The organism is Streptomyces sp. NBC_00316, assembly GCF_036158715.1.
In the GTDB taxonomy this organism is placed as follows: Bacteria; Actinomycetota; Actinomycetes; order Streptomycetales; family Streptomycetaceae; genus Streptomyces.
Genome location: NZ_CP108023.1, coordinates 917821 through 974743 on the forward strand (window position 1 = coordinate 917821; position 56923 = coordinate 974743).

Annotated in this window: 50 protein-coding genes, 3 pseudogenes and 1 riboswitch (2 of these 54 running past the window's edge); of the genes and pseudogenes, 27 read left to right on the forward strand and 26 right to left on the reverse strand. The window is 69.5% G+C overall.

Annotated elements, in window-relative coordinates:
• From OG878_RS04230 to OG878_RS04245, 4 genes and pseudogenes are all read right to left on the reverse strand, one after another.
• Positions 1-134, reverse strand: partial view of an ATP-binding protein gene (locus OG878_RS04230; RefSeq protein WP_328885490.1) — the start only. Its footprint begins 1075 nt before the window's first position; 134 of the gene's 1209 nt are visible here — the first part of the coding sequence; the start codon lies at positions 132-134; its stop codon lies off the left edge, out of view.
• A gap of 534 nt (positions 135-668) precedes the next feature.
• Positions 669-956 (reverse strand): annotated as a pseudogene (locus OG878_RS04235) (hypothetical protein); the annotation flags it as partial.
• 183 nt (positions 957-1139) lie between these two features.
• Entirely contained in the window at positions 1140-3371 is a 2232-nt protein-coding gene (gene katG, locus OG878_RS04240; protein ID WP_328885491.1) for a catalase/peroxidase HPI, read from the reverse strand.
• Positions 3341-3812: pseudogene (locus tag OG878_RS04245) on the reverse strand (Fur family transcriptional regulator). Before OG878_RS04245 ends, katG begins: the two are co-directional and overlap by 31 nt.
• A gap of 194 nt (positions 3813-4006) precedes the next feature.
• On the opposite strand from OG878_RS04245, the gene OG878_RS04250 reads away from it, so the two are divergent.
• From OG878_RS04250 to OG878_RS04285, 9 genes are all read left to right on the forward strand, one after another.
• Complete coding sequence (locus OG878_RS04250; protein ID WP_328885492.1) at positions 4007-4417, forward strand: Fur family transcriptional regulator; 411 nt, start codon at positions 4007-4009, stop codon at positions 4415-4417.
• A gap of 805 nt (positions 4418-5222) precedes the next feature.
• Positions 5223-7757: a Pls/PosA family non-ribosomal peptide synthetase gene (locus OG878_RS04255; RefSeq protein ID WP_328885493.1), complete on the forward strand. Its 2535-nt coding sequence runs from the start codon at positions 5223-5225 to the stop codon at positions 7755-7757.
• A 62-nt stretch (positions 7758-7819) separates the two neighbouring features.
• Positions 7820-11068 (forward strand): non-ribosomal peptide synthetase, encoded by a 3249-nt coding sequence (locus tag OG878_RS04260; protein WP_328885494.1) that lies wholly within the window; start codon positions 7820-7822, stop codon positions 11066-11068.
• A 23-nt stretch (positions 11069-11091) separates the two neighbouring features.
• The gene (locus OG878_RS04265) at positions 11092-12096 is read left to right on the forward strand and encodes a TauD/TfdA family dioxygenase (RefSeq protein WP_328885495.1); all 1005 of its coding nucleotides are present in this window, start codon (positions 11092-11094) and stop codon (positions 12094-12096) included.
• Positions 12093-13163 (forward strand): 2,3-diaminopropionate biosynthesis protein SbnB, encoded by a 1071-nt coding sequence (gene sbnB, locus OG878_RS04270; protein ID WP_328885496.1) that lies wholly within the window; start codon positions 12093-12095, stop codon positions 13161-13163. The genes OG878_RS04265 and sbnB overlap by 4 nt, the downstream gene beginning before the upstream one ends.
• A gap of 211 nt (positions 13164-13374) precedes the next feature.
• Positions 13375-14457: a 2,3-diaminopropionate biosynthesis protein SbnA gene (gene sbnA, locus OG878_RS04275; protein WP_328891123.1), complete on the forward strand. Its 1083-nt coding sequence runs from the start codon at positions 13375-13377 to the stop codon at positions 14455-14457.
• The gene (locus tag OG878_RS42175; protein WP_443049233.1) at positions 14454-14879 is read left to right on the forward strand and encodes an isochorismatase family protein; all 426 of its coding nucleotides are present in this window, start codon (positions 14454-14456) and stop codon (positions 14877-14879) included. Before sbnA ends, OG878_RS42175 begins: the two co-directional genes overlap by 4 nt.
• Positions 14880-15408: 529 nt before the next feature.
• Positions 15409-17028: a sulfatase gene (locus OG878_RS04280; protein ID WP_443049055.1), complete on the forward strand. Its 1620-nt coding sequence runs from the start codon at positions 15409-15411 to the stop codon at positions 17026-17028.
• 114 nt (positions 17029-17142) lie between these two features.
• A complete protein-coding gene (locus OG878_RS04285) occupies positions 17143-18876 on the forward strand; it encodes an ArnT family glycosyltransferase (RefSeq protein ID WP_328885497.1) in 1734 nt (577 codons plus the stop codon).
• 16 nt (positions 18877-18892) lie between these two features.
• Here OG878_RS04285 and OG878_RS04290 read toward each other — a convergent pair whose 3' ends face one another.
• On the reverse strand, positions 18893-19681 hold the full coding sequence (locus OG878_RS04290) for a CDP-alcohol phosphatidyltransferase family protein (protein ID WP_328885498.1): 789 nt from the start codon (positions 19679-19681) through the stop codon (positions 18893-18895).
• 83 nt (positions 19682-19764) lie between these two features.
• On the opposite strand from OG878_RS04290, the gene OG878_RS04295 reads away from it, so the two are divergent.
• The 5 genes and pseudogenes from OG878_RS04295 to OG878_RS04315 form a co-directional block, all read left to right on the forward strand.
• Positions 19765-20772 carry a zinc-dependent alcohol dehydrogenase gene (locus OG878_RS04295; RefSeq protein WP_328885499.1) on the forward strand — a complete coding sequence of 336 codons (1008 nt, stop codon included), beginning with the start codon at positions 19765-19767 and terminating at the stop codon, positions 20770-20772.
• Positions 20773-20882: 110 nt separating this feature from the next.
• Entirely contained in the window at positions 20883-21281 is a 399-nt protein-coding gene (locus tag OG878_RS04300; RefSeq protein ID WP_328885500.1) for a 6-pyruvoyl trahydropterin synthase family protein, read from the forward strand.
• A complete protein-coding gene (locus tag OG878_RS04305; protein WP_328885501.1) occupies positions 21254-22411 on the forward strand; it encodes a glycosyltransferase family 4 protein in 1158 nt (385 codons plus the stop codon). The genes OG878_RS04300 and OG878_RS04305 overlap by 28 nt, the downstream gene beginning before the upstream one ends.
• Positions 22393-23376, forward strand: a complete 984-nt coding sequence (locus OG878_RS04310) for a methyltransferase domain-containing protein (protein ID WP_328891125.1) — start codon at positions 22393-22395, stop codon at positions 23374-23376. The genes OG878_RS04305 and OG878_RS04310 overlap by 19 nt, the downstream gene beginning before the upstream one ends.
• Positions 23376-24320, forward strand: a pseudogene (locus OG878_RS04315) (lysylphosphatidylglycerol synthase transmembrane domain-containing protein); the annotation flags it as partial. The gene OG878_RS04310 and the pseudogene OG878_RS04315, both read left to right, overlap by 1 nt.
• Here OG878_RS04315 and OG878_RS04320 read toward each other — a convergent pair.
• A complete protein-coding gene (locus tag OG878_RS04320; protein WP_328885502.1) occupies positions 24252-25124 on the reverse strand; it encodes a RibD family protein in 873 nt (290 codons plus the stop codon). The pseudogene OG878_RS04315 and the gene OG878_RS04320 overlap by 69 nt on opposite strands.
• Before the next feature lie 29 nt (positions 25125-25153).
• Positions 25154-25984: a creatininase family protein gene (locus tag OG878_RS04325; protein ID WP_328885503.1), complete on the reverse strand. Its 831-nt coding sequence runs from the start codon at positions 25982-25984 to the stop codon at positions 25154-25156.
• A 214-nt stretch (positions 25985-26198) separates the two neighbouring features.
• Here OG878_RS04325 and ribA point away from each other — a divergent pair, with 214 nt between their 5' ends.
• The 3 genes from ribA (at position 26199) to OG878_RS04340 (ending at position 28299) form a co-directional block, all read left to right on the forward strand.
• Positions 26199-26855, forward strand: coding sequence for a GTP cyclohydrolase II (ribA, locus tag OG878_RS04330; RefSeq protein ID WP_328885504.1), 657 nt, complete (start codon positions 26199-26201; stop codon positions 26853-26855).
• 674 nt (positions 26856-27529) lie between these two features.
• On the forward strand, positions 27530-27985 hold the full coding sequence (locus OG878_RS04335) for an SsgA family sporulation/cell division regulator (protein ID WP_328885505.1): 456 nt from the start codon (positions 27530-27532) through the stop codon (positions 27983-27985).
• A gap of 56 nt (positions 27986-28041) precedes the next feature.
• Positions 28042-28299 carry a WhiB family transcriptional regulator gene (locus OG878_RS04340; RefSeq protein ID WP_328891126.1) on the forward strand — a complete coding sequence of 86 codons (258 nt, stop codon included), beginning with the start codon at positions 28042-28044 and terminating at the stop codon, positions 28297-28299.
• A 604-nt stretch (positions 28300-28903) separates the two neighbouring features.
• On the opposite strand, the gene OG878_RS04345 is transcribed toward OG878_RS04340, so the two are convergent.
• The 7 genes from OG878_RS04345 to OG878_RS04375 all read right to left on the reverse strand — a co-directional run bounded on the left by OG878_RS04345 (position 28904) and on the right by OG878_RS04375 (position 35759).
• Complete coding sequence (locus OG878_RS04345) at positions 28904-29752, reverse strand: RNA polymerase sigma factor SigF (RefSeq protein WP_328885506.1); 849 nt, start codon at positions 29750-29752, stop codon at positions 28904-28906.
• A gap of 151 nt (positions 29753-29903) precedes the next feature.
• On the reverse strand, positions 29904-30479 hold the full coding sequence (locus OG878_RS04350; RefSeq protein WP_328885507.1) for a VanZ family protein: 576 nt from the start codon (positions 30477-30479) through the stop codon (positions 29904-29906).
• Positions 30480-30801: 322 nt separating this feature from the next.
• Positions 30802-31485, reverse strand: coding sequence for a DUF4230 domain-containing protein (locus tag OG878_RS04355; RefSeq protein WP_328885508.1), 684 nt, complete (start codon positions 31483-31485; stop codon positions 30802-30804).
• An 846-nt stretch (positions 31486-32331) separates the two neighbouring features.
• Positions 32332-33741, reverse strand: coding sequence for a glucose-6-phosphate dehydrogenase (gene zwf, locus OG878_RS04360; protein ID WP_328885509.1), 1410 nt, complete (start codon positions 33739-33741; stop codon positions 32332-32334).
• Positions 33742-33789: 48 nt separating this feature from the next.
• On the reverse strand, positions 33790-34485 hold the full coding sequence (gene pgl / locus OG878_RS04365; RefSeq protein WP_328885510.1) for a 6-phosphogluconolactonase: 696 nt from the start codon (positions 34483-34485) through the stop codon (positions 33790-33792).
• Positions 34486-34490: 5 nt separating this feature from the next.
• Positions 34491-35522: a phosphogluconate dehydrogenase (NAD(+)-dependent, decarboxylating) gene (gene gnd / locus OG878_RS04370; protein ID WP_443049056.1), complete on the reverse strand. Its 1032-nt coding sequence runs from the start codon at positions 35520-35522 to the stop codon at positions 34491-34493.
• 39 nt (positions 35523-35561) lie between these two features.
• On the reverse strand, positions 35562-35759 hold the full coding sequence (locus OG878_RS04375; protein WP_328885511.1) for a hypothetical protein: 198 nt from the start codon (positions 35757-35759) through the stop codon (positions 35562-35564).
• Between the two features lie 637 nt (positions 35760-36396).
• Between OG878_RS04375 and OG878_RS04380 the strand changes: the two genes are divergently transcribed.
• The 3 genes from OG878_RS04380 (at position 36397) to OG878_RS04390 (ending at position 37861) form a co-directional block, all read left to right on the forward strand.
• Positions 36397-37200, forward strand: coding sequence for a Cof-type HAD-IIB family hydrolase (locus OG878_RS04380; RefSeq protein WP_328885512.1), 804 nt, complete (start codon positions 36397-36399; stop codon positions 37198-37200).
• A 71-nt stretch (positions 37201-37271) separates the two neighbouring features.
• Entirely contained in the window at positions 37272-37424 is a 153-nt protein-coding gene (locus OG878_RS04385; RefSeq protein WP_328885513.1) for a hypothetical protein, read from the forward strand.
• On the forward strand, positions 37424-37861 hold the full coding sequence (locus OG878_RS04390) for a ribose-5-phosphate isomerase A (RefSeq protein WP_328885514.1): 438 nt from the start codon (positions 37424-37426) through the stop codon (positions 37859-37861). Before OG878_RS04385 ends, OG878_RS04390 begins: the two co-directional genes overlap by 1 nt.
• On the opposite strand, the gene OG878_RS04395 is transcribed toward OG878_RS04390, so the two are convergent.
• A complete protein-coding gene (locus OG878_RS04395; protein ID WP_328885515.1) occupies positions 37789-38754 on the reverse strand; it encodes a pirin family protein in 966 nt (321 codons plus the stop codon). The genes OG878_RS04390 and OG878_RS04395 overlap by 73 nt on opposite strands.
• A gap of 164 nt (positions 38755-38918) precedes the next feature.
• Here OG878_RS04395 and OG878_RS04400 point away from each other — a divergent pair, with 164 nt between their 5' ends.
• Together OG878_RS04400 and OG878_RS04405 are read left to right on the forward strand one after the other, a co-directional pair.
• Positions 38919-39275: a tetratricopeptide repeat protein gene (locus tag OG878_RS04400; RefSeq protein ID WP_328885516.1), complete on the forward strand. Its 357-nt coding sequence runs from the start codon at positions 38919-38921 to the stop codon at positions 39273-39275.
• 315 nt (positions 39276-39590) lie between these two features.
• Positions 39591-40265: a GNAT family N-acetyltransferase gene (locus OG878_RS04405; RefSeq protein ID WP_328885517.1), complete on the forward strand. Its 675-nt coding sequence runs from the start codon at positions 39591-39593 to the stop codon at positions 40263-40265.
• An 86-nt stretch (positions 40266-40351) separates the two neighbouring features.
• Here OG878_RS04405 and OG878_RS04410 read toward each other — a convergent pair whose 3' ends face one another.
• Together OG878_RS04410 and OG878_RS04415 are read right to left on the reverse strand one after the other, a co-directional pair.
• Positions 40352-41125 (reverse strand): CbtA family protein, encoded by a 774-nt coding sequence (locus tag OG878_RS04410; RefSeq protein WP_328885518.1) that lies wholly within the window; start codon positions 41123-41125, stop codon positions 40352-40354.
• 28 nt (positions 41126-41153) lie between these two features.
• Positions 41154-41372, reverse strand: coding sequence for a CbtB domain-containing protein (locus OG878_RS04415; RefSeq protein ID WP_328885519.1), 219 nt, complete (start codon positions 41370-41372; stop codon positions 41154-41156).
• 3 nt (positions 41373-41375) lie between these two features.
• A riboswitch (adenosylcobalamin (AdoCbl) riboswitch) is annotated at positions 41376-41524 on the reverse strand.
• A gap of 126 nt (positions 41525-41650) precedes the next feature.
• Here OG878_RS04415 and OG878_RS04420 point away from each other — a divergent pair.
• On the forward strand, positions 41651-42220 hold the full coding sequence (locus OG878_RS04420) for a histidine phosphatase family protein (RefSeq protein ID WP_328885520.1): 570 nt from the start codon (positions 41651-41653) through the stop codon (positions 42218-42220).
• Positions 42221-42472: 252 nt separating this feature from the next.
• On the opposite strand, the gene OG878_RS04425 is transcribed toward OG878_RS04420, so the two are convergent.
• From OG878_RS04425 to OG878_RS04435, 3 genes are all read right to left on the reverse strand, one after another.
• Positions 42473-42949 carry a (2Fe-2S)-binding protein gene (locus OG878_RS04425; protein WP_328885521.1) on the reverse strand — a complete coding sequence of 159 codons (477 nt, stop codon included), beginning with the start codon at positions 42947-42949 and terminating at the stop codon, positions 42473-42475.
• A gap of 9 nt (positions 42950-42958) precedes the next feature.
• Entirely contained in the window at positions 42959-45304 is a 2346-nt protein-coding gene (locus tag OG878_RS04430) for a molybdopterin cofactor-binding domain-containing protein (protein ID WP_328885522.1), read from the reverse strand.
• Positions 45305-45537: 233 nt separating this feature from the next.
• Positions 45538-46746: a sensor histidine kinase gene (locus tag OG878_RS04435; RefSeq protein ID WP_328885523.1), complete on the reverse strand. Its 1209-nt coding sequence runs from the start codon at positions 46744-46746 to the stop codon at positions 45538-45540.
• Positions 46747-47031: 285 nt separating this feature from the next.
• Between OG878_RS04435 and OG878_RS04440 the strand changes: the two genes are divergently transcribed.
• Positions 47032-48393, forward strand: a complete 1362-nt coding sequence (locus OG878_RS04440; RefSeq protein ID WP_328885524.1) for a VanZ family protein — start codon at positions 47032-47034, stop codon at positions 48391-48393.
• A 256-nt stretch (positions 48394-48649) separates the two neighbouring features.
• Here OG878_RS04440 and OG878_RS04445 read toward each other — a convergent pair whose 3' ends face one another.
• From OG878_RS04445 to OG878_RS04455, 3 genes are all read right to left on the reverse strand, one after another.
• Positions 48650-49306 carry a response regulator transcription factor gene (locus OG878_RS04445; protein ID WP_328891128.1) on the reverse strand — a complete coding sequence of 219 codons (657 nt, stop codon included), beginning with the start codon at positions 49304-49306 and terminating at the stop codon, positions 48650-48652.
• A 263-nt stretch (positions 49307-49569) separates the two neighbouring features.
• A complete protein-coding gene (locus OG878_RS04450; protein WP_328885525.1) occupies positions 49570-50118 on the reverse strand; it encodes a precorrin-3B C(17)-methyltransferase in 549 nt (182 codons plus the stop codon).
• Between the two features lie 306 nt (positions 50119-50424).
• On the reverse strand, positions 50425-51870 hold the full coding sequence (locus OG878_RS04455) for a dihydrolipoyl dehydrogenase family protein (RefSeq protein WP_328885526.1): 1446 nt from the start codon (positions 51868-51870) through the stop codon (positions 50425-50427).
• A gap of 114 nt (positions 51871-51984) precedes the next feature.
• Between OG878_RS04455 and trxA the strand changes: the two genes are divergently transcribed.
• Positions 51985-52377, forward strand: a complete 393-nt coding sequence (gene trxA, locus OG878_RS04460; protein ID WP_328885527.1) for a thioredoxin — start codon at positions 51985-51987, stop codon at positions 52375-52377.
• Between the two features lie 72 nt (positions 52378-52449).
• On the opposite strand, the gene OG878_RS04465 is transcribed toward trxA, so the two are convergent.
• The 3 genes from OG878_RS04465 to OG878_RS04475 form a co-directional block, all read right to left on the reverse strand.
• A complete protein-coding gene (locus OG878_RS04465) occupies positions 52450-53886 on the reverse strand; it encodes an aldehyde dehydrogenase family protein (RefSeq protein ID WP_328885528.1) in 1437 nt (478 codons plus the stop codon).
• A gap of 291 nt (positions 53887-54177) precedes the next feature.
• Positions 54178-54528, reverse strand: a complete 351-nt coding sequence (locus tag OG878_RS04470) for a hypothetical protein (protein WP_328885529.1) — start codon at positions 54526-54528, stop codon at positions 54178-54180.
• An 82-nt stretch (positions 54529-54610) separates the two neighbouring features.
• Positions 54611-55633, reverse strand: coding sequence for a LacI family DNA-binding transcriptional regulator (locus OG878_RS04475; RefSeq protein ID WP_328885530.1), 1023 nt, complete (start codon positions 55631-55633; stop codon positions 54611-54613).
• A 49-nt stretch (positions 55634-55682) separates the two neighbouring features.
• Between OG878_RS04475 and OG878_RS04480 the strand changes: the two genes are divergently transcribed.
• A complete protein-coding gene (locus OG878_RS04480) occupies positions 55683-55901 on the forward strand; it encodes a hypothetical protein (RefSeq protein WP_328885531.1) in 219 nt (72 codons plus the stop codon).
• Between the two features lie 159 nt (positions 55902-56060).
• Positions 56061-56923: the 5' portion of a flotillin family protein gene (locus tag OG878_RS04485; RefSeq protein WP_328885532.1), read on the forward strand. 682 nt of this gene lie beyond the right edge of the window; only the first 863 of its 1545 coding nucleotides appear in the window; it begins with the start codon at positions 56061-56063; the stop codon falls past the right edge of the window.

Consider the following 56923-nt stretch of genomic DNA (forward strand, 5'->3'; position numbering starts at 1 on the left):
AGGCCGCTTTCGAGGGCGGCGCTCTTCTTGCGGAGCGCCATGTTGGTTCTCCGTGCGCGCAACACCAATGCGGTGCCGGCGAGGAGCACAACTAGCAAGATCCACAAAAGTGGATCACTGATCAATGACGTCATGAGACTCTCTTCAAGTCGCATCACGACGGCAGCGGTTGTCAATCCGATGACCCGGCGGTGGACCGGCGGACCAAACAACCACTCCCTCGCGATGGGGCCCCGGAGACTGTCTCCCCCGTGCGCGCATGACGCGCCGTCAGCCTACTGGATTTTATGATCATTTTAGCAGTACTGGAGGGCGCCAATCCCCTTGCTTGAGCCGTTACTTGGGAATACCTGCACAGGGCACGAAGCGGACAAGACCGCGATCCTTCCCATATGAACGCACCATGGTCCTGAATCTGCGGTGAAGGGTGGGGCGCCGAGCACGGCACAGACCGGGAGCCCGCAACGGCGGCAGGGCGCCTGCACCCCTCGCCCCCTCGAAGCAGGCTTTCGGGTCGCGCACCCGACGCGAAAACCGGGCCGCCGGCAGGCTGTTCATCACCGGAGAAGCCGGAACGGCCCGTCGGACGAACCGACAGACCGTCACGAAAAGTGTCAGGAATCGAACGTGGCACGCAGCATCGGAGTCGCAGCAAACCCCCTGTGCACTCAGGAGTGGGAGGACCCGATGCACGGCCTCGGACACCGGCTCATGTCCGCGTGGGTCCCGCACCTCTCGTCGCCGGCCTCCCGCATGCGCGGGTCCGTCGACGTACTCCGGTCGTACGGGTCGACCTCGGGGCACACGACGGTGCACGCGGCGTCGTCGCTTCCCGCTGCAGCACGTACGACCGGATAGATGTACGTGACATCGGTGGTCGTCTCGACCGCACCGAGCTCATCTTCCCGGTACGTGATCCGTCCTCGTGTCCTGACCACGTTCCCGACAAGCCGCACCGCACCTTCGCCTTCTCGGAACGGCTGGGCCTCGATGCGGTCGGCGCACACGCGCGGAGCCGCGAGGACGGTGCTTCGTCCCGCTGCCCGCGGGACATCGCCGAACGGTACGAGTCCGGAGCAAGTGGCCGTCGGACTGCGGACGTCCAGGCCGGCCGCTGCCGGCCGACCTGGACGTCATGATCAGACGAGGTCGAACCGGTCGAGGTTCATCACCTTGTTCCACGCCGCGACGAAGTCGTTCACGAACTTCTCCTTCGCGTCATCGCTCGCATAGACCTCCGCGAGCGCGCGCAGCTCCGAGTTCGACCCGAAGACGAGGTCGGCGCGGCTGCCGGTCCACTTGACCTCGCCGGTCGCCACGTCGCGGCCCTCGAACGTGCTCTGGTCCTCGGACGTCGCCTTCCACGTCGTCCCCAGGTCGAGCAGGTTGGCGAAGAAGTCGTTGGTCAGCGACCCGGGGGTGGTGGTGAGGACGCCGAGCGGCGACTGCTGGTAGTTCGCGCCCAGGACACGGAGGCCACCGACGAGGACCGTCATCTCGGGCGCGCTCAGGGTCAGCAGGTTCGCCCGGTCGATCAGCAGGTACTCGGCCGGCAGCCGGTGGCCCTTCCCGAGGTGGTTGCGGAACCCGTCGGCAGCCGGCTCGAGCGCGGCGAACGACTCCACGTCGGTCTGCTCCTGCGACGCGTCCACGCGGCCCGGTGTGAAGGGGACCTCGACGTCGAAGCCGGCGTCCTTGGCGGCCTGCTCGACAGCCGCACCACCGGCGAGCACGATCAGGTCGGCGAGCGAGACCTGCTTACCGCCGGTCCCGGCAGCGTTGAAGGACTCCTGGATCCCCACCAGAGTGCGCAGCACCGTCGCCAGCTGGTCGGGGTCGTTGACCTCCCACCCGCTCTGCGGCTGGAGGCGGATGCGCGCACCGTTGGCGCCGCCGCGCTTGTCGCTGCCGCGGAAGGACGAGGCCGATGCCCACGCGGTGGACACGAGCTGGGACACCGACAGGTCCGAAGCGAGGATCCGGCTCTTGAGGGAGGCGATGTCCTCGGCGTCGATGAGCTCGTGCGTCACCTCGGGAAGGGGGTCCTGCCACAGCAGCGTCTCGGCCGGGACCTCCGGGCCGAGGTAGCGCACGATCGGGCCCATGTCGCGGTGGGTCAGCTTGAACCACGCCCGGGCGAAGGCGTCCGCGAACTCGTCGGGGTTCTCGAGGAAGCGTCGCGAGATCTGCTCGTAGGCCGGGTCGACCCGGAGCGAGAGATCGGTCGTCAGCATCGTCGGGGCGTGGCTCTTCGACGGGTCGTGGGCGTCGGGAACGGTGCCCGCCCCTGCGCTGTCCTTCGGCCGCCACTGGTTCGCACCGGCGGGGCTCTGGAACAGCTCCCACTCGTAGCCGAACAGGATCTCGAAGAAGCTGTTGTCCCAGGTAACCGGGGTGTTCGTCCAGATGCCCTCGAGACCGCTGGTGATGGCGTCGCCGCCCTTGCCGGTGCCGAAGGAGCTCTTCCAGCCGAGGCCCTGCTCCTCGAGCGAGGCGCCCTCGGGGTCGGCTCCGACGTGGTCCGCCGGCCCCGCGCCATGCGTCTTGCCGAAGGTGTGACCACCCGCGATCAGCGCGACCGTCTCCTCGTCGTTCATCGCCATCCGGCGGAACGTCTCCCGGATGTCACGGGCCGCGGCGAGCGGGTCCGGGTTGCCGTTCGGGCCCTCCGGGTTGACGTAGATGAGGCCCATCTGGACCGCGCCGAGGGGGCTCTCCAGCTCACGGTCGCCGGTGTAGCGCTCGTCGCCGAGCCAGGTGGTCTCGGGGCCCCAGTAGACGTCCTCGTCGGGCTCCCACACGTCCGCGCGGCCGCCGGCGAAGCCGAAGGTCTTGAAGCCCATCGACTCCAGGGCGACATTGCCGGTGAGGATCATGAGGTCGGCCCACGAGATGCTCTGGCCGTACTTCTTCTTGACCGGCCACAGCAGGCGGCGGGCCTTGTCGAGGTTCCCGTTGTCCGGCCAGCTGTTGAGAGGGGCGAAGCGCTGCTGCCCGGCCCCGGCGCCGCCGCGGCCGTCACTGATCCGGTAGGTGCCCGCGCTGTGCCACGCCATCCGGATCATGAACGGGCCGTAGTTGCCGAAGTCGGCCGGCCACCAGTCCTGCGAGTCTGTCAGCACCTCCGCGATGTCCCGCTTCACGGCTGCGAGGTCAAGGGACTCGAACGCCTCGGCGTAGTCGAACTCCTCGCCGAGCGGGTTGGCCACGGCAGGGTTCTTGGCCAGGATCTTCAGGTTGAGCCGATCCGGCCACCACTGGCGGTTTCCGCCGCCCTGAGTCGGGTGCGGCGCACGCCCGTGCGCGACCGGGCAGCCACCTCCGCCCTCCGTCTTCGCGTCTACGACGATTGCATCATGGTTCTCGGACATGGGAATCCTTCCGGGCTGGGCGGATCACGGTGCTCAGGCACTGCGGGCGGTGGAACAGCGGTGGAACAGTCGAGGCCCAGGCCCAAAAGATGGCCTGGCCTCGTCGATCGGGATGCCGCGGTCGTCGGACACGTGCGGGCAGAAGCCTCGCTGGCCGCACAGTCGGCGTCCGCGACGGCTCCGCACAACCGGCATGCGGCATGGTGGTGGCCGTCCCCGACTCCCCCTCGAACCGGGCCGGGCTGCCGCCCGGTTCGATGCGGCGTACGACTCGCGCCGCGGTGAGTGCGTGGGGGCCACACGCACATCGCGAAGGGAGACATCGCCCTCGCGATCGCGTGCCACGAGGGCGATCGCCTCGACACCGAAGCGGTCACCGTCCGGGACTGTCTCGAGCAGCGCAACGCGGGCGGCCCTCACCTGTAGGCCGGCACCGCACAGCGCCCCGGCAGTGGTCCCATCACGTTTCTGTCTCCTGCCGTAATGGAGTCTTCCTGTCCCTTGGCCATCACCGGAACCGATCCTACGATGGACAGAGTCTTAGTCAAGAAGAGCGCCAGACCCATATCCGATCGGAACCCGGACACCGACTGGTAAATTTCGGGCACCCACCGAACCTGAAAAGGTGAGTCGATATGAGTGACCTGCTGGAGCGACTACGTGGGCATGGCTGGCGGATGACCTCTCAGCGACGTGTCGTTGCTGAGGTCCTGGACGGCGACCACATGCATCTCACGGCCGACGAGGTGCACGCCCGCGCGGCGCAGCGGCTGCCCGAGATCTCCCGGGCGACCGTCTACAACACCCTGGGCGAGATGGTCTCCCTCGGTGAGGTCATGGAGGTCTCCACCGACGGCCGTGCCAAGCGCTACGACCCCAACGCACACCGCCCGCACCAGCACCTGGTGTGCTCCGGCTGCGGCACCATCCGCGACGTCCACCCGACCGGCGATCCGCTGGCCGACCTCCCGACGGTCGAACGGTTCGGCTTCACGGTGTCCGAGGCCGAGGTCACCTACCGCGGACTGTGCCCGACCTGCGCCTGAGGATCGTCCTGCAGCTGCCGGTCAGTCCCATGGCGAAGACGTGAACCGGGGTGGTCGCCGCGCATGCGCTGCGGTGCTGTCCCCGTATCCGAGCCTGACGGACCTGCGGTCCGCCGGGATCAGAGAGCGATCCCCCGGGCCGGTCGGCAGGCATGACGGCTCCGTGGCGCCCTGCCGGCCCCATGGAGCCGGGCCCGGTCCGGGAGCAGGGCCGGCATACCCAGCCCCTCGACTGCCCGAACAGCCGCTCTTCGCTGCACTGCCTCACGACTTCTGACGCCGTCTCTCCTCCCCCTGGTCCGGCTCATGGCCGTCCTGCTCCGACGCAGTCGTCGGCCCGGGCCGAGTCGGCCATCGAGGCCCGCCGAACCGGCAGCCCTCAAAGCCCGGGCCCATCGCTGCGCCGTGACGGCGACGAGAACGACGGCTGTCGGGCGCCCCGTCACAGCTCCCTCCCGGATCAGGCACACGCCACTCGTCTGCAGTAGGGCGAGACCCGATGGGCGGGATCGGCAGGATCGCGGGTGAGGGAGGGATCGGGCGGCGAAGGCGCCGCGCGCACCCGACACCACGCTCCAGCAGGGGGAATCCCCTTGGCGCCGTCGAGCGCCACTGCCGCGACGGCGTGATCGAGTTCGAGTGGCAGCCCGACGGTGGACAGCTGAGACTGGGGCAACGGTTTGGAACCGGACAACAGATTCCGGCCTCATGACTTCCGGACTCTCGATCCGGCCGTCGAACGGCGCACGTACGGGGCGCCGCACGTCATGGCCGACGCTGCTCGAAAGTTCCTCAAGGAGCTCGCATGGAGGAGAAGTCCCTCGAAGTCCTGACGCCCGGGCCGGATGAATCCGCGATCGGTACGCGCGGGTACTCCGTCCCGGACACCGGCATCGAGAGAGATCTCGCCGAGGTGCTGGCTGAGGTGATGGACGTCGAACGGGTATCGGTCGACGGCCATTTCTTCGACGACCTCGGCGCCAACTCGTTGGTGATGGCCCATTTCTGTGCACGGATCAGAAAGCGGTCCGACCTCCCATCGGCGTCGATGAAGGACATCTACCGGCACCCGACGATCCGAAGCCTGGCGACGGGGCTCGTGGACACCGCGCCCGCCCCTGCCGAGTCGCCGGCCCCGGCGCCGACGGAGGTGGTGACCCCGGCCGGAACGGCGCAGTACGTCCTCTGCGGAACGCTGCAGTTCCTGCTTTTCCTGGGCTATTCCTTCCTCGCCGCCCTGGTTGCCGACCGAGGCTTTGCATGGGTCTCCGCCGGCTCGGATGTGGTCGACATCTACCTGCGATCGTTCGTCTTCGGCGGCATGGGCTTCGTCGGTCTGTGCACCTTCCCGATCGTGGCCAAATGGCTCCTCATCGGCCGGTGGAAAGCACGCGAGTTCCCGGTCTGGGGTCTGACGTATCTGCGCTTCTGGACCATCAAGGTGCTGATCCACGCCAACCCGATGGTCTTCTTCGTCGGCAATCCGCTGTACGTGCTCTACCTGCGGGCCCTGGGCGCACGGATCGGCAAGGGGGTCACGATCCTCTCCCGCAACGTTCCGGTCTGCACCGACCTGCTCACGATCGGCGCCGGCACGGTGATCCGCAAAGACTCGTTCTTCCTCTGCTACCGGGCGCACGCCGGCCGTATCCAGACCGGCCGGGTCACCCTTGGCCGGGACGTGTTCATCGGCGAGAAGACCGTGCTCGACATCGACACGACGATGGGCGACGGGGCGCAACTCGGCCATACGTCGACGCTGTACAGCGGCCAGGTGGTCCCGGACGGCCAACGCCGGCACGGATCTCCCGCACAGCCCACGGAGCACGACTATCTGAGGATCGAGCCGACCCCGTGCGGCACGCTGCGCCGGGCCGGCTTCGGCCTCGCCACCGTGCTCCAGTTGTTCTTCCTCTACGTACCGCTGGCTGTCGGCGGAGCGTACATGCTGGTGACACTGGTTCCGGCGCTGAACAACCGGCTGGACCCGGGCACAACGGGGTTCACCTCGCCGGATCTCTACATCGACGCGCTGATCCTTTCCTTCGTGCTGTTCTTCGGTTTCGTCGTCGTGGGCCTGGCCGTGCTGTTCACCGTTCCGCGCCTGCTGAACCTGCTGGTCAAGCCGGACAAGGTCTATCCGCTGTACGGGTTTCACTACTCGACGCACCGGGCCATCGCGCGCATGACCAACATCAAGTTCTTCACATGGCTGTTCGGTGACAGCTCCGCCGTCGTCCACTACCTGCGCGGCCTCGGATACGACTTGTCCCGGGTCGAGCAGACCGGGTCGAACTTCGGCACGGAAGTACAGCACGAGACCCCGTATCTGTGCTCCGTCGGCAGCGGCACGATGGTCGCCGACGGGCTCTCCCTCATCAACGCCGACTACTCGAGCACGTCCTTCCGGGTGTCCCGGGCGTCGATCGGGCCGGACAACTTCCTCGGGAACAACATCGCCTATCCCTCAGGTGCCAGGACAGGTGCCAACTGCCTCCTTGCGACCAAGGTGATGATTCCGCTCGACGGCGAAGTACGTGAGGGGGTGGGCCTGCTCGGCTCGCCGTGCTTCGAGATCCCCCGGTCGGTCGAGCGCGACTCGCGGTTCGACCATCTCCGGACCGGCGACGAGTTGCACCGTCGTCTCGCCGCAAAGAACCGCTACAACATCCGCTCGATGGCCTTCTTCCTGCTCGTGCGGTGGCTGCACTTCTTCGTGCTCACGATGCTCGGCCTGGCGAACGTCGATCTCTACGACTCCTACGGGCATGTGCTGATCGCCGTGTTCCTGGTGTTCAGCCTCGGGTTCACCGCTGTGTACTTCGTGCTGGTGGAGCGCGGCATCGCGGCATTCCGCGCGCTGAGACCGCAGTTGTGTTCCATCTACGACCCGTACTTCTGGTGGCACGAACGCCTCTGGAAGGTGCCGGACTCGTACCTCAACGTCTTCAACGGCACGCCTTTCAAGAACGTGATCTGGCGGATGCTGGGAGTCCGGCTCGGCAGCAGGGTCTTCGACGACGGCTGCTATTTGACGGAGCGCATGCTCACCACCATCGGGAGCGATTGCACGCTCAACGCGGGGAGCAAGATCCAGTGCCACTCCCAGGAGGACGGCACCTTCAAGTCCGATCGCAGCACGCTCGCCGCCGGCTGCACCATCGGTGTGGGAGCCCACGTCCACTACGGCGTGACGATGGGCGAAGGCGCGGTACTCGCCCCCGACTCCTTCCTCATGAAAGGCGAGGAAGTCCCACAGCACGCACGGTGGGGAGGAAACCCCGCCACGGAGATGCGAGATGCCCCCTGTCGGCCCGAGGCACTGACGCGGAGCCGGTAGCAGCGCCGCCCTTGTCGGTGCTGACAGCACGGTGGCGACGGTGAACGGAGAGGGACGACCAAATGGGAATGCATGTGCAGGCCGACCGGGAGTTCTGGCGCGCCGCTTTGCTCGCCGGTGGATTCACCGCGATACCGCGGTGGACGCTCCGTCCGGTGCCGGGCATCGGCGAACACGAGGCGACGGTTCCGGACGATGTCGTGGCAGCGCTGGGCCGGCTGGCCGAGGATCTCGCGGTGCCGCTCGACTCCGTGCTCCTGGCCGCGCACGCCAAGGTGCTTGCCGCGTTGTCCGGCGAGCACGAGGTCGCGACCGGTTACGTCACTGCGGAGAACGGCCGGCCGCTGCCCTGCCGGCTGACGACCGAACCCGACTCGTGGCGAGCACTGCTGCTGGACACCCATCGAGTCGTGTCGGATCTGCTGCTGCACAAGGACTTTCCGGTCGATGAGCTCAGGCGCGAACTGGGCCTGGCCGAACCGTCGGTCGAGGCCGTGCTCGATCCGCACGGCTCGGTCGGTGAACTCGCCGGTGACACCGTGCTGTGCGTGGGCCTTTCGCAACGAAGCGACCGGTTGGTGCTGCGGCTGCGGTACAGGACCGACGCTCTCGACGAGGACTGCGCCGTCAGGATCGCCGGATACCACCTCACCGCGCTCACGCTGATCGCCGCCGATCCGGACGCCGAGCACGGGCGGCAGAGCCTCCTCTCCGCCGAGGAACTCCGCTTCCAGCTCGACGGGCTCGCCGGTCCGCACCGGGAGCTGCCGGACCTCCGGTTCCACGAGCTGTTCGAACAGCGGGTGGCGGCGCACCCTGACGCCGTCGCGGCGGTGCACGGGGAGCGGCAGTTGACGTATCGGGAACTCAACGCGCGTGCCAATCAGGTGGGTCGGGCCCTGCTGGCGCGAGGGCTGCGCCCCGAGGGTGTCGTCGCGGTGGTGACCGAGCGCAACCTGGACTGGATGGCTGCCGTGCTCGCGGTCTTCAAGGCCGGCGGCGTGTATCTGCCCATCGAGCCGCACTTCCCGGCCGATCGCGTCGCTTCCATGCTCTCCCGAGCCGCATGCGGGCTCGTGCTGACCGAACCCGGCAGCACCTCCACGCTCGACCAGGCCCTTGGATCGCTGTCCGGGGTCCAGAAGCTCTTCGTCGGCGCAGCCTACGAGGAAGACCATGCCCACGACGATCTGGGCCTCCGCGTCGCACCGGACCAGCTCGCCTACATCTATTTCACCTCCGGCTCCACCGGTGAGCCCAAGGGCGCGATGTGCGAGCACGCGGGCATGCTCAATCATCTCTGCGCCAAGATCGACGACCTGCAGATCGGCGAGGGACAGGTGGTCGCCCAGACAGCGCCCCAGTGCTTCGACATCTCGCTGTGGCAGCTGGTGGCCGGTCTGCTGGTCGGGGGGCGGACCCTGCTGGTGGAACAGGAGGTGATCCTGGACGTCCAGCGGTTCGTCGACAAGATCGTCGACGGCCGGGTCGCCGTACTCCAGGTCGTTCCCTCCTACCTGGACGTCGTCGTGTCCTGTCTGAAGCAGCACCCCCGCGAGCTGCCGGACCTGCGGTACGTGTCGGTCACCGGAGAGGCGCTGAAGAAGGAACTGGCACAGCGCTGGTTCGCCGCCCAGCCCGGGATCAAGCTGGTCAACGCCTACGGGCTGACCGAGACCTCGGACGACACCAACCACGAGGTCATGGACCGCGCGCCCGACGGGGACCGGGTCCTGCTGGGGCCCGCGGTCAACAACGTGCACGTCCGTGTCGTCGACGAGCACCTGGCCCCGGTGCCGCTCGGCGCCCCCGGACTGATCGTCTTCTCCGGCGTCTGCGTCGGCCGCGGATACGTCAACGACCCCGAGCGCACCCGGCAGGCCTACCTGGCCGATCCGCACCGTGCGGGCGCCCGGCTCTACCGGGGCGGCGACTACGGCCGCTGGCAGCCCGAGGGCAAACTGGAGTTCCTCGGCCGCCGGGACAACCAGGTGAAGATTCGCGGCTTCCGGATCGAGATCGGCGAGATCGAGAACACCCTGTTGCGGGTGCCCGGTGTGCGCGACGGTGCTGTGGTGGTCGCCGAGCGGGCCGACCAGAGCAAGCACCTGGTGGCGTTCTACTCCGGTCGGCAGCGACTCGAGGCCGGCGTCCTGCTGGAGCGGCTCGGCGAGTCGCTGCCCGCATACATGATCCCGTCGGCCTTCCACTGGCGGGAAAGTCTGCCGCTGACGGCCAACAGCAAGATCGACAGGAAGACCTTGCGGACACTCGCCGGGGAACTCGGCTTGGCCCAGGAGGAGTTCCATGCGCCGCACACGCCGACCGAACAGCAGCTGGCGGCCGCATGGGCGAAGGTGCTCGGCATCCCGCAACACGAGATCGGACGGCGGGACCACTTCTTCGACCGGGGCGGCACGTCGCTGTCGGCCGTGAAGCTGGCGGTCACCCTGAACCGTGCGGTGTCCCTCAAGGACGTCACCCGCCACCCGGTCCTGGCCGATCTGGCCGGGCTGGTCGACGGCAGGTCCGAACGGCGCTCCGGGCTGCTGCAGACCCTGTCGGGACCGGACCGTGCGCCTGCCCTGGTGTGCTTCCCCTATGCCGGCGGCAACGCCGTGAACTTCCAGCCGATGGCCAGGGCGCTGACGGACGGCGGGCCGGCGGTCCACGCCGTCGAACTGCCCGGTCACGACGTCACCGCCGGGAACGAGCCGTTCGCGCCGATGACACAGGTGGTCGAACAGGTCGTCGCGGAGATCATCCGGCGGGGCCTGACCAGCGTCCTGCTGTGGGGCCATTCCTCCGGCACCGCGCCGGCCGTGGAGACAGCCAGAAGACTGCAGGCGCGCGGGGTGGACGTCCAGCGGGTGTTCCTCGGCGCGCAGCTGCTCGGCGACGCAGCCGACCGGCGCGCCACCATCACCGAACTGACCGGGCGAAGCAACGCCGACATCGCTGCACAGCTGAGCACAGAGGGCGGGTACACCGAGCTCGTCGAGCTGGATGCGCAGCACGCCGAGCACGTGGGCGCCGCCTACCGGCACGACTGCCTGGCCGCACACCGCTACTTCGCCGAAGTCCTGGACAGCCCACCGGCGCTGAAGCTGTCCGCGCCGGTGACCGTGGTCGTCGCCGCGGACGACCCGAACACGGCGGAGTACCCGAACCGGTACCGCGACTGGCAGCTCCTGGCCGAGCAGGTCGACCTGCACGAGCTCACCGACGGTGGCCATTACTTCCTTCGCACCCGCCCGGCCGCGACGGCACAGGCCGTGCTGCGCGCCGCCGAACTGTTCGCTTCCTCCTGAGTGGCAACTGAAAGGACATCGAGATGTCGTCCATATCCACGGCGTCGCCGGTCGACGTCGAACGTGAACCCGGCAAACCTCCTCTCCTGCGGGCCGAGGCCACCGGCGACGCGTCGAGCTGGGCGGCCGAGCACCGGGACGCGCTGCGCGCTGTCGTCGCCGAGCACGGGTCGGTCCTGGTCCGCGGCCTCGGGCTGCGCGACGCGGCCGGGACCGCCGCCGTCTTCTCCGGGCTGGCCACCGGTCTCATGGCCGAGAAGGAGGTCTTCGCCCCCCGACGGACCTACTCCGACGGCGTGTACTCCTCATCGAAGTGGCCGCCGAACCAGCCGATGTGCATGCATCACGAACTGAGCTACACGCTCGAGTTCCCCGGCATGATGATGTTCGCCTGTCTCAGCGCGCCCACCGACGGCGGGGCGACGGCGGTGGCCGACTCGCCGACCGTGCTCGACGCGCTGCCCGCCGAGCTGACCGAGCGCTTCGAGCGAGAGGGCTGGCTGCTCACCCGCAGCTACAACGACGAGATCGGGGCGTCCGTCGCCGAGGCGTTCGGCACCGAGGACCGTGGCGCCGTCGAGAGCTACTGCCGCGCCAACGCGATCATGTTCGAGTGGCAGCCCGACGGTGGACTGCGCACCAGACAGCGCCGCAGCGCCGTGGTGCGTCACCCGGTCACCGGCCGGCGCTGCTGGTTCAACCAGATCGCGTTCCTCAACGAGTGGACGATGGCCCCAGAGGTGCGCGAGTACCTGGTGGACGTCTACGGCGCCGACGGACTGCCGTTCAATACCCGCTTCGGCAACGGCGAAGCGATCGACGAGGACGTCGTACAGCTGCTGAACGGCGTCTACGAGGCCAACACCGCGCGCGAGCCGTGGCAGGCCGGCGACCTGATGCTCGTCGACAACATCCGCACCGCGCACAGCAGGGAACCCTTCGAGGGGCCGCGTGAAGTGCTCGTCGCCCTGGCCGACCCGGTGCACCTGGCCGACTGCTCGCCGACCGTCGAGGTGACCGCAGGATGACCACCATCAGTTCCACCGCAACGGAGTCCACCACGCCCGTGCCGATCACTGTCCCGCCGTTCGCGGTGATCTCCGGCGGCCAGGTCCAGCGCGCGCTGCACGGACGTGAGAAGCAGATCGTGGAGCTGGTCGAGGCCACCTACCGGGTGCACGGCGCCGGTGATTCGGTGAACCCGCCGTCGTACTTCCTGCGGTTCCCCGACCGCCCGTCCTCCCGGATCATCGCGCTGCCCGCCTCGATCGGCGGTGAGGTGCGGGTGGACGGCCTGAAGTGGATCTCCAGCTTCCCGGAGAACGTGACGGCGGGCATCCCGCGGGCCTCGGCCGTGCTGATCCTCAATGATCGCGACACCGGCTACCCGTTCGCCTGCCTGGAGAGCTCGATCATCAGCGCCACGAGGACGGCCGCGTCGGCGGCGTCGGCGGCCGACTGGCTCAGCCGCGACAGGCCTCGACCGATGCGTGTCGGGTTCTTCGGGGTGGGACTGATCGCCCGCTACATCCACACCTTCCTGGCGGGCACCGGCTGGTCGTTCGACGAGATCGGCGTGCACGACCTGTCCGCCGAGAGCGCGGCAGGCTTCCGGTGCTACCTGGAGCAGTCGGGCACCACCGGCCGGATCACCGTGCACGACAGCGCCGAGCAGTTGATCCGGCACAGCGACCTCGTGGTCTTCGCGACCGTCGCCGGCCGGCCGCACGTCAGCGACCTGTCCTGGTTCGCACACAATCCGCTGGTGCTGCACGTGTCGCTGCGCGACCTGGCGCCGGAGATCCTGCTCGCCTCGACCAACATCGTCGACGACATCGAGCACTGCCTGAAGGCCGACACCTCACCGCACCTGGCCGAGCAGCTCACGGGGAACCGGGAGTTCCTGCACGGCACGCTGGACGACGTGCTGGCCGCACGCGTGACGGTGCCGGCGGACCGGCCCGTGGTGTTCTCGCCCTTCGGCCTCGGGGTGCTCGACCTCGCGGTCGGCAAGGACGTCTACGACGAAGTGGTCCGCCGCGGTGAGTTGCACGTCGTCGACGACTTCTTCCACGAAGTGAGCCGGTACGGATGAGCCGAGCCGAGAACCCAGGAGGCGTGTCACGAGCTGATGCCGGAAGAGCTCACCGGCCACGTCGCAGCAGGTGAGGACGTACGCGTCAGCGGCCGCTGACGCGGGGCCGTCCGGCTCGGCCGGCCACAGGCTCGCGGTCGCGGAAGCGAGAGGCCACCCACGGTCGGACGGACGTTCCGGAAGTGCGCTGCGCCAGATGGAGGAGACCAAGGTGCCCGTCATATCCGTTCCCCACGCCTTCAACGAAGAGGAGCTCTACGTCGACCTGCAGCCGTTCTTCGGGCACTCGCTCTTCCTGAAGTGCGAGGGCTTCAACTTCGCCGGCTCGGTCAAGTTGAAGGCCGCGACCGAAATGGTGGAGACCGCTGAGCGGGATGGAGTCCTGACGCCGGAATCGATCCTGATCGAGTCCTCGTCCGGAAACCTCGGCGTGGCGCTGAGCATGATCGCGGCGAGCAAGGGCTACCGGTTCCTGTGTGTGACGGACTCCCGCGGCAACCTGTCGACCAGGTTGATGATGGAGGCGTTGGGCAGCCAGGTGCACGTGATCGCCGACCAGGAGGCCAACGGCGGCTTTCTCGGCGCGCGGATCGAGTACATCCGCGCGCTGTGCGCCGCCGATGACCGGTACGTGTGGCTCAGCCAGTACACCAATCCGAGCAACTGGATGGCGCACTACCGCACGACGGCCCCGGCGATCGCCCGCCAGTTCCCGCGGCTGGACGTGCTGTTCGTCGGGGCCGGCACCACCGGGACCCTGATGGGCTGCGCACGCTACTTCCGGGAGTGGCACCGGCCGGTGCGGATCGTCGCGGTGGACAGCGTCGGCTCGGTGTCCTTCGGCGGCACCCCGGGCCGCCGGATGATTCCCGGCCTGGGAATGAGCATGCGACCGCCGCTGCTCGACGAGTCCTACGTGGATGAGGTGATCCGTGTCGAGGAGGCGGACACCATCCGTACCTGCCATCATCTGGCCAGGCGCGGGTTCCTGTTCGGCGGCTCCACCGGCACGGTGGTCAGCGGCGCGACGGACTGGCTGACCCGTCGTGACGCGCGCGAACTGACCGCGGTGGCCATCGGCCCGGACCTCGGCGAGCGCTACCTCGACACCATTTACCACACCAACTGGCTGCAGGACATTTACGGCGAGGACGTGCTCTACTCCCGCGAGATGCCCGCCGGTTCCTGGGCAGCCTCCCCCGCACCGGCGGCACGATGGGCCCGGCCGCTCAACCTGCAGACCGGCGACCTCGGCGGTAACCAGCGTCATCAGTTCCAGGACCGTAATGCCTGAACCCTCGGTCCGCGACGCGTCTCCCGGGATCGTCACCACCGCGAGGCCCGGTGACGTGGCCACCCGGGCGGCGAGTCGCGCGGGGGCCGTACGACCACGCGGTCTTCATGCCACGCCCGGGCGCCTTCCACCGCACATGTCCCGTGGAGCTCCTGGGCGAACTCGGCGTCGACACGCTTGTGTTCGCCGGGGGCGACCTGCCCGGCTGTCTGCGGACGAGCATCGCGGAGGCGACGGAGCGGGACTTCCGGGTCGCGCCGGCACGGGACACGGTCCCGCGGGCGGCCGAGCGGCGAGAGCTGAACTTCGGGCATGTGCAGGGTGTTGTGCGAGAAGGGCTGATGAACAGTCTGATCAGCCATCGGCGTAGTCTCCCTGCGCAAGGCGGGGCGGATAAGCGCTCACGGTATTCGGGCGCGTGAGGAGGCCCGTCCGATCACGGTCCGTCCTGCCACGCGACCGAGTCGCCCAGCCGGACCGTGCCTGGTTCCAGGACGCCCAGGTACACCCCGAGTCACGCCGGCCGGTTCCCGCGCGGCCTGAAGGCCGGGATTCCCTGCGAAGACCGGGATCGGGAAGACGGGCGACGGGAAGGCAGCAGAGACCCCCGCACGCGTTCAGCCTCACCACGCAACCGCAGCCCTTGAACAGGAGACGTCTCCAAGCCGTACTGGACAGGCGGCGGAACCCGGTCTCCCGACCTTGTCCGCCGTGCCACCACTTGGCTTCGCACGGAAGGATCTTCGGGTGTCGCACCCTGACCGCGCTCCAGTCCCGCCCCCTACGGACAGCGCAAGCACGGAGGAGGGCCTGCCCCGGGACGATTCCCCGGAGCGCGTCCCGGACCGTGACGCCGCGGGCCCGGCCGGCGCCGCAAGCGACGGCCCCGGCGAGGCCGTCGCCGGCGGCCGGCGGGAAGGGCACCCGGCCGCGGTGCGGAGTGTGGCGTGGGTGACCACCGCTCTGGCCACCGCGCTCGTGCTCCTCGCTCTCCTCCTGCCGAACCAGGTCAGCCGAATCACGCCCGGCGCATTCGCCCGCATTCCGGTGGAGGGGATCCTCGGCGTCGCCATACTGCTCGTCCTGCCGCCGAGGCCGAGGCGGGTGATGGCGGTGGTCGCCGGGGTGGGCCTCGGCCTGCTGACCATCCTGAAGTTCCTCGACATGGGTTTCTACGCGAGTCTCGACCGACCGTTCGATCCGGTACTCGACTGGATCCTCCTCGACGACGCCGAAGCTTTCCTCAAGGACTCGGTAGGCCGGGCCGACGCGATCGGTGCGCTGATCGGGATCGTGGCCCTCGCTCTCGCCCTGCTCGCCTTCATGACGCTGGCCGTGGTCCGGCTGAGCCGCCTCCTGGTCCGGCACAGCGCCGTGGCGACCCGTACCACCTTGGTGCTCGGCACCGTCTGGATCACCTTCACGGCGCTGGGCACGCAGATCGCCGACGTGCCGGTCGCTTCCAGAGACACGGCCACCCTCGTCGAGAACCGTGCCGACTCGGTGCGTGCGGGCCTTCAGGATGAGCGGGATTTCGAAAAGGAGTCTGCCGTCGATGCCTTCGGCGACACCCCGGCCGATCAGTTGCTGACCGGGCTGCGCGGCAAGGATGTCATCTTCACCTTCATCGAAAGCTACGGCCGCTCCGCGGTCGAGGACCCGGCGATGGCGTCGCAGGTCGACGCGGTGCTCGCGGACGGGACCAGTCGGCTGAGCGCGGCCGGGTTCTCCTCGCGAAGCGGCTGGCTCACCTCCCCCACGACGGGCGCCGGTAGCTGGCTGGCCCACACCACCTTCATGTCGGGCCTGTGGGTCGACAATCAGCAGCGCTATCGCAGCGTCACCTCGAGCAACCGCCTTACCCTCACCGGCGCCTTCCGGCGCGCCGACGCCTGGCGGACGGTCGGCATCATGCCGGGCGTCACCCGGGCCTGGCCGGAGGGGAAGTTCTTCGGCCTCGACAACATCCACGACTCCCGGCAGCTCGGGTACAAGGGCCCGAAGTTCAGCTGGACGCCCGTACCCGACCAGTACAGTCTGTCCGCCTTCGAACGCCTGGAGCACGGCAAGCCGGGCCGTGACCCATTGATGGCGGAGATCATTCTCGCCTCCAGCCACAATCCCTGGGCACCCATTCCCAGGATGATCGGCTGGGACGAGGTCGGTGACGGCTCGGTGTACGACGCCATGAAGAAGGCCGGCAAGGACCCCAAAGAAGTGTGGCGGGACCCCGCCCAGGTGCGAACCGAGTACCGGCGTGCCATTGAGTACTCGTTGCACAGTCTCACCTCCTGGGTGGAGAAATACGGCGACGACGACACCGTGCTCGTCTTCCTCGGCGACCATCAGCCGGTGACGACCGTCACCCGTGGCAAGTTCGGCCGGGACGTTCCGGTCGCGATCGTCGCCCGCGATCCTGCCGTGATGGACCGTGTTTCCGGCTGGGGCTGGCAGGACGGTCTGAAGCCCGGCCCGACCGCTCCGGTCTGGAGAATGGACGCCTTCCGCGACCGCTTCCTGACCGCCTTCGGTTCACAGCCGGGCCCCGTTTCGTCCCCGCCGGCCCGGTGAGACCAGAGGCATCAGCAGTTGACCAGGTGGAGCCATGCTGTCGCGTCGGCTCGCCGCCGCACGGTCGGCGTCACGCAGGATGCGCGACAGAAGGAACGGAGGTTTCGCGAACCGATGTGGCAGGCCGCTCGAGCCGGCGAAGGGCTGCGCAGGCTGCGGACACACCGGCGGTGGCCGTTCGCACTCGTCGTGGTCGTGCTCCTCGCCGAGATGGCGGTCGCGATGGTCACGACGGCCGTGAGGCAGACCCCGACCATCGACGAACCCGTGTACGTGGGCACGGCGGTGGTCTACGTGCAGCAGCACAGCCTGCGGTACAACCCCGAGCATCCGCCGCTGGGCAAGCTGCTCATCGCGTCAGGGACGGCCTTCGCCGACGCGCACCTCGACCGCGCCTTCACCGGCGATCAGACGGAGCTCGGACGGCACCTGCTGTACGAATCGGGCAATGATCCGTGGCGTCTGATGCTGTGGGGGCGGTTGCCGGTGATCGTGCTGACGCTGCTGTTCGGGCTGGTTGTCCTCGCGTTCGCCCGTGACCTCGCCGGCCCCGCGGGCGGGTTGGTGGCGCTCGGTCTGTACGCGTTCTCGCCCGACATCATCGCGCACGGGTCGCTGGCCACACTTGACGTACCGACGGCCGGCTTCCTGCTGACGTCGGTCTGGTTGCTGTGGCGGGCGCGGGAGCGGCCCCGCCTCTGCCTCCCGCTCGCCGGAGGGGCGCTCGGCGCGGCCGTGGCCACGAAGATGAGCGCGTTGCCCGCGGTTCCGGTGCTGTTGCTCCTGGCCGTCCTGTCGGTCTGCCACGCCCGCCGGACGCATCGCCCCGGCCCCGGCGGGCGGGTGCGGCTTCTCATGCTCGGCGTGGCGGCCGCGGCGGTCGTGTCGCTGGTCGCGATCGCCGTGGTGTGGGCGTCCTACCTCGCAGTCGACCCGCACCTGCGCTGGGCCGGTCCCGAGAACCTGCCGGTCACCCACGGGCTGCGCGCACGTGTCGTCGACCTGCTTCCGTTCCCGGAGCCGTACCGGGACGGTATGCGCCTCCAGTTCGGCTTCGAGAACATGACGTGGAGCGGCTTCCTGTTCGGCCGCCACTACCACGGTTCGCTGTGGTACTACCTGCCGACCGCGCTGCTGATAAAGACGCCGCTGGGCATGCTCGCGCTGTGGCTGACCGGTGCCGTCGCCACCGTGACGGTGCCCCGGCTGCGGTCCGCGGCACCGTATGTGCTGGCGCCCACGGTGGTGCTGCTGGCCGCGGCCATGACCGGGTCCCGCGATCTCGGCGTGCGGTACGCCCTCTTCATGCCGATGTTCCTGGCAGTCGCCGCGGCCGGCGTGGCCGCCTTCCGACGGCGGTCGGCGCACCTCGCGTCCGCGGCGCTGATCCTGTTCGTTGCGGTGAGCTCGCTGCGGACGTACCCGTACTACCTGCCGTACTCCAACGAGGCATTCGGCGGCCCGGCCAGGACTCACCTGCGTCTGCATGACTCGAACGTCGATTGGGGTCAGGACCTGGGCCGGCTGGCCGCCCGTCTTCGGCAGCGGTACCCGGACGAGAAGATCTGGCTCGTCTACAAAGGCAGCGGCATACCCTCCTTCTACGGCATCGACGCGTCCGACCCGCAGAGGGTCCCCCCGGGCGAGGTGCACGGGCTCCTCGCCGTGTCGGACTCCTCGATCGCCAAGGCCGATGACCGGCTGGCGAAGCTGATCAACACCAGCGTGCGCATCGACGAGGTGGGCCACTCGATCACGATCTACCGCCGGGCAACGCGTGTGCACGGGGCACTCGATGCGCAGTGGACCCAGCGCGGAGAGGTCCCTCACAGCCGTCCCCCGACGTGACCGGGCGAGGGAGCGATCATGCGTTTTCGAGCATCGCGTCCCGGACCCGCCTTGCGTTCTCGCGGGACCTGACGCACCACAGCCACCTGATGTCACGCGCGAAGGACCAGACGAGCAGCGCCAGCGCCACGAGGACTGCCGCACACGCGGGCAGGCGCGGGATGATCCCGGCGCCGACCACGAGAAGAACGATCCCCTGCAGGGCGGCCACCGTCTTACGGGCCATGCTCGGACGAAGGGGCCCCCGCAACCACGGCAATCCCCGGGCCGCCACGACGAATGCGTAGCGCATGGCCCCGATCAGCAGCACCCATGCGCCGAGCGACGTGGCGACGTGGACGCTGAGCACCAGAATGAGGAAGGCGTCGACTTCCATGTCGAAGCGTGCCCCCAGCGAGGACGCCGTCCCCGTGCGCCGGGCGACCTGGCCGTCGACTGCATCAAGGATCAGCCCCACTGTGGCGAGCGCGACCAGGACCGCGACCGGCGGTCGGCTGACGAAGGAATCCGCGACCAGCGCGGCCACACCCCCGACGAGCGTCGTGCGGGCCAGGGTGACGCCGTTGGCGGGACCGAAGGGCCTGTTGCCTGCCCGGTCCAGTGCACGTGTCAGCATGCCCCAGACGCCGGCCGTGACGACCAGGCCGGTCAGCCATCCCGCGGCTCCCAGTCCGGTCGTCATGTCGAGAAGAACCAGCAGGACTGTCTGCCCGGCTGCCCCCGACGCCGGCTCCGGGCGCAGCAGACGAGATCTGTATGTGCTCCTCCGGGTCACCGCGCGCCGCCCTCCTGCCGTGTGACACATTCGCCGAGAACCGCGTACGTTTGCGCGGTCCCACGATCATCAGAACGTAAACCATCGCCCGAGCGTTCAGCAGGAGGTCACCGATGGAGCGCACCGCACGCGCCTTCTGGCTCCGCTCCCCCGGCCACGGCGAGATACAGGATGTCCCGCTGCCGGAGCCGGCCGGCGACGACGTCGTGGTACGCACACTGTTCTCCGGTGTGAGCCGTGGCACCGAGAGCCTCGTCTTCCGCGGCGGCGTACCGGAGAGTCAGCACACGGCGATGCGGGCGCCGTTCCAGGACGGCGACTTCCCCGGTCCCGTCAAGTACGGCTATCTCAACGTCGGCCTTGTCGAGGAAGGACCGGCGCACCTCCTGGGCCGTACGGTCTTCTGCCTCTACCCGCACCAGAGCCGGTACGTCGTCCCTGCGAGTGCTGTGACCCCGGTGCCGGACACCGTCCCCGCCGGGCGGGCCGTGCTGGCCGGAACGGTGGAGACCGCGGTGAACGCTCTGTGGGACGCAGCACCGCTGATCGGCGACCGGATCGCCGTCGTCGGAGCCGGCATGATCGGCTGCTCCGTCGCAGCGCTTCTCGCCCGGTACCCCGCCGTCCGCGTCCAGCTGGTCGATTCCGATCCCACCCGCGCCGTCGTCGCCGACGCGCTGGGCGTCGACTTCGCACTCCCCGAACATGCCCTGGGCGACTGCGACCTCGTGGTCCACGCCAGCGCCACCGAAGCAGGGCTCACCCGCTCACTGGAGCTCCTCGCCCCGGAAGGCACGGTCCTGGAACTGAGCTGGTACGGGGACCGGCGGGTCAGCCTGTCGCTCGGGGAGGCCTTCCACTCCGGTCGTCTGGTCCTGCGCGGCAGCCAGGTGGGGACCGTGTCTCCGGCCCGCAGCTCCCGCCGTACCTTCGCCGACCGGCTCGCCCTCTCGCTCGACCTCCTCGCCGACCCTGCCTTCGACGCACTGATCACCGGCGAATGCGCCTTCGAGGAGCTGCCGTCCGTGCTGGCCAGGATCGGCAGGGGTGATCTGCCCGGGTTGTGCCACCGCGTCCGGTACGACACGACTCCCGTGCCACGGGTTCCGGCCGGACGCTGAACGAAACTCGCCATTGAACCTGTCGGGCGCTGAACACACAGCACGTTCCAGCCGTACTGAACGACAAGGGCCGCGAGCGGCCACATGGTCGGACCAGGAGGTCACAGCCGTTGTTCAGTGTCACCGTCCGCGAGCACTTCATGATCGCCCACAGTTTCCGCGGGGAGGTGTTCGGTCCCGCGCAGCGTCTGCACGGAGCGACGTACGTCGTGGACGCCTCCTTTCGCCGTCCCGAGCTGGACGCCGACAACATCGTCGTCGACATCGGGCTGGCCACCACTGAACTCAGACGCGTGGTGGGTGAGTTCAACTACCGCAACCTCGATGACGCATCCGAGTTCGCGGACCTCAACACCTCGACGGAATTCCTGGCCAAGGTCATCGCCGACCGCCTGGCCGACCAGGTGCGCTCCGGAGCACTGGGCGAGGGCGCACACGGCCTGACCGGCATCACGGTGACCCTGCACGAATCACACATCGCATGGGCGAGCTACGAGCGGATCCTGTGAACCCCGCGGCTGCCACCACGAGGACCGGGCGCTCGGTCGTCGTGGTGATGCCCGGTGGCGTCGACGATCCGTCCGCGCCGAGCGGGGGCAACACCTACGACCGCAGAGTGTGCCGGGACCTGCCCCGGCTCGGCTGGCAGGTCCACGCGTACGCCGTCCCGGGCACCTGGCCACAGCCCCGAGCCACCGCTCGTGCTGAACTGGCCCGGATTCTCAGGGGGTCGGCGGACGGCGCCGTCGTCCTCCTCGACGGACTCGTTGCCTGCGCCGTCCCCGGCACCGTCGTCCCCGAAGCCGAACGGCTGCGCCTGGTGGTGCTCGTCCACCTGCCGCTGGGCGACGAGACAGGCCTCACCCCTGCCGTGGCAGCAGCCCTGAACGCCGGAGAGCGCAGGACGCTGCAGGCCGCGGCGGCAGTCGTGGCAACCAGTGCCTGGGCGGCCGAACGGCTCGTGGCCCACCACGGACTCGACCCCGGCCGGGTCCACGTCGCCGTCCCCGGAGCCGACACCGCCCCCCTGGCGAACGGCACCGCAACCGGCATCGGCCACGCCCCGAGCCTGCTCTGCGTGGCCTCCGTGACTCCGCGCAAAGGGCAGCTCCAGCTGGTGGAGTCCCTCGCGGCCGTCGCGGACCTTCCGTGGACCTGCGTCTGCGTCGGCGGACTGGGCCAGGATCCCGGCTACGTCACCCGGCTCCGGGAACTGATCGGGCGGTACGGCCTCGGCGACCGGGTACACCTTGTCGGCCCACGCACAGGAACCGAGCTGAACGCGAGCTACGCCGCAGCTGACCTGCTGCTGCTCGCCTCGCACGCCGAGACGTACGGCATGGTGGCGACGGAGGCACTTGCCCGCGGCGTCCCCGTACTGGCGACGGCGGTCGGTGGACTCCCGGAAGCGGTCGGACACGCACCCGACAAGGGCGCGCCCGGCTTCCTGGTACCACCGCAGGACCCGGCAGCGTTCGCCTCGGCGTTGCGCCTCTGGCTCGGTGACCCGGTCGAACGCCGACGTACGAAGGAGGCCGCCATCGCTCGGCGCGCTGCGCTGACCGGCTGGGACACGACCTCGCGCAGTCTGGCCACGGTGCTGGAACAACTCCGCAAGGAATCTCGGGAGGCCGCGTGAGCGGGACCGGTGCAACTCGCTATGCCCCGCAGTGGCTGGCATTGCGGGAGGGTGCCGATGCGGCCGCCCGCGCATCGGGACTCCTCGGACCGCTGCGGCGGCACCTGGAGGCCGCGGCCGGTGGGCCCGGTGGTGCAGAACCGGCGCCAGGGCGCTCGACGTGGGTGATCCGCGATCTCGGGTGCGGCACCGGTTCCATGGGGCGCTGGCTCGCTCCCCGGCTGCACGGTCCTCAGCACTGGATCCTGCACGACCACGACCCGGACCTGCTCGACCTGGCCGCCGCTCGGACGCCTCGTACGGCCGCCGACGGAAGCCACGTCACCGTCACGACAGAACGCGGCGATGTCGCGCGGCTGACCGCGGACATCCTCTCAGGCACCTCGCTGGTGACGGCCTCCGCTCTGCTGGACCTGCTCACCCGCGAAGAGCTGCACGGACTGGCCGCGGCGTGCGCCGGGGCCGGCTGCCCGGCACTGCTGGCGCTCTCCGTGGTGGGAAGGGTCCACCTCACCCCGGCAGACCCGCTGGACGCCGAGATCGCGCACGCGTTCAACGCCCACCAGCGCCGCGTGGACCAGGGCCGCCGGCTCCTCGGGCCCGACGCCGTCGCGGCGGCCTCCGAGGCCTTCGCACATCATGGCCTGACCGTACGAGAACACGCGAGCCCGTGGCGGCTCGGTTCCGGTCCTCGTTCTCTGCCCTGCGACGGGTCGCGCCGGACGCAAGAGGCCGTTCCGTACGGTTCCGGAAGTCGGGACCCGGGCTCCTGCGAGTCCGCTCTGACGGCGGAGTGGCTCCGGGGCTGGGTCGGCGCCGCTCGTGACCAGCGGCCGGACCTCGCGCAGCGTGCCGATGCGTATCTGCGGCGCCGCCTGGCGGAGTGCTGGGCAGGTGAGTTGCAGGTGGTGGTGCATCACAAGGATGTACTGGCCCTGCCCGGGCCGACGGGTGGATCTTCGTGATGCCGCGGGTCGTACGGGCCCGTCTCGGCATGCTCGCCGGAACGGTCATCGTGGTGGGGCTGCTGTGGTGGCAGGGCACCGCCGTCGTCCTGGACGGCGTGCGAGGGATCGACGTCCCCACCCTCGTGGCCGCTCTCGGTCTCGGCATGCTCACCACCGTGTGCAGTGCGTGGCGTTGGTGCCTGGTGGCGAAGGGGCTGAGCGTACGGCTGCCGCTGGGCCGGGCCGTCGCCGACTATTACCGCGCTCTGTTCCTGAACGCGGCGCTGCCCGGTGGCGTCCTCGGCGACGTACATCGTGGAGTGCGGCACGGGCAGAGTGCGGGTGACGTCGGCCGGGGGGTCCGCACCGTCGTCCTCGAACGCGTTGCGGGCCAAGTCGTCCTTGCCGCAGTCGGCGTGACGCTGCTGCTCACGCAGCCCTCCCTGGCGCTGTACAGGATCGGCCACCTCGCCGATCGGACCGCCACTGCGCCCGGTGCCCTGTCCGCTCTCCTCGTGGTGTCCGGTCTGGTGATCGTGGGTGCTGTCCGGCTCAGCGGGAAGCAGAGCACATCTCGATGGCACCGAGGGGTTCGGGCCACGCTGGCCGAAGCGCGCCTCGGCCTGCTCGCCCGCGGAAGCTGGCCCGGAGTGCTGATCTCATCCCTTGCGGTGCTGGCAGGGCATCTCGGCATGTTCCTTCTGGCCGCCCGGACCGCAGGGGCGACGGCGCCGGCAGCCGAACTGGTGCCTCTGATGGTGCTAGCACTTCTCGCCATGGCGCTGCCGCTCAACGTCGGGGGCTGGGGGCCCAGGGAAGGGGTCACGGCATGGGCCTTCGGAGCTGCGGGCATGAGTGCCGCGCAGGGACTGAGCGTCGCCGTGGTCTACGGACTACTCACCTTCGTCGCGAGCCTGCCCGGTACCGGCGTACTCGTCACCCACTGGTTCACCGGGATGCGTCGTCCGCAGATCGAGCTCGAAGAGAGTGTCCTCGCCGAGAGCGGCGCGCCGGGTCGGCGGACGCAGCGCATCGCGCATCAGCTCCGGGCCGGGGAAGCCGAGCCCCGGGACGCCGTCACCGAGCAGGACCGGTGCCACGGTGAGGTAGAGGCGGTGCAGCGCCTGCGCATGGAGAAAGCGCGACACGGTGATTCCGCCACCCTCGACAAGCACGCGGCCCAGCCCACGGCGCGCGAGTTCCCGCAGCAGACGTCGAGGGGCGAACGCAGCGGCGTCGGGCAGGGCCAATATGTCGATGCCCTCCATGGCCGGAACGGCCTGCCCCCGCTCCTCGTCCGCGCCCACCACCCACAGGGTGGGGGCTGCCCCGTCACTGAACACTCGATGGCCGAGCGACACCCGCCGGTGCGGATCGAGGACGACGCGAACCGGGTTGCTACCCGTGCACGCACGGACCGTCAGTCGGGGATCGTCCGCGACGGCGGTGCCGGCACCGATGACCACAGCGTCGCAGAGGGCACGCAGACGGTGCAGATGCTCACGGTCCTCCGCGCCCGTGACGAAGTCGGCGTCTCCGGTACGGCTCGCGATGAATCCGTCCAGACTCTGTCCCAGCTGCGCGATGGCGAAGCGCGGACCGCCCAGACAGAGCGGCAGATAGCGGTCGGCGAGGGTGTCCGCCTCGGGCGAGGCGCACCCCCACCGGCGTCGGCCGTCAGTTCCCCGGATCAGTCCGGCGGCCTCGGCGTCCGCCTCGGACCGGATGCCGCGCAGCCGCTCCCAGGCTTCCGCCGCATCAAGCATGCCGTCGCGCTGTTCTGCGGAGCGACCGGTCACCGCGTTGCCCGCCGGACGATGGCCGACGGCCGGCTGTCTGAGGGGCCGGACGGCCGGGACCCGGACTCCGCCGGAACCAGGAGCTCATCCGGTGCCAGAAGCGAGAGGTATTCAGCGAAGGAATCGACGAGACCGGTCAACAACTGCTTGCCCTTTTCGGCGGATGCCAAGGAGGGACGGCCGATCACGCCGGACTCCGTATAGGCCCGCATACCGAGAGTGAGCAAATGCTTCCGGTCGTCGGCGAGGAAATCGGAGGTCTCATAACCGGGGCGGATCATTCCTGGATCCACATGCAGCAGGATGGACGTTTCCAATTCTCCCGCATGCATATCGCTGTACGAAGACGTGCTCAGGCCGGCCCTGTCCCGCGCCCTGTCCCAGTCGGCCGTCCCGGGAAAAAGAGCCATGCGGGTCCCCGTCCCCGCCGACTCCTGAACTGCGTTGCGCAGCGCATAGTTTCCACCGTGCCCGTTGATCAGAACCAGATTATTGATACCGGATCGACGGAGCGATTCAGCGATGTCCCGGACAACGGCGCACAAGGTGGTCGCAGAAATGCTGACCGTTCCCGGCCAAGCAGCGTGTTCGTGCGAACAGGAGATCGTCACCGGAGGCAGCCTGTGCACCACATGGGAGGCCGCGATCTCCCGGGCGATGGCACAGGCCACGACCGTATCGGTCATCAGGGGCAGATACGGCCCATGTTGCTCGAAGCTGCCGATGGGAAGAACTGCGACACCGGCCCGGCCGGCCCCCGCGTCCGCCGTCGTCGTGTCCGGTGACAACAGATCAGATATCTGCGTGCGCCGTTGCCGTTCACTCATGATTCCCGACCCATTCCTTCTTCGCGCCACGGGACCTGACCACCGGACGGTCCGAATAGGACAGCACACGGCGGGAAGTTCCGTACGCGCCAACGAGAGCAGGCTACGCAAAGTCGATGCATTCATCGGTCGAACGCGATGACGTGGCAGACCAGCTGTCTTCCTGTCATCGACTTCCGGCCCACCGGCCAAGGCTACCCGATATGATCGGGCCATGATAGAGAGCGATGGCGCACACCGCGACAGCGCGCGTTCAACAGGCGCTGAACGAGCGACAACTGTCCAGCTGTCGACCGAGCACGGCGTTTTCCGTGCTGTCGGCTACTGGGACCCCAGTCGCAGGGATGAACAAATAGCGCTGGTATACGGCGACATCGAGGGAGACGACGCGCTCACCCGGGTACATTCGGAGTGCTTGACCGGAGATACCTTTGGGTCCAACCATTGCGAGTGTGGGGACCAACTGTCCGCGGCACTACGCGCCATCGTGGACGAAGGACGCGGCGTACTCATCTATCTGCGGGGTCACGAGGGCCGGGGAATCGGCCTGTTGGCCAAGCTGCGAGCGATGCAGCTCCAGGCGGAGGGACTCGACACGGTTGAGGCGAACATCGCGCTCGGGCTCCCGGTCGACGCCCGCAACTACCAGGTGGCGGCAGAGATTCTGCACGACCTCGGTGTCCGATCCGTGCGACTGCTGTCGAACAACCCACGCAAGCGCGAGGCGCTCCTGCAGCACGGCATCAAGGTCACCGAACAGGTTCCGCTGCTGACAGAACCTCGCGAGGAGAATCTCGTCTACCTACGGACCAAGCGAGAACGCCTTGGCCATCTCCTGCCGCATCTGGATGGCGGCATCGACCAGGCCTGATGCATGGGCGAAGCCGGGAGCCGACCCCACCGCTCCAGCAGCTGCCTCTGCGGGCCGTCGGTCGCCGGCCACCGTCGGGCGGCGGCCCTCATCACGCCGACGGCGACCGTCACGTGGTCACCACGGGGTACGCCGCCCGGGCGGTCGTCGAGCAGGACCGCGACGTGGTCCGCGCAGCGCGGGGGCCCGGACAGCTGACCCTGCCCACCACCTCACGACACGTGAGCCGCCGGTACCCCGCTTCCCAGCTCTCGACGATCGCAACAGCACCCGGCGAAGAGCCGGTCGCAGCGTCCGTGCTGAGACCCTACGTGCCTGTCGTTGCGGCGGGCCACCGTCGCGACGAGCTCGTCCCTCCGACGCAGGCGTCGACGGTCGCGCTCCGCCCAGGTGCTGCGAGGCGCAGGCGCGCTACTTGACGATCTCGAGCACCGCCATCATGCCGGCGTCCTCATGCGCGACAGAACCACCCGGGTGGTGAACACGGGGACGCTGCAGCGCGGACCGAGCCGTCCCGTGCCCCGGCCACGCAGGCATGCCGAGCCCTCCAGCCGCCGGCGGGCTTTCACTCCGCCCTCACAGAGAGAGTGCGTGAAATCCTCGTCCGAGGTTACGAGAGGGAGGAACGGCGCTGCTCAGGCAGCAGTGCGAGGTCCCCGACGGAACTGGTGACGATGTCCGAATCGAGCCGGCACGAGACCGCCCAGCCGCCCCCGGCACCCCCCGTGGAGTCGTGGCGCACCACCGCCCGTCAGGCCGAAGGAGGGGTCGGCCTGTCCGTCGAGGCCACGTTCCACTACGACCCCGACGACCCCTGGGCGGTACGCATCATCTTCGGGCCGCCGCTGGGCAGGGGCGTCGCCTGGACCTTCTCCCGGGAACTGCTGCGCTCCGGGGTCCGCGTCCTGAGCGGCGAGGGGGACGTCCGGCTGTGGCCGCTGCGCTGCGGCGGCCGGGAAGGATGCGTCCGCATGCGGTTGGACTCGGCCGGAGCGGTCGCCGTGGTCGACGTCGACCGCGCGGGCCTGCGGAGCTGGCTGGGTGAGACGTACGTCGCCGTGCCCGGCGGAAGTGAGGCCGCACGGATCGACTGGGCGGCCGAGGCATCTCACCTGTTCGCACGGCGGTAGAGCTGGATTCCCGCGCACCGGACAGACGAACGCTCTTGTGACAGGAGGAACTGATGATGGAGAGCTGGCGCGCACGCGCGGCCTGCCAGAACGTCGACCCCGACCTCTTCTTCCCGGTGGGGACAGGCGCACCGGCGCTGATCCAGGCCGAGGAGGCCAAGGAGATCTGCCGGCGCTGCCCCGTGCGCAAGGAGTGCCTGCGCTGGGCCATGGACGACTCCCGTCAGGTGGCGGGTGTGTGGGGTGGCCTGCGCGAGGACGAGCGGCAGTCGCTGAAGCGTAGGTCGCGCCGCCGGGTGAACAAGGCGAAATGAGCCCTGGCCCTACGCGCGGTGGCCCCGGCGTGACGGGCTACCGCGACGGAACAGGTCAGCCGAATGGACGACGCGCCCTGCCCCACATGTCGTCGGGCGGCGCCACCTCGGTCTCGACGGTGGCGCAGAGCGCCGGCATGATCTCCCTACCGTGCTGCCCCAGCCGGTCCGGGCTGCGGGGGCGGGCGACCGGGACCACGGCGTGAGTGTCGTGGACGGATATCTCCAGCACCCGCTTGGGCAGGGGTGGTTCAGGGTGGCAGGGTCCGGGGCGTACTTCACGACGTCGGTGACGAGTTCGCTACCACCGGCCAGGCGGCGCCGACGTCCCCCTGCGACCAGGGACGCGAGGGTGGCGTGGAACGCACGAGGAACGACGTGGTGAAGTCCCGCGCCTCCACGAGGCGTCCTGCGCGGCGCCGAGTTGCACGACGGGCCGCAGGGCCTCACGTCACGCTCGCGCACCGCGGTCAGGCTCGCCACTCATGTCGTTCGCGTTCGCCTTCCTCGCCCCGATCCGGCCTCCCGCTGGCTCCGCTTCTCGTCGCAGCACGGAACGGCCGCACCAGAAGGGGGTTGGTGATGCCGTTCCGCCAAGCCGTGTCTACGCCTGGTCGAGCATGCCCTTGCGCAGGCGTTCCAGATTGCGGGCAAGCAGCCGCGAGACGTGCATCTGGGAGATGCCGAGCTCCTTGCCGATCTCCGACTGCGTCAGCTCCTCGACGAAGCGCAGATGCAGGATCCGGCGGCTGCGGTCGTCGAGTTCGTCGAGCAGCGGCGCGAGCGTATGGAAGTTCTCGAAGAGTTCGAGCCCCGGGTCCTCCACCCCTATGAAGTCGGCGAGCGCCGCGTCGCCGTCTTCGCCGACCGGGCCGACGGCGGCGTCGAGCGACATGGAGTTGTACCCGTTGGAGGCGATCCGCGCCTCGATCACCTCGTCCTCGGAGAGGTTCATCAGGGTCGCCAGCTCCGCCACGCTCGGTGCGCGTCCGAGTCTGGAACTCAGCTCGTCGGTCGCCTTGGCCAGCGCCACCCGGGCTTCCTGCAACCGGCGCGGTACGTGGACCGCCCAGGATGTGTCACGGAAGAAGCGCTTGATCTCGCCGACGATGTAGGGGACGGCCAAGCTGGTGAACTCTACGTCCCGGGAGAGGTCGAACCGGTCGATGGCCTTGATCAGACCGATGGTCCCGACCTGGACGATGTCCGCCATCTCGTCGCCGCGGGCCCCCCGGAACCGGCCGGCCGCAAAGCGGACGAGTGACATGTTCATCTCGATCAGCGTGTTACGCACGTACTGGTACTCATGGGTCCCCTCCTCCAGTACCGCCAGCTTGTCGAAGAACACCTTCGACAGCTCGCGCGCGTCCTTCGGAGCGACCTTGCGGGGAGATTCGAGTACGGGAAGGTCCTCCGTACCCGTCTCGACACCAGTCCTCGTCTCCGTCGTCACCGCAGTCGGCACTCTGATGACCTTCTCTCATCCGTCGGCAGCCCTTGCCCCCGTGAGGACATCGCCTACCCCCGCTTCCGCAGGACATGTCAGGAACCATCGCCCTTCCTGCGTCGCGAAGAGAGTGCAGCATGCCGCGCCCGTCCCGTGGTCAGCTGCGGCGCTGCGACCACCATCGGCGCCGGCGCCGTGGATGCACCGCCCTGCCCAGCCGGCGGCCCATCAGGACATAGCCGAGGAGCGCGCCCGCAGTGTTGAGCAGCACGTCGTCGATATCGAAGGCGCGCCCCATGATCAGGGCCCCCTGGATCAGTTCGACCAGGAGCATCGTCGCCACCGTCAGCAGGGCGATCCGTACGAAACCACGGGTACGGGGAGACACGACCGGCAGCAGCAGCCCGAACGGCACGCCGAGGAGGACGTTGCCGCCGAGCTGCTTGACGGTGTCCCGGAAGGCGGGCTGCCCGAGATAGGCGCGGATCGAGTTCCCCGGCCGGAGGTTGGCGTGGGTGAGCATCGCCGAGGCCGGCGACGGCTGGAGGGTCAGCCGGGCGAGGACGACGCCGAAGGCCACCATCGCCGCAAGGGCCAGCACCGTGACGCAGACGCGGAGCCAGGGGCCGGCCACCGCTGTGGCAGCGTGCTCCTTCTCCTTCTCCTTCTCCTTCTCCTTCTCCTTCTTCGGCCGCCCGGTCGTGACGCGGTGCCATCCGATACGGGACGTCATGGCCCTCCCAACTCCGCAGTGTTTCAGGAAGGTTGCGAGTACCCCCGATGGAGGTCCTGACACCCGTTGTGCGCACAGTCCCCCTGACGGGGACCGTGTGCCGACGGCCGGCGGTGCGGCCCGCGTTTCGACACGTCGCGCACCGTTCCCGTGCACTGCGGGCCGGGCATGACCCCCGTGACCGCTACCGGCGACTGCATCACCGCCTGGCTCCGACTCGCCGGCAGCACCGCCGGACCGCACCGCGTGCCGGCCTCGCTTCCACGGCGGGGACAGCACGCGGACGGGACCCGGTCGGACTCCCACCGGGGACGGCCGGGGGTCAGACATACGTGACGGTGACGTGTTCAAAGCCGAGAGCGCGGAGCAGGCCCTGGAGCATCGACGCGGTGTTCTTCTCGGCTCGCTGCGTCAGGTCGCTCTCCTTGGCGGCGTCGCCGATACGGTCGGCGGCGAGGATATGGACGGCGCGTTCGTCGGCCGGGTTGTCGGAGAACAGGTCGCCCAGGCGGTCGAGCAGGCCGCGCTGCTTCGAGACGGTGTAGGAACGTTTGGGGTCCACGGCCGGCTCGGCAAGCTGTGCGTGCGGCAGGCGGAGAGCGGCCGTGGTGCGCTTCTCGTCGACGGTCACACTGTCCTGGCCGACGCTGCCGAAGTCGACGTACGCGGCCACGCTGCCGCTCGCGACGTAGAGCGTGCGGGTCCCGCGGATCGAGTCGGGCAGCAGTCGGGCGTCCTTCTCCAGGTCGACCACGACCTGGTAGTTGCCGGCGGCGCCCTCGTACCGGTGCATGTCCTGAATCGACTTCAGCACCGCCGGGCCGGAGCGGTCCTTAGTGTCGACGCCGAAAACGTCGTCCAGGCCGGGCACGTGGACGAACCGGCCCAGGAGGAAAAGGACCAGGGACAGCCCGACGAGCGCGACGGCGACGGCAGGCCACCTGTGCGGGGCCCGTTCGCGTCTCGGAGTTATGCGCGGAGGCTTGCCTTCTGCGTCTTCTCGCATGTGTTGCTGGTGCCCCCCGAGCGGGTCGTCACTCCCAACCGGGCTCGTTCAGGCGTCGGTTGGCATCCCCGGGGCGGGTGGCTCCCGGCGCGGCGAACTCCCGTGCGGAAGCGCTCGCCCGCTGGGATCGCGACGCAGATGAAGACAGAACCGTTCGTCCGCCGCTACCGGTCGTGGGGCCGGGACGACTGCGCGGACATCTGCGTCAGGACTGCCCACGAGGGCGACGAAAACGGCAGGGGACGGCCGCCGAGACATGCTGAGTTGCCACCCCAGTCGATCAGCCGCACCCTCCGATTTGATCGCGACGAACGTGGTGCACCGGGTCCCGGCGAACCAGCACCGGGGTCACCCGCACATAGAGAATCGGGCACGTGACCTCCGTCAGCATGCGGCAGGAGCGGATCCTGCCCGCCGACGGGATAGGCGCCCTGCCCAACGGCACCACCTCGTATCGCACTTCACCGCCCACCGACCATCCGGAGCACGATAGCTCTCACCGACCACCACGACGTCTTCGTCGGCTCAACCGACGACGGATGGATGCTTCGCCGGACGGAACTCCCTCCGCGAGCGCCAGGAGGAAACCCTCGAAGATCACTGTCTTTGCATTGATGATCTCCGCGACCTCAGGGTCGGTAGGCCGTTCCCGGACGCCGATGAGCTCCTTCTGGAAGACCCACGGTGGTCGAAGGCCAACAGGTAAAGGTTGCGCGGACGGCCAAGCTCCACGACTACCTCCTCAGGTTTCTGAGTTGACGGCCGCCACCATCCGTTGAACTGGACCCGTTCCTCACGCAGGTGGGCTGATCATCTTGCGTTCACCAGGTTCGGGGCGCGGCTGTGTCAGTCGGGGGACCTCGCCGGCAGCCATGGTTCGTGCCATCGCGGGAATCCGGCGACGAGCTTGCTCGCCCCTTCCGGTCCCCAGGTCCCCTGCCGGTAGCGCTCGGGGTCGCCGGGCGCCTCCAGCAGGGGCTGGACGATTCGCCACGTCTCCTCCACCGAGTCCTCTCGGGTGAACAAGCTCGCGTTGCCTTGCATCGCATCACTGAGCAGGCGCTCGTACGGTTCGGGTGCCTCACCCAGCTCGGCCGCGAAGAGGAGGTCAAGGTCCACCAGCTGCGTGTCCTGCTTGCCCGGCTGCTTGGCCTGGATGCGGAAGTTCATGCCAGGACTCGGATCGATGCGCAGGATCCACTGGTCGGGCTCGGGCGCGAGCCGCTCCGCGAACGCAAGCCGCGGCGGGCGCTTGAACACGATCCGGATCTCGGTCACTCGCTCGGGGAGCGACTTGCCGGCGCGGATGAAGAACGGCACCCCGGACCAGCGCCAGTTCTCGACCTCCAGCCGCAACCCGACGAAGGTCTCGGTGCGCGAGCGCGGCCGCACGCCGGGGACCTGCAGGTACCCCTCGTACTGACCGCGGACGTAGTGGGCCGGGTCGGCGTCGGGGATCGCCCGGAACACATCAACCCGGCGGTCCCGGAGCGCATCCGCATCGGCTGCTGATGGCGGCTCGGACGCCACCAGGGCGAGCAACTGCAGCAGATGGTTCTGCACGACGTCGCGAAGCGCGCCGACCGGGTCGTAGAAGTGGCCGCGGTCCTCGACCCCGAAGTCCTCGGCCATGGTGATCTGCACACAGGAGACGTGGTCGCGGTTCCACACCGGCTCGAACACGGAGTTGGCGAACCTCAGGAACAGAATGTCCATCGCCGGCTCTTTGCCGAGGAAGTGGTCGATCCTCAGCAGCTGATCCTCGTCGAGCAGCTGACGCAGCTCGGTGTTGAGGGCGCGCGCCGACGTGAGGTCATGCCCGAACGGTTTCTCCACGACAACCCGGGCGCCCTTGGTCAGCCCGGCGCCTGCCAGGCCCGCGACCACCCGGGCAAACAGTGACGGTGGGATCTCCAGGTAGAAGACGGGGCGCCGTCTGCCGTTGACCGCCCGGGCGAGGCGTTGGAACGTCTCCGGGTCGGCGTAATCGCCCTGTACATAACTGAGTCGGGCGGCGAACCGGGCAAAGACGCTGTCGTCGAGCGGCTCGCCCGCTGCCTCGATCGCCGCGCGGGCGTGCTCACGCAGCGCGTCGTCGGACCAGCCGTCGCGCGCCACTCCGACGATCGGGCAGGTCAGCAGCTTGCGCCGCTCAAGCCGATAGAGCGAGCGAAACGTCATCTTGCGCGCGAGGTCGCCGCTGATCCCGAAAATGACCAGCACGTCTGCGGGAACGTTCGACGAGTTCGAAGCCATCTGATCTCCCTTACGGAGCCGGCACGGCGACAGAGTCGGGCGTCATGGTCATGCTGGCGGCCGGGCGTCGGCGCGAGCAGGGCCCCGGTCGGCCGCCGACGTGTCCGCGAGGACGTGCGACGCCGCCGCCTCGACCCGGCCGGCGGGAATCGACCGGTCTCCCGCAACGAGCCTCGAGAGCGGTTCACGCTTGTCCGCTCCGGTGATGAGCCAGAGCACTTGCTGGGCGCGAGCGAGCGCAGGATAGGTGAGTGTCATGCGCCGGTGGCCCATGTAGGGCGCCGTCAGGGCCACCAGCCGATCCGAGACTTCGAGCACCGGGTCCCGTGGCACCAGCGAAGCGGTGTGCCCGTCCGGGCCGAGGCCCAGGTGAACGAGGTCGAAACGCTCGGGCAACGACCGCGCGTAGCCGGAGGCCGCCGCGTCGAGGTCGGCGTCGTTCACGGGCATCGCGATGACCTCGGCCGGGGCCGCACCGAGGCTCTCCCGCAGATGGGTGAGGTTGCGGTCCGGGTCGCCGTCGGGCGCGACCCGCTCGTCGACCTGGAACACCACCATGTGCTCCCAGGGGACGTGCTCATGTGAGAGCCGCGCGAACATCGCCCATGGCGTGTGCCCCCCGCTGACGGCGAACGTGAATCGGCCGTGGGCTTGCACGCAGGCCCGGGCCAGCCGCGCCACGAACGCCGCCGCGGTGCCGGCGACCGCATCGGGGTCGGCGACGACTTCGAGTTCGTGATGCACAGCCCTCAGCCCCTCTTTTCGGCGTGCCCGCCGAACTCCGAGCGCATCGCCGAGAGAATCTTGTCGGTGAACTCCCCGGCCTCCCTGGACTCGAAGCGCTCGTAGAGCGAGGTGGTGATAACCGGTGCCGGGACGCCTTCGTCCACCGCGGCGAGGACGGTCCAGCGGCCTTCCCCGGAGTCGGAGACCCGCCCGGTGAAGCCGTCGAGGGAGGGTGAGCCGGCGAAGGCGTCGGCGATCAGGTCGACCAGCCACGAGCCGACGACCGAGCCGCGCCGCCAGACCTCGGCCACCTCGCCGACGTCGATGTCGTACTGGTAGGCCCATGGATCGCGCAGCGGCGTCGTTTCCGCATCGACCTCTTGCCGGCTTTTGCCGGCGTTCGCGCGCTTGATGATGCTGAGACCCTCGGCGATAGCGGCCATCATCCCGTACTCGACCCCGTTGTGGACCATCTTCACGAAGTGCCCGGCGCCGTTCGGACCGCAGTGCAAGTACCCGAGCGGGGCGGTGCCGTCGGTCCGGGTCCGCCTCGGCGTCGGCTCGGCGCTGCCCTCGCCGGGAGCGATCGACTTGAAGACCGGGTCGAGATGGGCCACGACCTCATCCTCGCCGCCGATCATCAGGCAGTAGCCGCGTTCCAACCCCCAGACCCCACCGCTGGTCCCGCAGTCAACATAGTGCAGCGACTTGTCGGCAAGACGCTTGGCGCGCGTGATGTCGTCGCGGTAGTAGGAATTGCCGCCGTCGATCAGGATGTCCCCGGGCTCCAGCAACGGCTCGAGCTGGTCGAGGACGGAGTCGACGATCGCAGCCGGAAGCATGAGCCATAGGGCCCGTGGCTTGTCCAGTTTCGCGACGAAGTCCCGGAGCGAGCCTGCGCCCGTCGCGCCCTCGCCGGCCAGTTCGGCGACGGCGGCCGCGTTGACGTCGGACACGACGCAACGGTGGCCGTCTCGCATCAGCCGACGCACGAGGTTCGCCCCCATCCGGCCGAGCCCGATCATCCCGAGCTGCATGGGCTTGTCTGTCGCCATGTGGCGCCTCCTGGTCCTTGAGCGTGCGGTAGTGCCGGATCAGCGCGTACGTCGACGAGTCGTGGCCGAGCTCACGCTCGGTCGCGCTCCCGAGCTCCGGGATGATCGCGACAGCAAGCACCTGCCGAGCTCGACGCCCCACCGGTCGAAGGAGTCGATCCCCCAGATCGTCCCCCGGGTGAACACGCTGTGCCCGTGGAGCGCGACCAGCGTGCCGAGCCGGAACGGGGTGAGCACGTCAGGACGGGTCCGTATTGCACATCGTCCGGACCTTGCCGACCCGGATGACGGCCAGGAGCGTTAGCCCGACCGGTCCTGGGACGCCGATCCGGGAGAGCACCTTCTCGACCACGTCCGCGACTGCTCCCGGGGTCGCCGGACGCGGGTCGGGATCCGGACCCGGCTACCGATAAGGCTGTCGAGCCCAAGGTCGACAGGCGCTCCCTCGATACCGGTCCCACCGGAGTCGCCCCCGGCACGTGGGCCGTCCTGTCGAGAATTGCCTGCGTCACTACCCGCTCCCCTCAGGGGCTCGCGCGAAATGTGTTGTGTGAATTTTGGACGTTAGGCCCCACGAGAGCTTCGTCACATAATTCTTAATATTCACATATGTCACTCATGCACGCGATCACGCCACTTGTAGGGTTAGATGCCGGACGTAAGGGGTATGTGCAGACATTACGTGCCCGCAAGGGCATGAGCCTTCCCCTCCGTTCGAGAGGAACGCGACTGAGCCTGATGCCGGCCGACGGTGCCCTCCAGCAACTTTCGGACATCAAGCCGACCGGGAACCCGCCCCCACAGGTCCCTCGCATCCATGAGCCGTTGCCTCTCCCCACCCGGACCGGCCGCGACCAGAGCCTACGGAGGCGTGATGCCGACCCGACCGATCCGCCTGCTTCTTGCCGACGTCGACGGCACTTTGGTCACGAGCGACAAAGTCCTCACCGACCGCGCCGTCCAGGCGGTCCACAAGCTCCACGACGCCGGCGTCGTCTTCGCGGTGACCAGCGGGAGACCGCCCCGCGGCATGTCCATGATCATCGAGCCCCTGGCGCTGGCCACTGAACTCGCCGCCTTCAACGGTGGTCTCATCGTCAACCCGGACATGACCGTTGTCGAACAGCACGTCATTCCCACGGAGGTGGTGGCCCCGGCCGTCGCGCTCATGGAGTCGTTCGGCCTCAGCGTCTGGATCTACCGGGGCGCCGACTGGTACGTCCGCGATCTCAAGGGGCCGCACGTGGATCGCGAGAGCTGGACGGTGCAGTTCTCGCCCACGCTCGTTCCCAGTTTCGACGGGCTGGAGAAGGGCGCCGCCAAGATCGTCGGGGTCAGCGATGACCCCCAGGTCGTAGAGGCGGCCGCGGTCGCAGCTCGCGCCCAGTTCGGCGAGCATGTCTCGGCCGCCCGCTCGCAGCCCTACTACCTCGATGTGACCCATCCGCAGGCCAACAAGGGCGGTGTCGTCGCATACTGGTCCGCCAAGCTCCGGATTTCCCCCGAACAGATCGCCACGATCGGCGACATGCCCAACGACGTGCTGATGTTCGCCCACTCGGGACTGTCCATCGCGATGGGCAACGCCAGTCACGAGGTCCAGCGCGCTGCGAGGCGGGTTACGACGAGCAACGAGGAGGAGGGTTTCGCGCACGCGGTCGAGCAGTTCATCCTCTGACCCGCTCCACCGCGTGCCCGGGTCTGCTGCCCTGAGCCTGAGACCCGGCCCGATCAAGGGGGAGGACACCCATGAGCGTCGAGCATGAGAAGCAACTTGCCGCCGAGGCCGCGGCCGAGCTCATAGAGGACGGCATGACCGTCGGCCTCGGCACCGCCCGGCCCGCCGCGGGCCGTCACTACGGTGTGTCGCGACGTCGCCGCGGACCGAGGAGGCGGCCCTGATGCTCGATCTGCGGGTCGAACCGTTCGGCAGCATCGACATCACGATTGATGGTGCGGACCGGACAGCGCCGGACGGCCGGCTCGTCAAGGGCGGCGGTGCCGCGCACACCAGGAAGAAGATTGTCGCGGCGGCCGCCGATCGCTGCGTCGTGATCGCCGACTCCAGCAAACGATTGACAGCGCTGCACCCGCCGGTCCCGCTCGAACTGCCTGAGTCCGGGCCGGCCGCGACCATGCGCCGGCTTCACCCGGCCTCCCTGCGCGACACCGCACAACCAGGCTCGGTCATCCATCCGGGACAACGGTCGCCCGGTACGAAGAAGGCCGCGCCCGTCGCAGCTCACCGACACCGCATACGCCCCGCTCAGCGCACCCGTCCGCGCGGCTTCAGCGCCACCGGCGGCAGTTCGGGGGCGGCCAGCCGGCCGCCGTCGTAACCCTTCACCTCGCCGAAGCGGGAACTCTCCATCCAGCCCCTCCGGGCCTCCTCGATCTCCTCATGGGACCGCCCGATGAAGTTCCACCACATGACGATCTCCTCCTCGAAGGGCTCGCCGCCCAGGAGCATGAGGCCCGCATCGGTAACAGCGCGCAGCGGGAGCTCGGAGCGGCCGCAGCCGAGGTAGAGCATCGATCCGGGCAGCAGGGGCACGCCGTCGACCTCTGCCTCGCCGGACATCGACAGCACGGCGTACTCGAAGTCGGGGTCGAGCGGCAGTCGTGCCTCGGCACCGCCGCTCAGAGCGATGTCGGCACCGACGATCGGCGTGTAGGCCGTCCCGGGTGACGTGGCACCGTCGAGTTCGCCGAGGATCACGGTGGCGGTGAGGCCGGGGGCGGTGACGGTCGGCAGGTCGGTATGGTGCTGGAAGTGCGGCTCGACCTGACGGTGGGCGTCGGGCAGGGCCACCCACAGCTGGGCGCCGTGCAGAAGTCGGGCGTGCGGCTTCGGGCTCTCCTCGGAGTGGCTGATGGCCCGGCCGGAGGTCATGAGCCCCAGCTCGCGCGGGCGGACCGTCTGCAGACTGCCCAGGCTGTCACGGTGCAGTACCTCGCCCTCGTGGAGCCAGCTGACCGTCTGCAGGCCCATATGGGGGTGGGGCGGGACCTGCATCCCGGGTTCGTCTGCGATGTCGTCGGGACCGTAATGATCGACGAAGGCCCAGGCACCCACCATGCGGCGGCCCAGGTTGGGGAGCAGCCGGCGGACCTCGGTGGACTCGCCGAGCTGGACATGGCGCGGAGTGAGAAGTTCACGCACCGGCTCGGCGACGACGAAACCCCGCCCACCGCAGACGGAGAGTGCGGCCTGGCGATCGAGATTGCTCATGACGCTCAACCTATTCCCGTGCGGGCGCGGGTGGTCGACACCCACGCCGAAATTTTAGTGGAATATTCAACTATAGTTCCGTGTTGGCGCAACTGGACGGCGGCCCGGCGAGCCGGCGGACGCCCGACCGGGCACATCGGGAACGCCGCGACCGAGGAGGACGAGTGAACGACACCTACTACGAGTTCGGTACCGCAGCCGACCGCTGGGACCGTGCCCAGATGTTCTTCGAGGCCAAGGAGTATCTGACCGCGGCCCGAATCCTGGGCGGGCTGGTCGAGGAGGTTCCGGAGCAGGTCGCGCCGCGGCTGCTGCTGGCGCGCGCCTACTACCACTCGGCCCGTCTCGGCAAGGCCGAGACCGAACTGCGGGCCGTGCTGGAGCGCGACCCCGTCGAGCACTACGCGCGGCTGATGCTGGGGCGCACGCTGGAGCGGCAGGGACGGCAGGAGGAGGCCGCGCCGCATCTGCGGATGGCTGCGGCGATGTCCGGGGACCTCGGGGACGACGGGGGTTCGTGACGCGGTACGGCTGCGGGACGGCCTGAAGCGCGCGTCTCCGCTCGCTTCGTGCGCCGCGCGTGAGCAGCACGGCGCCTCGGATCGGCGTGGATTCCGGGGTGGTCCCGGCGACACGGGATCACCCGGGAAACGACGTGTCCCCAGGTGGGGGCCGTGACAGTGGAGCCCTGCCCCGGTCGTGCCCGTGGCGGGCGGCGAGGGCTCCGACGGCGGCCGGGTGCGGGCGGAGCCCGCGGGCGCCTCTCGCCACCCGGCTTTCGAGCGGCCGGAAATTCTGATGCGCCGAGGTTCTCCGCCGTGATAGTCCGACCGGTCATGGACGCTCTCGTGACACCGCGGCTCGTACTCCACCCGCTGACCCCCGCCGAGGCGCAGCACATAGTGGAAGGCCGCCCCTGGCCGGGCGCCCGGTGGGCTCCGGACTACCCCAACGACGGCGACAGGGCGGGCGCCGGGCACTTCCTGGAGCACTGTGCGGCCACCGGCAATCCCCAGCCGTTCGGCGCCTACGAGATCCGCCTCCGCGAGGACGGACAGGCCATCGGCGGAGCGGGGTTCCACGGTGTCCCGGACGAGCGGGGTCAGGTCACGATCGGCTATGGCCTGACCCCGGCGATGCGCGGCAAGGGGTATGCCTCCGAGGCGCTCCGGGCGCTACTGACGTTCGCCCGCGGCGAGGGAGTCGCGTCCGTGAAGGGCGACGCCGACCTCGGCAACACCGCGTCCCAGTACGTCATGGCGGCCGCGGGCATGCGCTTCGTCGGGGAGGACGACCGACTGAGGCATTACAGGATCGACTGGCCGGCCGGACGGGCGGACGCATACGCCGACGGATCGGGCGACTGCCCGGGCGGACGCTCGGACGTGGCCGGTGCCGATACGGCTGTCGAGCCCGGACCCTCTCCGCAGGTCCCCGCCGCCCGGCATCCGTCGTGCGCCGACGCGCCTGGGCGCACGGCCTTCCCCCGCCGTCGCTTCCCGCGCCCGTGACCGGGGTCCGACCGCGGCCGAGCCCGCCGGGAGGTTCCCGGCGGGCTCAGTCGTGACGGTGTTCCCGCGGGTCGGTGTTCGGCAGGTCAGCCGACCGCGTCGGCCGTGCGGGAGGCCGTGCCGCCCCCTGCCACGACCGTGTCCGGTGCCGGCACCAGCAGCCGTTCGGTCAGATAGCCGAAGACCAGGCCGAACGTGGTCCAGAGCGTGGCCTGAACGGCGAGGGTGGCGAGACGGAACTCCCACAGCAGAGCGGCCGGGAAGTCCTTGCCGACCTCGTTGAACGAGGGCAGAAAGGCGTACGCGCATCCGATGACGACGACGTAACCGACGGCTGCGGCAATCGTCGCGTTCCAGTTGCCCAGCCGGGGAGCCAGCCGCTTGCCGAGGATGACCGCGGCGACGGCGAGGAGCACGCTGAGTGCGACCATCAGGAAGAACAGGGCGGTGCGTTGCCCGATCGTGTCGGGGTTGCCGACCGCCGGCGGATTGGCCGGGTACTTGAGGAACGGCACGACGTACACGGTCAGCAGGGCGCCGAGCGCGATCAGTGCGGCCGTGGCCCGTGGGCCGAACCTGCCGATGCGGCCCAGGGCGTAGCAGAAGACGAGCGCGGCAATGCCGCCGATCGCCACACCGAAGACGAGGACACCGGTGGCGAGGCCCGCCGTGGACTGCATGGTGCGGCTGACGAGTTCCTCGCCGCCGCCGTGGTCGTGACTGTGAGCCTCTTCGAGTGCGATCGCCGCGTCGACCCGCGACTCTCCCAGGAAGTAGGCGACGACAAGGGCGAGCACACCGGCGACGAGGCCGGCGAGCATGCCGCGGATGAGCAGGGCTCTGACGGATATGGAGTTCATGAGGGGTTCCCCTGGCTTGCGCAGTGTGTCAGTGGCAGGGGAAACCGAGCAGGTGGCGCCCGTCGTGGACCCATTCGTGGACGCCCTCGCCGGAGATGACCGCGGTGGCGCCCTGTTCGGCGCCCACGAAGTACAGCAGGACCAGCATGAGCAGGCCGACGAAGACCGCCCACGGGGCAATGGCCTTCAGCGAGATGGGGGTGATGGCGGGTGATACGCCCGTGGGGGGGGCAGCAGTCTGTGCCATGGCAGAACCTCCTGGGGGAACACGCGTCCCGATCGTGGTGCCTGAGACGACAGTGCCGGGTCTGACTTCCCGCACAGATGCGGGTTCACAGTGGCGCGACCGTGCCGGATTCTCACCGGACTTCCATCACACCGTCGTCATGTTCGTCGCGACCATACCGCCTCCGCGTACCCCGCCGCCATGGCGCCATCCACGTGCCCTCAGCCCTGGATGCCATGGTGTGCTTACCCAAGAGGCCACAGTTCAGGGAGTTGACTTCGGTGTCGACGGTAAGGGTGATGTTGATCTCACCGGCGCTCAACGCGGCGCTGCGCGAGGTCCGTTTCGACGGTGACGCGCGTCTCGACACGTCCGGCGTCCGCCAGGCGCAGGCCGCCGCCCATACGGTGCCTGCCGCCGACCGCATGCTGCACGGACCGTCCGAGCGGTGCGCGGGGACCGCCGGGGCGCTGGGGCTGCGGGCCGAGCCCGAACCGGCCCTGCGCGGCTGGGACATGGGCCGCTGGGGCGGGCGACGACTGGCGGAGGTGAGCGGGAACGAGCCGGAGGCGGTGTCCGCGTGGCTGTCCGATCCGTCGGCCGCTCCGCACGGCGGCGAGTCACTGCTGGAGCTGTGCGCGCGGGCCGGCGACTGGCTGGACTCGACGCTTCGGGATGCCGCCGGAGGTGGGCGCGTACTCGCCGTGGTCGAGCCCACGGTGGCCCGGGCCGTGCTCGTGCATGCGCTGGACCTGCCGGTGCCGGCGTTCTGGCGGCTGGATGTCCCCCCGTTGACATTGACGGAGCTCAGCGGCCGGTCCGGACGGTGGAATCTGCGGTGTGGCCGGCCGCTGAGTGCCGGCAGTTGACTGCCCGGCCGGCGAGGAGCCGCATGCCGTGGGCGCGTCCGGCCGTGAACCGCACATCGCACGGCGAGAAACGTCGTTGCGCCGGCCGAGGGAGGCTCACAGCCTCGCGGGGTCGGCGCGAGCGCCTCGATCCGCCCACCGGCCGCCCCCGGGGAAGCGGGAAACGCCTCCCCGGGGGCGGACTGACTGCATGGTGTGCGACCCGAAGCGGTGCGTGTCGCCCTCGCGGTGGCTCACCTGCGGCCGGTGCAGCTAGAACTTCGCGGCGCCCGCGACGATCGCTTCCCTGATGCGGTTGTACGTTCCGCAGCGGCAGATGTTGCGGATCTCGTCGAGGTCCGCCTCCCCGATCTCACGGCCGGCCGCTCTGGCCTGCTCGACCTTGGCGACGGCCGCCATGATCTGACCGGGCTGGCAGTACCCGCACTGTGCGACATCGTGCTCCAGCCATGCCTCCTGCATGGGGTGCAGGTCCTTTCCGACCGTGGCGGGCAGCCCCTCGATCGTGGTGATCTCGTCGTCCGCCTTGATGTCCTTGACGGGGACCGAACAGGGATTGAAAGCCTTGCCGTTGATGTGACTCGTACAGGCCTGGCACACGCCGAGTCCACAGCCGTATTTGGGGCCCGTGACGCCCAGGACGTCCCGGAGCACCCACAGGAGCCGTACGTCGTCCTCGATGTCCACGGTGACGGCCTTGCCGTTGAGAATGAAGGTGTGTTCGGGCACGGTCGGCTCCTAGTAGGCGCGGCTCAGTCCGTCGGTGGGCGAGGCCGGGATCGGCGGCGTGGTGGGCAGCGGCTCGAAGCCGAGCGGTTCGCCGTGGTTGAGGGGGAAGGTCGTGGGCATCGTGCCGGTGGCCCGGCCATAGGCACAGGCGACGGCAGCCATGGCACCGGCGACGGCGAGTTCTCCGGCGCCTCCGGGCTTTCCCGCGGTCGGTGGCATGACGATGATCTCCAGCTCGGGCGGCACGTTCCACTGCCGGGTGTAGAAGTAGTTGTCCCAGCTCCCCTCCTGGAAATGGCCGTTCTGAAGGTGCAGCCCGGAACTGAGGGTGAGGGCGATGCCGTCGGAGATCCCACCCATCATCTGGGCCTGCAGACCGCGGGGGTTGACGGCGAGGCCGACGTCGACGGCGCAGACGACCTTGGTGACACGCGGTCCGGTGTAGGCGTCGCGGATCGTGCGTCCGGTCGTCTGCGGGCGGCAGTCGATCTCCGCGAGGACGGCGACGAACGCGTGGTACTCGGGGTGGATCGCGATGCCCTGGGCGGTGCCCGAGGGCATCGCGCGGCCCCACTTGCCCACTTCGGCGACCTTGTCGAGAACGGCGCGGGCCCGCTCCTCCTTCAGGTACTGACGACGGAACGTGTACGGGTTCTTGCCCATCCGTTTCGCCAGCTCGTCCACCACGAGTTCCTGTGCGCAACGGACGTTGGGCGAGTAGATGTTGCGCATCGAGCCGGTGTTGAAGCCCTTGTGCGTCTCGCTGAGCAGCTGGGTCGTGACGCCGAAGTGGTACGGGCTCTGCTGGGTGAGCGCGAAGATCGTCTCGGAGAACGTGAGGTCGGCGACGGGAAGTTGAGCGGCCTCGGAAGTGATGATCTCGCCCAGGCCGTGTCCGAAGTCGGTGGCCACCGAGGTGTGGCGCTGCTCGTACGTGAGGACTTCACCGAGTGCGTAGGTGGCCCGGACCCGGGACGTGGCCATCGGGTGCGTGCGCCCCTGACGGAAGTCGTCGGTGCGGTGCCACATGAGTTTCACGGGCTTGCCCATGGCCTTCGATGTCTCGGCGGCCTCGCGTGCGGCGTCGTGGAAGAGCTTGCGGCCGAAGGATCCGCCGCCCTCGGTGACATGGACCGTGACGGCGGCCCGCGGGAGGCCGAGCTGAAGGGCTATCTGCTCCTGGGCGACGATGGGCGACTTCAGGCTGGCCCAGATCTCGGCCGAGTCCTTGCGCACGTCGGCGATCGCGCAGTTCGTCTCCAGCGCGCTGTTGCTGGCGAAGCGGAAGGTGAAACGGGCGTCCACGGCTTTGGTCAGGAGATCCAACGGCGGTACGACGAGCGGGAGTTCCGCGCGCCGCAGATCCTGCAGGACAGTGGCGTCGCTGGTGTCATCGACGCTCCCGGGACCCCAGGTGACCTTCAGGGCCCGGACCGCGTCGATGCACTGGCCGAACGTGCGGCCTCGTACCGCTATGCCGGTGGAGATCCGTACGGCATCGGTGATGCCCGGCATGGCACGGACCTCGTCCAGGTTCTCCACCGAGCGGACGGTTCCGTTGATCGTCGGTGGGCGGCACACCATCGTCGGCAGCGCGTCCGGCACGTGCAGGTCCATGGCGAACTTCTTGCGGCCGGTGACGGCGTCCCGTGCATCGACGCGCCCGTGCCCCACGCCGATCACCTTGAACTCGGACGGCTCCTTCAGCGCGACGGAGACCTGGGCGGTGGACACACTCGCCGCCTTCGCGGCCAGCTCGCCGTACGTCACGCTCCTTCCGGCCGCGGAGGTGATGACCCCAGCCTTGGCGGTCAGGGTGCCGATCACCTCCCCCAGCTCGAGGGCGGCGGCCTCCAGAAGCCTGCCGCGCGCGATGGCGGCCGCCACCCGGATCGGTGTGTACGTGGAGATGGTGGTGTTCGACCCGCCGGTGAGCTGGTTGAACAGCAACTCCGGCCGGGCGTCCGCCAGCGTCACCCTGATCCTGTCCAGGGGCAGGTCCAGCTCCTCCGCGATCAGCATCGCACTCGACGTGGTGATGCCCTGTCCCACTTCTGCCCGGGGCAGGGCGAAGGTGGCCGTACCGTCGCTGTCCAGCCGGATGGTGATCAGATTCGACGTCGGCAGCGCCGCGTGGGTCAGCATGTCGTTGAGGTCGTAGATCTCGGCGGGCCCGGGCAGCGACGGCACCGCCGCGGCCGCCTCCGCCGGGGCCACGATCTCCTCACCGATCTGCGCGGCCACGGTCAGCGTGGAGGCCGCCACCACGTACCCCAGAAACCGTCGGCGAGTGACCTCCCCCGGCTCGCCTTCGATTCCGGCTCCGTGCCGCTTCGGACGCAGGTGCGCACCCATCAACTGTCCCCTCGACGAACGACGTTCCGGCGCCCTCCGGCTCACGCGCCTTCCCGCCGGCAGCCACCGGCAAGGCGCCTCGGAGCTCGACCGGGCGAGGGGTACTTGTACCAGGCACTGTCCCGCTTGCGCCATGCCCGGGCGTCCTCAGCCACCACCTCTCCACAGGGAGCCGTGAGTCTGCACGGGAATGGGCAGTTCCGGCTGCCGGTCGAGCGCCGGCCGCGAGGCCTTCACCGACCGCTTTCCACCCGGCGGTCGGGGGCGGTCTGCGCTGTGACCGGCAGGGTGACCGTGACGGTCAGGCCGCCGTCCGGGTGGGCCTCGGCATCGGCGTCGCCGCCGTGCGCGCGGGCGACGGCCTGGACGATGGACAGACCGAGGCCGCTTCCCCGGGCGGAGCCCACGCGCTCCGTCAGTCTGCGGAAGGGCTGGAACAGGACGTGCACTTCGTGGCCGGCGATGACGGGGCCGGTGTTGGCGACGGTCAGCCGGACGCCTTCAGCGACCGTACCGGTCCACACACGGACCGTGCCGCCGGGGACGTTGTAGCGGACGGCGTTGTCGACGAGGTTGCGGGCGAGTTGTTCGAGCAGCACCGGATCCCCCTCCATCGGTGCGGGGTGCAGATCCGCGTGGAGTGTCACTCCGGCCTCCCCGGCCGCCGGGGCGGTGGCTTCGAGGACCGTGGCCGCCGCCGCGCCGAGGTCGGCGGGAAGCCGTGCCACCTCACCGTTCTCGGAGCGGGCGAGGGTCAGCAGGGCGTCGACGAGCCGCTCATGGCGGACGTTGACCGCAAGCAGGTTCTCACCCAGATCACGCATCTGCGCCGGCGCGCCGCGACGGTTCATGGCCACCTCGACCAGAGTGCGGTTGATGACCAGAGGTGTCTTGAGTTCGTGGGCGGCATTGGCGATGAACCGGCCCTGTCCGGCGAAGGACGCGTCCAGCCGCTCCAGCATCCGGTCGAAGGAGTCCGCGAGGGCCTTGACCTCACCGGGCGGGGCATTCAGGGCGATCCGCTGGTGCAGGGTGCGCCCGGCGACCCGCTCGGCCGTGTTGCTGATCCGGGTGAGCGGCTGCAGCAGCTTCCCTGCCGCCAGCCAGCCGGCCCCGGTGGCAGTGACACCCACACCCACGACGACCAGCGAACCCCACTTCAGCATCCACAGCACGTCGTTACGTGCGTCCTGCTCCCCGAATTCGGCGGCGTAGGCCGCCCGTGCCCGGGCCTCCTCTTCCTGCCACTGCTGCACCGTCAGCGACGGATCGAACTTCATGTAGGGCCCTGAGGTGTGGTGCTCCCGGTAGCGGTGGACCAGGAGCAGAGTGGCCGCCAGCACCACGGCCGCCGCGAGGAAGAACAGCAGGCCGAAAACGGCGGTGAGCCGAAGCCGCAGGCTTCCGCGCCGGGCGGCGATCCACCGAGTGGGGAACCTCATGCGACACGGATCCCGGCGCCGGTGACGGTCGGGATCGGTGCCGGCGCACCCCGCTCTCGCCTGCCGGAGCCGGACACGCCGTACGCGGCACGCGGCAGCCGTGCCCCGCACGCCTTCCCGTCATGGACCGGGCCGATGGCAAACGTCTCCTGCCGGAGCCCTTCACGCACGGTCCCGACCGGCGGATTCACGTCCGCAATCACCAGTGGGCGCACTTTTTGCCCGCCTTCGCTCGTCCATTCGGTTCCCCCGCTCTTCAGTATGCGACTGCGATGTGAGGCGGGCGTGAGGGATACCGCTCACCGCCTGCTCACCGTGGCCCTGCTCGGATACCAGCAGACGTGGGGCCGGGACCTGCACAGGCGGTGCACCACAGGCCCGCCTTCCGTCCCCACGGCGACGGAAGGCGGCCGCGTCCGTGCACCACCGAACGGCCGCCGCCTCCTCACGAACCACTACGCGCTCTTGAAAGGCCACGCCTTGTTCAGTCTCGTCTTCGGGCGACACCTCATGTATCTCCTCCTCGTCGGCCTCGCCTCGGCGGCGGTGTACGCGGTCGTCGCTCTTCTCCTTCGCCGACGTACCGACCGGCCCTGGGACTACGCGGCCTGGGCGGCCTTCACCACGGCCGCGCTGTTCCTGACGCTCTGGATCAGGCCCGGCGGCAGCTCGGGAATGTGCGTGGTCAACAAGGACGTGTGGGAGCCCATGGGGACGGCCCAGGGGCGGATGAACTTTGCCCTCTTCGTTCCGATCGGCCTGTTCGGCCTGCGCGCGGCCCGGCGCCCGGTTCCGCCCCTGCTGCTGTCCGTCGTGCTCTCGTCCGGGATCGAGAGCGTCCAGGCCGCGGTTCCCGCCATCGGCCGCTACTGCGACACGAGCGACTTGCTCACCAATGTCGCGGGTGCGGTGGTGGGAGTCGGCGTCGGGGTGCTCTCCGTCCGCTTCTCGCGGAGGCGGCTGCCGCCCTGGGGTGTGCGGCGCCGCTCGATGTCGGCCGTGGCCGGTGCGGGGTTCTCGGCGGTCGCATGCATCGTGGCGACCACTGCCGGGGTCCGTGTCGTCGACCACGCGGAAGGGACCAGGACCGCATCTGCCGAGCAGTGGGCGGCCGTCGGCACAGTGGTCCGGCAGGCATTGGGGAGCGGATTCCGCGTCAAACACACTTCGGACGTGACTCCGTACGGCTTGGACGGCGTGGATCAGAGTGTATGGGCCGAACTGGAACCGGCTGGGATGGTCCACATGGCCTGGCCGGACCGGGACAGCATCGACATCGATGTGCAGGTGCATCAGTCGTTCGGGCATCCGCCGACCGGATACCCCGTACCGGGCGCCGCCGGACCGGTGCACGACCCCGCCGCCGCCCGGCGTGTCGCGGACCGGTACGTGGCTTCCCACTACCCTGCCGCGGTGACGGCAGGCGCACGGGCGGACCGGCCGGAGGACCAGCCCGAGGAGACGTGGACGGTCACCTATGCCTACCGGGACGACCGGATGCCCGCCCTGGCATCGCTCCGCGTGACACTCAACGGTGCCGGCCGCCTGCGGGGCGTCCGGCTGTCCGCCACTGCTCCTGTCGCCCGCCCCGCCCTCCCTGCGGACTGTCCGCAGAAGCAGCTGAAGGCCGGCACCTGCGGTCGGTGAAGAGGCGGGCGAAACGCACCCGGTGGTGCCGGCCGCGTTCACGACGGCGCCGCGGAAAGGCGCCGGCAGCCGCTCAGGGCACACGTCACGACCGCGCGCCCTACTGCTTCTGCCGGCAGGAGCGTTCCACGCATGCCGATCCGCGGCGTCGGTGGGACCGAACCGGCCGGTGTCGCGATCAGGAGCCGGACTCCGCCTCCGGCTCCGCGTGCCCGCCGGTGCGGTCCGGCGTCATCGCCGGACCGGGTACCGATGCTCAGCGAATGCGATAGCCGACTCCTGTGACGGTCTCCACGACCGCCGGCTCGCCCAGCTTGCGGCGCAGCCCCCGCATCGTCACCCGCACGATCGTTGTGAACGGGTCGATGTTCTCGTCCCACACCCGCTCCAGCAGCGCCTCCGCCGACACCGGTCCGCCCTGCGCGCGCAGCAGCTCCTCCAGCACCGCGAACTCCTTGCGTGACAGGGCCACGTACCGTCCGTCCCGGTAGGTCTCGCGCAGGTGCGGGTCCAGCCGGATACCGGCACGCTCCAGCACCGGTGGAGCCGCCGGCCGCACCCGGCGCCCCAATGCCCGTATGCGCGCCACGAGCTCCACGAACGCGAACGGCTTCGCCAGATAGTCATCGGCCCCGATGCTCAGGCCCGCCACGCGCTCTGCCACCGTCGTCGACACGGTCAGCATCAGAATGCGTACATCCGCCCGCGAGGCCACTGTCCGTCGGCACACTTCGTCGCCGTGCAGCTTCGGCAGGTCCCGGTCGAGGACCATCACGTCGTACTCGTTGAGCGCCAGCCGGTCCAATGCGGCCTCGCCGTCGTGGACGACATCGACCGCGAACGCCTCCTGCCGCAGGCCCTCGGCCATCGCGTCCGCAAGCATGTCCTCGTCCTCCACGACCAGCACGCGCACGCTGTGCCCCTTTCCCGTCAGCCGCCCCCCGTCGTCCAGTATGCGGAGGCGGTGTGAAGCGGCCGTGAGCTCCAGCTCTTCGGCAGTGGAGCGCGCGGAAGCCGAGACGTGCTCCTCGGCCCGTCCGGGCTGTACGTGGACGACGGCGAGGAGGCCCTCGGCCCGGGGCAGGTCGCAGGCACCCGTCACGCCGGCCACCCGAGGGCGGCGATGTGAAAGCGGCGCCGCAGAGACGGTCGGTGTTGTTCGGGCCGTGGCGTGCGTCAGTGTCCGCCCAGGCCCGGCAGACAGGTCCCCTCGACCGTGCGACCGACGACCTCCGCGTCGGCGTGACCCGCATTGTCGACCGTGCCGTTGACGCACACCCGGCCCGCGCCACCGCCCACGAGTGCATCGCGGAGGGGGGCGAAGTCGTCTCCGCGCATCTCGACCTGCTCCGGGCGCAGCCCGAGAGCGACGGCGGCCGCGGAGCGGAGACCGTCCTTCGTGGTCCCGGTGTCCGCCAGCTTCGCCAAGGCTGTGGCCAGCTTCTTCGCCGTGGGTGCGGCCTCTTCCTTCTGCGCCGCGGTGATCGGCAACTGCTCTCGGTACCCGTGGTTCTCCGCCACCCGCGCGTTCCAGTCGAACGTGATGCAGGGGGACGGTGTCGCCCGCCGCTCCTCGGGAAGCGGACAGTAGCCCTTCGGTGCGGCCGAGGAGGCCGCCGGGCCGCCCGCGCGGGGACCGGCCGCCGGATCGGCGCACCCGGCCGTCAGGACAGCGAGCAGGGCCAGAGGCAGGACGGCAACGAGCCGGGGGCGCATCCATGTCATGACCCGATCATGCCAGGTCCATGGCTTCCGCTTTCACCGGCTGCAGGTGGGGACGGCGCTGCACTCCGCTCGGGGCGCGGACGATCAGATGAGTTGAGGTGGCTCGGGCGCGCATTCCGCTGCTCCGCCCGAGGGTTGACCGGGGGCTCCGATTCCACCCACGCCTGCGCTCCCGGCCCGGCGCATAAATGCCCGGGCACTTGGCCGCGTGCCGTTGTCCCGGCGATCCGTCCCCTGCGCGACGGGAGGTGACCGAACAGGCGCCCGCGCCGGCAGGCCGAGGGAGAGCGGGACGAAACCCGCGCCCTAACCGCGGTACGTCTCCAGCAACCGCAGCCAGATCTCGCTGATGGTGGGGTAGGCGGGGACCGCATGCCAGAGCCGGTCAATGGGGACCTCGCCTGCGACCGCGACCGTCGCCGAGTGCAGCAGTTCGCCGATGCCCGGCCCGACGAAGGTGACGCCGAGCAGGATCTCCCGGTCGAGGTCGACGACCATACGTGCGCGGCCGCGGTAGTCGTCCGCGTACAGGCCGGAGCCCGCGACCGCGGCGAGGTCGTAGTCGACGGCGCGTACCCGGTGCCCGGCCTGCTCCGCCTCGGCGAGGGTGAGGCCGACGGATGCGGCCTCCGGGTCGGTGAAGACGACCTGGGGGACGGCCGCATGGTCGGCGGTGGCGGTGTGGGCGCCCCATCGGCCGGTCTCCAGCAGCGGTACACCCGCGGCGCGCGCGGCGATCGCGGCGCCCGCGATGCGTGCCTGGTACTTGCCCTGATGGGTGAGGAGCGCCCGGTGGTTGACGTCGCCGACGGCGTAGAGCCAGGTGGTGCCCTCGACACGGCAGCTGTCGTCGACCTGGAGCCACGAGCCGGGCTTCAGGTCCACGGATTCCAGGCCGATGTCACCGGTGCGCGGGGCGCGGCCGGTGGCGAAAAGGATCTCGTCGGCCTCGATGCGCTCACCGTCGCCCAGCTCGACGGTGACCGGACCGTCCGGGGCCGTGCGGGTGACCGAGGTGGCCGAGACGCCGGTACGGATCTCGGCCCCTGCCTCGGTCAGCGCCTCGGCGACCAGCTCACCCGCGAACGGCTCCATCTTCGGCAGCAGGCCCTTGCCCCGGACCAGCATCGTGACCTGGGCGCCGAGCGCCTGCCAGACGGTGGCCATCTCCACGCCGACCACACCACCGCCGACGACCACCAGGCGGCCGGGCACCTCCTTCGCGCTGGTCGCCTCGCGGCTGGTCCAGGGGCGGGCGTCGGCAACTCCGGGCAGGTCGGGAACCACGGCGCGGCTGCCGGTACACACGGCGACGGCGTGCCGCGCGGTGAGCCGGTGCTCGGTGCCGTCGGGGGTGGTGACGGAGACCTGCTTCGCGCCGGTCAGCCGGCCCTGGCCCCGATAGATGTCCGCGCCGATGCCGTCGAGCCAGGCGACCTGTCCGTCGTCCTTCCAGTGCGAGGCCTTCGCGTCGCGGTGGGCGAGGACCGCTGCGGTGTCCAGCGGGCCCTGCACGGCTGCGCTGAGGCCGGGAACCTTGCGTGCGTCGGCGCGGGCGACGACCGGACGCAGCAGGGCCTTGCTGGGCATGCACGCCCAGTACGAGCACTCGCCGCCGATCAGTTCCACCTCGACGACCGCGGTGCTCAGCCCGGCGGCACGGGTCCGGTCCGCGACGTTCTCCCCCACCGGCCCCGCGCCGATCACCACGACGTCGTACACGGCGTTCTGCACAGCATCAGCTTCAGTCATGGGAACAGTCTGACGCGTGTGTGGGCGCGGGCCACAGGGGCAGGCGGAATAGTGCACGACAAGGCACCGTTGAGCGGAACACGTCCGAACGGGCACAGGAAGAGGTAGAGGCGCATGAGCACTGTGGAGCTCACCAAGGAAAACTTCGATCAGGTCGTCAGTGAGAACGACTTCGTCCTGATCGACTTCTGGGCTTCCTGGTGCGGCCCGTGCCGGCAGTTCGCGCCGGTCTACGACGCTGCGTCGGAGCGCCACGGCGACCTGGTGTTCGCCAAGGTCGACACGGAGGCGCAGCAGGAACTGGCGGCGGCCTTCGAGATCCGCTCCATTCCGACGCTGATGATCGTCCGGGACAACGTCGCGGTGTTCGCCCAGCCCGGAGCATTGCCGGAGGCGGCGCTGGAGGACGTCATCGGGCAGGCCCGGAAGCTGGACATGGACGAGGTGCGCAAGTCCATCGAGGATCAGAAGAAGGGCCAGGGCGAGCAGCAGGCCGCACAGCAGTAGGCGGCGCGCGCACCTGAGCGCCTGAAGGGTCCGGCCGGATCGGCCGGACCCTTCAGGCGTCGAAGAGCAGTCCTAGAAGGGGTGGCCGGCCGGCTCGCGGCGTACGGTCGTCCAGCGCAGGTCGGTGAAGGCCTCCAGGTTCGCCTCGCCCCCGAAGCGCGCCCCGGTGCCGGATGCGGCGATGCCGCCGAAGGGGGCGACCGCCTCGTCGTTCACGGTCTGGTCGTTGATGTGGGCGATGCCGGTCGGGATCCGGTCCGCCAGTTCCAGGCCGAGAGCGGTGTCGCGGGTGATGATGCCGAGGGAGAGTCCGTACGGGCTGTCGGCGGCCAGCGCCGCGGCCTCGTCCAGGGTCTCGAAGGAGCGTACGGGGGCGACCGGGCCGAAGACCTCGTCCGCGTAGGCGGGCGTGTGGTCGTCCACGTGGGTGAGGACGGTGGGCCGGTAGAACAGCTCACGGTGGGTGCCGCCGGCGGCGAGCTTCGCGCCGCGCGCGGTGCTCGACTCCACCAGGCGATGGATCTTGCCGAGCTGGCCGCGGTCGATGATCGGACCGAGGTGGACCTGCTCACGGTACGGGTCGCCGACCGCCAGCGCGTCCGCCTTGGCTGCGAGCCGTTCGACGTATTCGTCGTGCAGCGAGGCGTGCACGAGGTGGCGGCCCGTCGTCATGCAGATCTGGCCCTGGTGGAAGAACGAGCCCCAGCTCGCCTGGGACACCGCGCCCTCCAGGTCGGCGTCCGCCAGGACCACGAGGGCGGAGTTGCCGCCGAGCTCCAGGTGAACGCGCTTGAGGAGCCGTCCCGCGGCCTCGCCGACGGCTCGGCCCGCTGCGGTGGAGCCGGTGAAGGAGATGACCGGGACCCGCGGTTCCGCGACCAGCGTCTGCCCGGCCTCGGCGCCGCCGGGCAGCACGTGCAGCAGGTCCGCTTCGAGTCCGGCCTCGGCGAAGACCGCCGCCAGCGCGAGCCCGCCGCAGACCGCGGTGCGCGGGTCGGGCTTGAGCAGGACCGCGTTGCCGAGGGCGAGTGCGGGAGCGACGGACCGGATGGACAGGATCAGCGGTGCGTTGAACGGGGCGATCACTCCGACGACGCCGACCGGGACGCGCCGGGTGTAGGACAGGCGCTTGTCCTCGCTGGGCAGTACGTCACCGGCCGGCCGGGAGGCGAGCGCAGCGGCCTCGTAGCACTCCTGGGCGGCGACATGGAGCTCGAAGTCGGCCTTGCCGGGGATCGAGCCCGACTCCCGTACGAGCCAGTCGCGCAGTTCGTCGGCGTGGGCGGTGAACAGGTCGCCCGCCCGGCGCAGAACTGCGGCGCGGACGAAGTGCGGGGCGCGGGACCAGGCGGCCTGGGCGCCGGCCGCGGATGTGGCGGCCGCCGTGATGTCCTCGGCCGCGGCGAGGGTGACGCGTCCGAGCACCTCGCCGGTGGCGGGCTCGACGACGTCCGACTCGCCTCCCGCGAGTGTGCGGGACTGCCAGGTTTTGGGGTCGAGCAGGGACATGGGAGCTCTCCAGTCGATCGGTTCGAGGGGTGGTCCGATGCGGTGGGGCGCGGGGTGTGCGGCCGCGGCCTCGCGGGACTACGCGATCCGGCGCAGCCGTGCGAGCCGCGTTCGGCGAACGAACGTGATCTCGCCCGGTTGAACGTGCAACATCGTAGCCACGCGCCACCCGCCGAAAAGGCGATTGATCGAACTGCTGCTCGCTTTTGCGTGCGACGTCCGGTGCCGGCTCCACGGACGGGCCTTCTTGCCAACAGCGTTTGAGCGTGAGGCAGTTGCCCACACGACGCCTCAGCTCTCGGCCTTCCGCTCCGCGACCCTGACCGAGAGTCCGTAGTCCAGTTCGGCACCGTCGATCAGCAGGGCCTCCACCGTGCGTGTCACCGGATCGATGTCCGCCACCATCCCTTCCCCGGCGTACCGGGGATAGCCCGATGCCCCTGTCTCGCCGGTGGCCTCCACGACGGCCGATCGGATCGCTCCGACGGAGGCGGGTGCGTCGCCGGCGTCCTCGGTCCTCTCACCACGTCCGGGCTGCTCCGTGCGTGCGGCCTGCTCGGCGGCGTTCGCCGGTTCGGCCGTGGCGTCGGTGAATCCGGGGACGAGCAGGATCTCGTAACTCTGCGGATAGTTCATGGTCATGACGCTAGGCAAGCGACGCTCGGCGTGCACGTTGCCGCGCTGCCGTGTTGCGGTGGCGGATCGCGGTGGCGCCGCCGTCGGCTCAGCCGGACTCGCGGGGGATCGCCCGTGCCCTCAGCAGGTCGTGGCGCTCGGGCTCGGTTCCCGCGTGCTGCACCAGTCGGTCGACGAGATCGGCGGGCGGCTGCGCCGTCACCAGCTCCATCCGCACGCTGCTCAGCCGCGGCCGCAGCAGTCTGCCCAGCATCAGATCGTCGGCTCCGATCACGGCCGTCTCGCGCGGCACCTCGATCCCCGCATCCTGCAGAGCTCGCATCAGGAGCATCGCGTAGTCGTCGTTGTACGCGAACACGGCATCGAGCCCGAGCGTGCGCCACCGCAGGGCGAGAGCGGCGGCCGACTCCTCCTCGTAGCGCAGCGGCAGCGGTTCGATACACGCACCGGCACCGGCCGCGGCTCGCCTGGCCCCGGCGAGCCGGGGTTCGGCGAACGCAGCGAAGCCCGGCTCCTCGGGCATGATCACGCCGATCCGGCGCCACCCGCGTTCCAGCAGATGCGTGGTGGCACAGCTGCCGACCTCCCGCTGGTCCATCACCAGGGCGTGGGCGCCGTCGACCGGCTGCGGACCGAGGGTGATCACCGCCTTGGCCCCGGCACGCCGGAGCATGGCTATGCCCTGCGCGGTGGGGACGATCCCGACCGGCGCGACCACGGCGACGGGGCGGAGTTCGGCCCAGGCGCGGGCGTCTTCGTCGGCGCACGTGCCGGGACTGCCGTGCTGCACCACCGTGTAGTCGAGGCGGCGCAGTCCGGACTCGAGTTCCCGGAGGATGTGGTGGTGGACCGGTCCGGCCGCGTGGTTCGTTGTGGGCAGCAGCACCATACGGGTGTGGCCGGCGCGCAGGGTCCGGGCCGCCGCGTGCGGAACGTAGCCGAGCTCTCCCGCTGCTTCCCTGACCCGTCGGCGGGTGGAATCGCTGATCCGCACGGTCGAGTTGTTGTTCAGGACGTACGACACGGTGGCCCGTGAGACTCCGGCGAGTCGCGCCACGTCGGCGCTCGTCGGGACGGCGCCTGCGGAGGGCTGCTTGGGTAACTGGCTCATGGCGTCGGGCAGTCTTCCAGACCGGTCCTGCATGGGTACGCTCCGGGGCATGGACGACTCGTCGATGGTGGGACTGCTCGGCCGGGTGACCGGAACGGTGGGGCCGGGGCTGGTCGGCGAGGTGATCGTGCGGATCCGTGGGGGTGCCGAGCACTTCCTCGCCTACCCGTCCTCGCCGAAGGAGCGCATGGAGCCGGGGACGGTGGTGACGGTGATCGAGTATCTGCCCCCGCGCACGGTGTACGTGGCGCGTGCGTACGACGGTTGAGGAGCCCAGCAGGACGGCCGTGGTATGTGCCGCACGGGCGTCGGGAGCGCACCGGTCAAGAATGCGGCAAGGTTCTGCATGCCTCTTCTCCGCCGTCGCGCACAGGAGAAGACTCCCTCTGTTCAGCAGTGCCGGCGGGGCACTGCGATAAGGGGGCGCATGCCGATGGTCATCGGCGTCACGGCGGGACTGGTTCTCGCCGCCATCATTGTGTTGATCGGCCTGTTCAAGCTGATGTGGCGAGTGGCCGAGCCGAACGAGGCACTGGTCATCTCCGGTTCCAAGCACAAGACCGAGGGTCTCGGGCAGGGCATGGGGTTCCGTATCGTCACCGGGCACGGCACGCTCGTACTGCCCGGTGTGCAAGCGGTACGGAAGATGTCGCTGGACCTCAACGAGACGGAACTGTCCGTGGATTGCGTCACGCACCAGGGGATTCCCCTGCGGGTGCGGGGCGTCGTCATCTTCAAGGTGGGCGACGACTTCGTGTCGATCGCCAATGCGGCCCGCCGCTTCCTCGACCAGCAGAAGATGATGTCGGAGCGGGTGCACAACGTGTTCGCCGGCCATCTCCGGTCCATCGTGGGCGGATTGACCGTCGAGGACATGATCCGCGACCGGGAGAAGCTCACCGGCCAGACCCGGGCGGCATGCGGCACCGAGATGGAGAAGCTCGGGCTGATCGTCGACTCGCTGCAGATCCATGAGATCGAGGATCCGACCGGGTACATCAAGAATCTCGCCATGCCGCACGCCGCCGCCGTCCAGCGCGATGCCCGGATAGCGCAGGCCGAGGCCAACCGGCGGGCCACCGAGGCCGAACAGCAGGCCGCCGCCCGGATGTCGGAGGCGACCCGCGACAGCGAGATCCTGCAGGCCGGCTACCAGGCCGAGCGGGACAAGGCCGCGGCCAAGTCCCGGCAGGCGGGCCCGCTCGCGGACGCTGCGGCCCGGCAGGAGGTCGTGGTCCAGGAGACCCGGGTCGCCGAGTTGGAGGCACAGCGCCGCGAGCAGCAGCTGCA

Bases quoted from the DNA above. Each gene is read 5' to 3' on its own strand.
- OG878_RS04265 (WP_328885495.1), top strand. From the start codon at position 11,092: ATGTCGTCCATATCCACGGCGTCGCCGGTCGACGTCGAACGTGAACCC.
- OG878_RS04350 (WP_328885507.1), bottom strand. From the start codon at position 30,479: ATGACGTCCCGTATCGGATGGCACCGCGTCACGACCGGGCGGCCGAAG.
- OG878_RS04290 (WP_328885498.1), bottom strand. From the start codon at position 19,681: ATGTGTCACACGGCAGGAGGGCGGCGCGCGGTGACCCGGAGGAGCACA.
- OG878_RS04435 (WP_328885523.1), bottom strand. From the start codon at position 46,746: ATGAGGTTCCCCACTCGGTGGATCGCCGCCCGGCGCGGAAGCCTGCGG.
- OG878_RS04340 (WP_328891126.1), top strand. From the start codon at position 28,042: ATGGAGAGCTGGCGCGCACGCGCGGCCTGCCAGAACGTCGACCCCGAC.
- OG878_RS04380 (WP_328885512.1), top strand. From the start codon at position 36,397: ATGCCGACCCGACCGATCCGCCTGCTTCTTGCCGACGTCGACGGCACT.
- OG878_RS04410 (WP_328885518.1), bottom strand. From the start codon at position 41,125: ATGAACTCCATATCCGTCAGAGCCCTGCTCATCCGCGGCATGCTCGCC.
- OG878_RS04455 (WP_328885526.1), bottom strand. From the start codon at position 51,870: ATGACTGAAGCTGATGCTGTGCAGAACGCCGTGTACGACGTCGTGGTG.
- zwf (WP_328885509.1), bottom strand. From the start codon at position 33,741: ATGGCTTCGAACTCGTCGAACGTTCCCGCAGACGTGCTGGTCATTTTC.
- sbnB (WP_328885496.1), top strand. From the start codon at position 12,093: ATGACCACCATCAGTTCCACCGCAACGGAGTCCACCACGCCCGTGCCG.
- OG878_RS04430 (WP_328885522.1), bottom strand. From the start codon at position 45,304: ATGGGTGCGCACCTGCGTCCGAAGCGGCACGGAGCCGGAATCGAAGGC.
- OG878_RS04385 (WP_328885513.1), top strand. From the start codon at position 37,272: ATGAGCGTCGAGCATGAGAAGCAACTTGCCGCCGAGGCCGCGGCCGAG.
- OG878_RS04250 (WP_328885492.1), top strand. From the start codon at position 4,007: ATGAGTGACCTGCTGGAGCGACTACGTGGGCATGGCTGGCGGATGACC.
- OG878_RS04470 (WP_328885529.1), bottom strand. From the start codon at position 54,528: ATGACCATGAACTATCCGCAGAGTTACGAGATCCTGCTCGTCCCCGGA.
- ribA (WP_328885504.1), top strand. From the start codon at position 26,199: ATGATAGAGAGCGATGGCGCACACCGCGACAGCGCGCGTTCAACAGGC.
- OG878_RS04285 (WP_328885497.1), top strand. From the start codon at position 17,143: ATGTGGCAGGCCGCTCGAGCCGGCGAAGGGCTGCGCAGGCTGCGGACA.
- OG878_RS04305 (WP_328885501.1), top strand. From the start codon at position 21,254: ATGGGCGAGCTACGAGCGGATCCTGTGAACCCCGCGGCTGCCACCACG.
- OG878_RS04320 (WP_328885502.1), bottom strand. From the start codon at position 25,124: ATGCTTGATGCGGCGGAAGCCTGGGAGCGGCTGCGCGGCATCCGGTCC.
- OG878_RS04295 (WP_328885499.1), top strand. From the start codon at position 19,765: ATGGAGCGCACCGCACGCGCCTTCTGGCTCCGCTCCCCCGGCCACGGC.
- OG878_RS04480 (WP_328885531.1), top strand. From the start codon at position 55,683: ATGGACGACTCGTCGATGGTGGGACTGCTCGGCCGGGTGACCGGAACG.
- OG878_RS04420 (WP_328885520.1), top strand. From the start codon at position 41,651: ATGTTGATCTCACCGGCGCTCAACGCGGCGCTGCGCGAGGTCCGTTTC.
- OG878_RS04395 (WP_328885515.1), bottom strand. From the start codon at position 38,754: ATGAGCAATCTCGATCGCCAGGCCGCACTCTCCGTCTGCGGTGGGCGG.
- OG878_RS04260 (WP_328885494.1), top strand. From the start codon at position 7,820: ATGGGAATGCATGTGCAGGCCGACCGGGAGTTCTGGCGCGCCGCTTTG.
- OG878_RS04390 (WP_328885514.1), top strand. From the start codon at position 37,424: ATGCTCGATCTGCGGGTCGAACCGTTCGGCAGCATCGACATCACGATT.
- katG (WP_328885491.1), bottom strand. From the start codon at position 3,371: ATGTCCGAGAACCATGATGCAATCGTCGTAGACGCGAAGACGGAGGGC.
- gnd (WP_443049056.1), bottom strand. From the start codon at position 35,522: ATGGCGACAGACAAGCCCATGCAGCTCGGGATGATCGGGCTCGGCCGG.
- OG878_RS04415 (WP_328885519.1), bottom strand. From the start codon at position 41,372: ATGGCACAGACTGCTGCCCCCCCCACGGGCGTATCACCCGCCATCACC.
- trxA (WP_328885527.1), top strand. From the start codon at position 51,985: ATGAGCACTGTGGAGCTCACCAAGGAAAACTTCGATCAGGTCGTCAGT.
- OG878_RS04355 (WP_328885508.1), bottom strand. From the start codon at position 31,485: ATGCGAGAAGACGCAGAAGGCAAGCCTCCGCGCATAACTCCGAGACGC.
- OG878_RS04255 (WP_328885493.1), top strand. From the start codon at position 5,223: ATGGAGGAGAAGTCCCTCGAAGTCCTGACGCCCGGGCCGGATGAATCC.
- OG878_RS04405 (WP_328885517.1), top strand. From the start codon at position 39,591: ATGGACGCTCTCGTGACACCGCGGCTCGTACTCCACCCGCTGACCCCC.
- OG878_RS04325 (WP_328885503.1), bottom strand. From the start codon at position 25,984: ATGAGTGAACGGCAACGGCGCACGCAGATATCTGATCTGTTGTCACCG.
- OG878_RS04465 (WP_328885528.1), bottom strand. From the start codon at position 53,886: ATGTCCCTGCTCGACCCCAAAACCTGGCAGTCCCGCACACTCGCGGGA.
- OG878_RS04450 (WP_328885525.1), bottom strand. From the start codon at position 50,118: ATGACATGGATGCGCCCCCGGCTCGTTGCCGTCCTGCCTCTGGCCCTG.
- OG878_RS04475 (WP_328885530.1), bottom strand. From the start codon at position 55,633: ATGAGCCAGTTACCCAAGCAGCCCTCCGCAGGCGCCGTCCCGACGAGC.
- OG878_RS04335 (WP_328885505.1), top strand. From the start codon at position 27,530: ATGTCCGAATCGAGCCGGCACGAGACCGCCCAGCCGCCCCCGGCACCC.